The sequence below is a fragment of the Nocardioides sp. NPDC006303 genome, from assembly GCF_040613175.1.
In the GTDB taxonomy this organism is placed as follows: Bacteria; Actinomycetota; Actinomycetes; order Propionibacteriales; family Nocardioidaceae; genus Nocardioides.
On the sequence record NZ_JBEXRR010000046.1, the window covers coordinates 1 to 47,490 of the forward strand.

The window sequence follows — 47,490 nt, forward strand, 5'->3', positions numbered from 1 at the left end:
GTCGAGATGGCACCTGGGTGCCATCTCGACCGACCTGAGTGACGTCTCGGCCGGCGGGGGTGACGTCTCGGCGGGGGTCTAGACGGTCGTCGTGCTCGGCGGGGTCACGAGCGTCCGCAGGACCTTGCGGCGGTGGTGGATGGCCTCGGCGCTGAAGATGACCAGGGCGATCCAGACGATCGCGAAGCCGGCCCAGCGGCCGGGAGGCATCGCCTCGTGGGCGATGAAGACACCGACGGCGAACTGCAGGATCGGCGCGAGGTACTGGAGCAGCCCGATGGTGACCATCGGCACCCGGATGGCGGCCGCGCCGAAGCAGGCCAGCGGCACGACGGTGATGACGCCGAGGCTGATCAGGAGGAGTACGTGGACGACACCGTGGCCGAAGAGCGTGCCGTTGCCGGTTGCCTGGAGAGCGATGATCAGGGCAACTGCGAACGGCGCGGTCACGGCGGTCTCGACGGCCAGCGACTCGAACGGCCCGACGCCCGCGCTCTTCTTGAGCAGCCCGTAGGTGCCGAAGGAGAAGGCCAGGATCAGCGCGACCCACGGCAGCCGGCCGTAGTCGACGGTGAGCACGACGGTGGCCACGAACGCGATCCCGAGCGCCACCCACTGCAGCTTCCGCATCCGCTCACGCAGGATGATCACGCCCATCAGCATCGTGACCAGCGGGTTGGTGAAGTAACCCAGGCTCGTCTCCACGATCCGCCCGTTGTTGACCCCCCAGATGTACGTCACCCAGTTGATCGAGATCACCGCCGCAGCCGCAGTCAGCAGCAAGAGCTTGCGCCGGTCGCGCAGGATCGCGGCCACCTGCTGGCGGCGGCCCACGATCAGCACCAGCGCTCCGGCCACGACCAGCGACCACATGATCCGGTGTCCCAGGATCTCCCAGGCCCCGGCGGGCTCCATGAGCGGGAAGTAGAGCGGGAACGCTCCCCACATGATGTAGGCAGCGGCGCCGAACATCACTCCACGCCGTTGCTCATTCACGTCGCAACGGTACTGCCAGGGCGTGGATACCCTTTACCGAATATCGCGCCTCGGCTCAGACGGAGCGGACGGCGACGATGTCGGCGAAGGCCTCGAGGGCCTTGCGGACGGGACCCTCGGGGAGCGGCGCGAGGGCGGCCTTGGCCTCCTCGGCGCGGGACTGGACGTAGGTGCGGGCCTCGGTCAGCGCCGGGTGGGCGCGGAGGAGGCTGACGCACTCGGCCAGGGCCGCGTCGTCGGTGAGGTCGCTGTCGAGCAGCTCGAGGAGCCTTGCGTCGCCGGCGTCGGTCGAGCGGCGGGCCAGCAGCACCGGGAGCGTCGGGACGCCCTCACGGAGGTCGGTCCCCGGCGTCTTGCCGGACTCGTCGGAGGCGATGTCGAGGATGTCGTCGGAGAGCTGGAAGGCGACGCCGACGATGTCGCCGTAGGCGAGCAGGGCGTCCTGGATCTCCTTGTCGGCACCGGCGAAGAGCGCACCGTAGAGGGCCGAGGTGGCGATCAGGACGCCGGTCTTCCCGGCCAGCACCTCGAGGTGGTGGTCGACCGGGTCGACACCCTCGGGCGGCGCGACGCCCTCGAGGATCTGACCCTCGACGAGCTTGGCGAAGGTGGCCGCCTGAATGCGTACGGCCTCCGGACCCAGCTGTGCGGTCAGCTCCGAGGAGCGGGCGAAGAGGAAGTCGCCGGTCAGGATGGCGACGTGGTTGTCGAAGCGGGCGTTGGCGGTGTCCTCGCCGCGGCGCACGAGCGCCTCGTCCATGACGTCGTCGTGGTAGAGCGAGGCCTGGTGGGTGAGCTCGACGACGCAGGCGGCGGTGATGACCTCGTCGGCGAGCTTGTCCGGGCCGTACTCGGCGGCCAGCAGCACCAGCAACGGCCGGAACCGCTTGCCGCCGGCCTCCAGCAGATGGGAGGCCGCTTCCGTGACGAACGGGGAGCTGCTGCGGGCGTAGCCCGCCAGCTTCTCCTCCACGATCGCCAGCCGAGCGCGCAGCCGCTGCTCGAGCTCGGGATCGGTGATCGGGAGGGCGAGTTCAGGGGCTCGGTCGGTGGGTGCGCTAGTGCTCACCCGATGAATCCTCCCGCATCCACCAACAGGCTGAGCACAGGGCCCGGAATTACACCCAACAAGACGGTGGCGACAGCGCTCAGTGCGATCACGACGGTGGTGGCGTACGACGGGGTCACCACCGCGGCCGCGTCCTCGCGCGGGTCGGTGAAGAACATCAGCATCATCACGCGTACGTAGAAGAAGATCGCGATGATGCTCGAGCCGATCGCGACCGCGACGACGGGCCACTGACCGGCGCCCAACGCGGCGGCGAAGACGCCCCATTTGCCGATGAACCCAGCGGTCAGCGGCAGCCCGGCCATGGAGAGCAGGAAGACGGCGAAGGTCGCCGCGACCCACGGGTTGGACCGGCCCAGGCCCGCCCAGCGCTCCAGCGAGCCGACCTCGCCGTTGGGCCCGCGGACCAGGGAGACGATCGCGAAGGCGCCGAGGGTCGCGAACCCGTAGGCGGTCAGGTAGAAGAGCACCGCCTGGGTCGAGCCGAAGGCGTCGGTCTGTACGCCGAGGAGCCCGGTCAGCAGGAAGCCGGTGTGGGCGACGGCGGAGTAGCCGAGCATCCGCTTCACATCGGTCTGGACCACCGCGAAGGAGGCGCCCAGCAGCATCGTCAGCACCGCGATGACGCCGATCGCCGGGCGCCAGATGTCGCCCTCAGCACCGAAGGCGACGTAGAAGAGCCGAAGCATCGCGGCGAAGGCGGCGATCTTGGTGGCCGCGCTCATCCACGCGGTGACCGGGGTCGGAGCGCCCTGGTAGACGTCGGGAGTCCAGGAGTGGAAGGGCACCGCGCCGGTCTTGAAGAGCAGGCCGACGGCCATCAGGCCGATGCCGAGGAGCAAGAGCGGACTGGAGCCGTCCTCGGCCGCGACCTCACCGATCTCGGCCAGCGACATCGACCCGGCGAAGCCGTAGACCAGCGCGAGGCCGTAGAGGAAGATGCCGGAGGAGAACGCGCCGAGCAGGAAGTACTTCAGCGCCGCTTCCTGGGAGAGCAGGCGGCGACGGCGAGCCAGCCCGGTCAGCAGGTAGAGCGGCAGGGACAGCACCTCGAGCGCCACGAAGAGCATCAGCAGGTCGCCGGAGATGCAGAAGAGCATCATCCCGCCGACCGCGAACATCATCAGCGGGTAGACCTCGGTGTGCTCCAGCCCCCGCTGGGAGGCGGTGCGCTCGGCCGGCGTGCCCGGCAGGGCCGCGGCCTGACCGGCGAAGGCGCTCACCCCGTTGTCGAGACGTCGCTCGGCGAAGAGCGCGACGCCGCCGAGCGAGACCAGCAGCACCAGGCCTTGGGAGAAGACTCCCGGACCGTCGACGATCAGGGCACCCTCACCCGTCGAGGCGCCGAGGCTGGAGCCGGCGCCGACGGCGACGGTCCCGGCGAGCGCGGCGACCAGGCCGGCCAACGCCAACGACACCTGGGTGTTGAACCGCGCGGCACGCGGCGCGAAGGCCTCCACCACGACACCGGCGCACGCGACGCCCAGCACCAGCAGGACGGGCCAGAGGGTGGCGTACGAAATTCCGGGGGACTCGAACATCGCGTCACTCACCTGCCTGGATGACATCAACAAGAGGAGCCACGACCGGCTGGGCCGCCGAGATCAGCGGTCCGGGGACGAAGCCGAAGAAGAGAAGGGCGACCAGCAGCGGAGCGAGTACGCCGATCTCTCGCCGGTTGAGATCGGGGACCGGTTTGGACAGCTGAGCGGGTCCGGTGAAGATCCGCTGGTAGGCCCACAGCACATAGATGGCGGCGAGCACGATCGCGGTGACCGCGATGACGCCGACCAGCCAGTTGTAGTCGAAGGCGCTGATCAGGACCAGGATCTCGGAGACGAACTGGCTCAGGCCCGGCAGGCCTGCGGTCGCCAGACCGGCGATCAGGAACGTTCCGGCGAGCACCGGAGTCGCCTTTTCCATCCCCCGCATCGACGAGATCGAGGCGGTGCCCTTGCGGGCGATCAGGAACCCGGCGATCAGGAACATCGCCGCGGTCGCGACACCGTGGTTGACCATGTAGAGGATCGCCCCGACCAGGCCCTCACGGGTGGCCGCGAAGATGCCGAGGGTGATCAGCCCGAAGTGCGACAGGGAGGTCAGACCGATCAGGCGGAGCAGGTCGTCCTGCCCGATCGCCAGCACGGCGCCGTAGACGATCGAGATCAGCGCGAGCACCACGACGACGGGCGTCGCCCAGGCGGAAGCCTCCGGCACCAGGCCCAGGCAGAGCCGGATCATCCCGAAGGTGCCGATCTTGTCGAGGACGCACACCAGGAGCACCGACGTCGGTGTGGTCGCCTGCTCGGTGGTGTCGGCCAGCCAGGTGTGCACCGGGAACAGCGGCGCCTTGACCGCGAACGCGATGAACATCGCCACGAAGATCCAGCGCTCGGCGATGGTGCCGATGTCGAGCTGGGCGAGGTCGCTGATCAGGTACGACGGCGACCCGGCCTCCGAGGAGACCACGAAGAAGCCGATCAGCGCACCGAGCAGCACCAGTCCGCCACCGAGCTGGAACATCAGGAACTTGAGCGCGGCTCGGGCCCGGTTGGGGCCGCCGTGCTGGCCGATCATGAAGTACGCCGGGATCAGCGTCGCCTCGAAGGCGATGTAGAAGAGGAAGAGATCGCCGGCGGTGAAGGTGAGCAGCGCGAAGGCCTCCAGGGCCAGCGCCCAGGCGTACCACCGCTTGTCGTGGTCCTTGACCGCCGCGACCATCACGAGCGGGACCAGGACGACGGTCAGCATCACCATCAGCTTGCCGAAGCCGTCCATCTCGAGCGCCCAGTGGACGCCGAGCGGCTCGATCCAGACGAGATCGGTGTCGGGGGCCGTGAACATCGTGACGATGCCGGCGATCAGGGTGGCGATCGCGAAGCCGAAGGCCCAGGCCTTGGGCCGGGCCGGCATCACCGCGGTGATCAGCGCGCCCGCGAACGGGACGAGGACGAGGATTGTCAGCATCAGTTGACCACCAGGATCACGAGGGTCACCAGCACAGTGCCGCCGAGGACGGAGAGGGCGTAGGAACGTACGTAGCCGGTCTGTGCCTTGCGGAGCTCACCGGCGATCGCCGCGAGGGCGATCGGGCCACCGCTCATCAGGCCGTCGACGGCGTACTTGTCGGTCGCGAGGGCACCGCGGGTGATCGCCATTCCGGGCGGCACCACGACGTCCTCGACGTGCGGGACGTGCAGGTAGGGAGTCGGCTCGGTCGTGATCGGGCGGCGCCCGAAGACGAACCCGGCAGCCGCGACCCCGATCGCGACGACCAGCACCGCGAGGACGGAGGTGGCCCAGACCGGGAGCGGGCCGTGGTGCTCGGCGTGGCCGATCGCGACCACCGGCTCGAGCCAGTGCTCGATCCAGCCGCCGAGCGCGAAGACGCCACCGAGGACGGACAGCGCGGCGAGGACGACGAGCGGACCGGTCATGATCCGCGGCGACTCGTGCGGATGTACGCCCTCGGGCCACCGCTTGCGACCGAAGAAGGCGAGCATCATCAGGCGGGTCATGTAGAACGCGGTCACACCGGCGGCGAGGAGGGCGATGATGCCGACCAGCCAGCTCTCGGCGAACGCGACCTCGAGGATCTTGTCCTTGGACCAGAAGCCGGCGAACCCGGGGAAGCCGATGATGGCCAGGTAGCCCATCGAGAAGGTGAGGAACGTGACCGGGAGCGCCCGGCTCAGGGCGCCGTAGTGCTTGAGGTTCACGTCGTCGTTCATGCCGTGCATCAGGGACCCGGCGCCGAGGAACATGTTGGCCTTGAAGAATCCATGGGTGAGCAGGTGGAAGATCGCGAACGCGTAGCCCGGCCCGCCCAGTCCGGCGGCCAGCATCATGTAGCCGATCTGGCTCATCGTCGAACCGGCCAGCACCTTCTTGATGTCGTCCTTCACGCAGCTCACCGCGGCACCCCAGATGATCGTCACCAGGGCGACGACCACGACGGCGGTCGAGGCGGCCTCGGCGGCATCGAAGATCACGCTCGACCTGACGATCAGATAGACGCCGGCGGTCACCATCGTGGCCGCGTGGATCAGCGCCGAGACCGGAGTCGGGCCCTCCATCGCGTCGAGCAGCCAGCCCTGCAGCGGCACCTGGGCGGACTTTCCGCAGGCGCCGATGAGCAGCAGGATGCCGAGCCAGTTGAGGGTGGTCGTGGTGGTGTCGCCGATGTCGATCGCGGAGAACGACGTCGACCCGAAGGTGACGAAGCAGAGTGCGATCGCCAGCGAGAGACCCATGTCGCCGACCCGGTTCATCACGAACGCCTTCTTGGCGGCGGCCGCCGCGGACGGCTTGTGCTGCCAGAAGCCGATCAGCAGGTAGGACGCCAGGCCGACGCCCTCCCAGCCGAGGAAGAGGCCGACGTAGTTCTCCGCCAGCACCAGCATCAGCATCGCGGCGAGGAAGAGGTTGAGGTAGCCGAAGAACCGGGTGCGCCGCTCGTCGTCGGCCATGTAGCCGACCGAGTAGACGTGGATCAGCGTGCCGACACCGGTGATGAGCAGCAGGAACAGGCTGGAGAGCTGGTCGTAGAGCAGGTCGAAGCCCACCGACAGGTCGCCGGTGTCGAACCAGGTGTAGAGGTGCTGGACGACCTGCCTGCTCTCCTCGTCGCGACCGAGGGCCGCGATGAAGAGGACGAGCGACAGCACGAAGGACGCACCCGCGAGCCCGACCGCGAGCCAGTGCCCGATCCGATCGAAGAGGGCCGGAGCGAACGGCCGGCCGATCAGGATCAGAGCAGCGCCGGCCAGGGGCAGCGCGATGACCAGCCAGATCAGCGAGAAGACGCCGCTGGCCTCGACAGGATTCACCACTTGAGCATCCTTGGCTCGTCGACCGAAGCCGTGTTTCTGGTGCGGAAGATGGTCATGATGATCGCCAGCCCGACGACCACCTCAGCGGCCGCGACGACCATCACGAAGAACGCGGTCACCTGCCCGTCGAGGTTTCCGTGCATCCGGCTGAACGCCACCAGGGCCAGGTTGGCCGCGTTGAGCATCAGCTCGACGCACATGAAGACGACGATGGCGTTTCGCCTGGTCAGCACGCCGATCGTGCCGATCGTGAAGAGGATGGCGGACAGGATCACGTACGCCGTGGTGTTGTCTGTCATTCGTCCTCTCCTTCACCGTTGCGACCGCCGGCAAGGATCGCCGGGACCGACTTCGTGCTCTGAGACCCGTCCGGCAGGAGTGCCGGGGTGTCGTTGCTGTTGTGCCGCGCGAAGGTGCCCGGTGGGGGCAGCGGGCCGAGGTGCTTGCCGCTCTTCGCGTAGTCGACGACCCGCTTCTGGGCCAGGTCGGTCTGACTCTGCTTCGGGTCGATCCGCTCGCGGTGGGCCAGCACCATCGCGCCGATCGCGGCGGTGATCAGCAGCGCGCTGGTCGCCTCGAAGGCGATCACGTAGCGGGAGAAGAGGAGGTCCGCGAGGCGTTGTACGTTGCCGCCCTCGTTGGCGCTGGCCAGCCCGCGCATCGTGGCGATGCTCGCCTGGCCGACGCCCGCGATCAGCGTCGCGCCCAGCCCGACTCCGAGGATCACGGCGAGCACCTTCTGCCCCGCGATCGTCTCCTTGAGCCGGTCGGAGGTGTCGACGCCGACCAGCATGATCACGAACAGGAACAGCATCAGGATCGCGCCGGTGTAGACCACGATCTGCACCGCGAACAGGAACGGCGCCTCCAGCGTGGCGTACATCATCGCCAGCCCGATCATCACGACCGCCAGCGACAGCGCGGCGTGCACCGGCTTGCGCGCGAACAGGAGGCCCATCGCCGCGATCACCATGACCGAGGCGAGGATCACGAAACTCATCGGGCAACCTCCGTAGCGCAAGCGCCAGAATACGGACGCAGCCCGATGAAGGATCCATTGTTCGCTCGCTGACGCTCGCTCATCGAGTCGACTCCTTGGGCTCCGGTGCGTAGTAGGAGGTGTCGTCGTTGCCGAGGAACATCGGGTGCGGAGGCGCCTCCATCCCGTCCTCGAGCGGCGCGAGCAGGTCCTGCTTCTCGTAGATCAGGCTCTCGCGCGAGGTGTCGGCGAGCTCGTACTCGTTGGTCATCGTCAGTGCCCGCGTCGGGCAGGCCTCGATGCACAGCCCGCACAGGATGCAGCGCAGGTAGTTGATCTGGTAGACGCGGCCGTAGCGCTCACCGGGCGAGTAGCGCTCCTCCTCGGTGTTCTCCGCGCCCTCGACGTAGATCGCGTCGGCCGGGCACGCCCACGCGCACAGCTCGCACCCGACGCACTTCTCCAAGCCGTCGGCGTGCCGGTTGAGCTGGTGCCGGCCGTGGAAGCGCTCCTCGGTCGGCTCCTTCTGCTGTGGGTACTGCTCGGTGACCGGCTTCTTGAACTGCGTCCCGAACGTCACCGCGAACCCGCTCACCGGGTCCCAGAAACGCTCCTTGAACGAGCGGTCGTCGTTGCTCACTTGGCCTCCTCAGGAGAGGGAAGAATGCGTACGCCGTTGGTGGCTGTCGGCACAGCCGGCGGCCCGAACACCAGCGGCTGGGCGGCACCCCGTACGGCCCCACCCAGCGGCAGGGAGGGGGTCGGGAAGCCGCCGGTCGGCGTGGTGACCTGGGCCTCCTTCTCCGGAAGCCGGTTGAGGAAGCCGAGCACCACGACCACCGTGACGGCCAGACCGAAGCCGAAGAGGATCCAGTCGGGACTGAAGCCGCCCTGGATCGCGGCCATCTTGATGACCGCGACGACGACGATCCAGGCGAGGCTCGCCGGCAGCAGGACCTTCCAGCCGAGCGACATGAACTGGTCGTAGCGCAGCCGCGGCAGCGTGCCGCGCAGCCAGATGAAGACCCAGATGAAGAAGAACATCTTCAGGAAGAACCACAGCACCGGCCAGTAGCCCTCGTTGGCGCCGGCCCAGATGGTGCCGAGGCCGAGCGGGGCCCGCCAGCCGCCGAGGAACAGCGTCGTGGCGAGTGCGCTGACGGTGGCCATGTTGATGTATTCGGCCAGGAAGAAGAGTGCGAACTTCAGGCTGGAGTATTCGGTGTGGAAACCACCGACCAGCTCACCCTCGGCCTCGGGGAGGTCGAACGGCGCACGGTTGGTCTCGCCGACCATCGAGATGCAGTAGATCAGGAAGGACGGCAGCAGCAGCGCGCCGAACCACCAGTCCTCCTGGGCCGCGACGATCTGGCTCGTGGACAGGCTGCCGGCCATCAGGAAGACGGTGACGAGCGCCAGGCCCATCGAGACCTCGTAGGAGATCATCTGAGCGCTGCTTCGGAGGCCACCGAGCAGGGAGTACGTCGAGCCCGATGCCCAACCTCCCAGCACGATCCCGTAGATGCCGATGCTGGCGATCGCCATCACGAACAGCACCGCGACCGGCATGTCGGTCAGCTGCAGCGGCGTCTGCACGCCGAAGAAGTTGACCTCGGGCCCGAACGGGATCACCGAGAACGTCACGAACGCCGGCACCGTGGCCAGGATCGGGGCGGTGATGAAGACGATCTTGTCGGCCTTCTCCGGCGTCAGGTCCTCCTTGAGCGCCAGCTTCACGCCGTCGGCGAGGGATTGGAGCAGACCGAACGGTCCGTGCCGGTTGGGCCCGATGCGGTGCTGCATCCGAGCCACGACCTTGCGCTCCCACCAGATGTTGAACAGCGTCAGCACGACGCAGACGACGAAGACCAGCAGGACCTTGATCGCGATGATCCACCAGGGGTCCTGGCCGAACTGCTCCAGCCCGTTCACTTGGCCCCCTCCACACTCACGGCCGACCCTGGCGACGCAAGGTCCGCCCAGACACCGCGTCCGAAGCTGTTCGTCGGCACCCACACGGTGTTGTCAGCCAACTCGGCCGCCATCGCCGGAAGCGTCCAGCTCCCCCGGTCGCCGGTGATCGTCACGACGTCACCGACCTCTTCGTGGAGCGCTGCCGGGATGCGTACGAACGCCGGTCGTGCGGTCGCTGCCAGCGCCTTGTCTCCGCTCTGGAGCGTCCCGTTGTCGAGCATCAGGTGCCAGGTCGCCAGGCGGAAGCCGCTCCCGTCGGTCGAGCCGCCGGAGCCGCTAGGCGGAGGCGTGTCGAGACCAACACGGTCCCCTGCCGCGCTCGATGAAGCCGTGTTGGTTTCGACACCGCTCGCTGCGCTCGCGGGCTCAACCAGCGAGGTCGTGATGTGGCCGAGTACCTCGGCGTCGGAGTAGGCGGCGGGCTTGTCGAAGACCTTCTCGAACGGGCGGCGGCGGCCTTCCCAGGTGACGAAGGTGCCGGCCTTCTCCGAGGCCGCGGCGACAGGGAGTACGACGTCGGCCCGCTCCGTCACGGCGGTGACCCGCTGCTCGAGGCTGACGACGAAGCCGGCCTGGTCGAGGGCGGCCAGGAAGGCGGCGGGGTCGGCGGTGTCGTCGGGGTCGACGCCGGCGACCACGAGGGCGTCGAGGCCGGTGCGGACCATGGCTTCAGCGTCGAGGCCACCCTCACCGGGCAGCAGGTCTGCCTCGACCGCACCCCGGTCGCCGGCACGACGCGGCACCCAGGCGAGCCTGGCGCCGGTGCGATCGGCGAGCTCGGCAGCGGCGGAGTAGGCGCCGGGGCTGGTCGCCAGCCGCTCGCCGACCAGGATCACGGAAGCCTCTGTGACCCCGCTGACCTGCAACAACGCGTCCTTCTCGGCCCCGGGGGCAGTCAGGACGACCTCGGCTCCGAGCTTGCGTGAACCCTCCGATGCGTACGGACTCAGGGTGGTGATCCGCAGACCCGACTTATTGGCCTTTCGCAGGCGGAGGAAGAGTGTCCCGGCCTCGTCCTCGGGCTCGAGGCCGGCCAGCACGACGTGGTCGGCGGCGTCGAGGTCGGCGTAGGTGAGGCTGGTCCCCGCGACGTGTGAGCGCAGGAAGCCGGTCTCCTCCTCCGACAGCGGCCGTGCGCGGAAGTCGATGTGGGGAGTGCGCAGGGTGTCGCGGGCGAAGGCGGCGTAGGCCTTCGCGTCCTCCAGCGTCAGTCGTCCACCGGGCAGCACGCCCACCGAGCCGGCACCGGCCAGACCCTGGGCCGCGACGGCGACGGCCTCCAGCCAGGACGCCGGCCGGAGCTCGCCGTCCTCACGGACCATCGGCGAGGTGAGCCGGTCGCGGACGGCGTAGCGGAAGCCGAAGCGGTCCTTGTCGGAGATCCACTCCTCGTTGACCTCCGGGTCGTTGCCGGCGAGACGGCGCATGACCTTGCCGCGGCGGTGGTCGATCCGGATCGCGGCGCCGCAGGCGTCGTGCTCGGCGACGCTCGGGGTCGAGACCAGGTCGAACGGCCGAGCCCGGAACCGGTAGTCGTCCGAGGTCAGCGCGCCCACCGGGCAGATCTGAATGACGTTGCCGGAGAAGTAGGACGAGAACGGTTTGTCCTCGGCGATGCCGATCTGCTGCTGCGCGCCACGCTGGATCAGCGCGATCCCCGGGTCGCCCGGGATCTCGGCGGCGAAGCGGGTGCAGCGCTGGCAGACGATGCACCGCTCACGGTCGAGCAGCACGTTGGGCGAGAGGTTGATCGGCTTCGGGAAGGTCCGCTTGGTCCCCTCGAAGCGGGTCTCACCCTGGCCGTGGGACATCGCCTGGTTCTGCAGCGGGCACTCGCCGCCCTTGTCGCACACCGGGCAGTCCAACGGGTGGTTGACCAGGAGAAACTCCATGATCCCGTGCTGGGCCTTCACAGCCGTGGAGTTCTGCGTCTCCACCACCATGCCCTCGGCGACCGGGATCGTGCAGGAGGCCTGCGGCTTCGGGAAGCCGCGGCCGTTGCCGGCGTCGGGGATGTCGACCAGGCACTGCCGGCAGGCGCCGACGGGCGCGAGCAGCGGGTGGTCGCAGAAGCGCGGGATCTCGATCCCGGCCTCCTCGGCCGCCCGGATCACCAGCGTGCCCTCGGGCACGGTCACGTCCGCGCCGTCGATCTTGAGCGTCACATCGGTCACTGCACTGCCTCCGCCCATGCGGTCGACTTCTTGGCGTCGAAGGGACAGCCACCCTGCTCCAGATGGGCCAGGTATTCGTCCCGGAAATACTTGATCGAGCTCGTGATCGGGCTCGTCGCGCCATCGCCGAGCGCACAGAACGAGCGGCCGAGGATGTTGTCGCACTGGTCGAGCAGCAGGTCGAGGTCCTCGGGCTTACCGTCACCCTTCTCCAGCCGCTCCAGCACCTGCACCAGCCACCAGGTGCCCTCACGGCACGGGGTGCACTTGCCACAGGACTCGTGCTTGTAGAACTCCGTCCACCGCAGCACCGCGCGCACCACGCAGACGGAGTCGTCGAAGATCTGCAGCGCGCGGGTGCCGAGCATCGAGCCGGCCGCCTGCACCCCTTCGAAGTCCAGCGTCACGTCCAGGTGCTCCTGGGTGAACAACGGGGTCGAGGAGCCACCGGGGGTCCAGAACTTCAGCTCATGCCCCTCGCGTACGCCGCCGGCCAGCTCGATCAGCTTGCGCAGCGTGATGCCGAGCGGCGCCTCGTACTGCCCCGGCTTCTTGACGTGACCGGAGAGGGAGAAGATGCCGACGCCGGCCGACTTCTCGGTGCCCATTCCGGCGAACCAGTCGGCACCGTTCTTGACGATGGCGGGGACCGACGCGATCGACTCGGCGTTGTTGATCACGGTCGGGCTCGCGTAGAGACCGGCGACGGCCGGGAACGGCGGCCGCAGCCGCGGCTGACCGCGGCGCCCCTCGAGCGAGTCGAGCAGCGCGGTCTCCTCACCACAGATGTAGGCCCCGGCACCCGCGTGCACGACCAGCTCGAGGTCGTAGCCGGAGCCATGGATGTCCTTGCCCAGGTGGCCGGCGGCGTAGGCCTCACGGACCGCCGCCTGCAGCCGCCGGATCACGTGCAGCACCTCACCGCGTACGTAGATGAAGGCACGCTCCGCGCGGATGGCGTAGGAGGAGATGATCACGCCCTCGACGAGGGTGTGCGGACTCGCCATCATGAGCGGGATGTCCTTGCAGGTGCCCGGCTCGGACTCGTCGGCGTTGACCACCAGGTAGCGCGGCTTGGGGTTCTCGGGGTCGGCCGGCGGCAGGAATCCCCACTTCACCCCGGTCGGGAACCCTGCCCCACCGCGACCGCGGAGCCCGGAGTCCTTGACCATCGTCTGTACGTCCTCGGGAGCCATCCCGAGAGCGACATCGAGCGCGTCGTAGCCGCCCTGCTCGGCGTAGGCGCGCAGGGTCCAGGCCTGCTCGTCGGCCCAGTTGGCGGTCAGCACCGGGGTCAGGGTGTCAGTCATCGGACGCCTCCTCGGCGATCGTCTCCGACTCGGCGCGACGGGTGTCGGCCACCTCGACGGCCTCGGGCAGCTCCTCCGGCAGATCGGCGGAACCATGGGCATCCCCAGGCGCGGCCCAGCCGCGCTCGCGGGCGATCTCCAGCCCGACAAGCGACGCCGACCCGGCCGCGGGGCCCTCGTCGACGAGCCCGTCCTCGAAGCCGGCGAGGACCCGCTCGGCCTCGCGCCAGCTCGTGATCCGCGCGCCGCGGGAGGCCACGACCTCGCGACCCTCACGCAGGTCGTCGACCAGCTGCGAGGCCGACTCCGGCGTCTGGTTGTCGAAGAACTCCCAGTTGACCATCACCACCGGCGCGTAGTCGCAGGCCGCGTTGCACTCGATGTGCTCGAGCGTGATCGCGCCGTCAGCCGTGGTCTCGTCGTTGCCGACCTCGAGCTTCTCGCGCAAGCAGGCGAAGATCTCGTCGCCGCCCATGACCGCGCACAGCGTGTTCGTGCAGACGCCGACGTGATGGGTGCCGACGGGATGGCGCTTGTACATCGTGTAGAAGGTCGCCACCCCGCTCACCTCGGCCGGGGTGAGGCCCAGGACCTCGGCGCAGGCGTGGATCCCTTCGGGCGTGACCCGACCCTCGACCGACTGCACCAGGTGGAGCATCGGCAGCAGGCCCGAGCGGGCCTGGGGGTAGCGAGCGGCGATCTCGCGCAGCTCGTCGTACGTCTCAGCAGCAAGCGTCATCGGTCGACGCCTCCCATCACCGGGTCGATGGACGCGATCGCCACGATCACGTCGGCAACCATGCCGCCCTCGGACATCACGCTCGTGGCTTGAAGGTTGGTGAACGACGGGTCCCGGAAGTGGACCCGGTAAGGCTTGGTGCCGCCGTCGCTGACCACATGGGCGCCGAGCTCTCCGCGCGGCGACTCGATCGCGACGTACGCCTGACCTGCCGGCACCCGGAAGCCCTCGGTGACCAGCTTGAAGTGGTGGATCAACGCCTCCATCGACTCGCCCATGATGTGGCGGATGTGGTCGAGGGAGTTGCCCTGGCCGTCGGGACCGACGGAGAGCTGCGAGGGCCAGGCGATCTTCTTGTCGGCCACCATGACGGGGGCGCCGTCGAGATCTGCGAGCCGCTTGAGAGCCTGCTCCATGATCCGCAGCGACTCCCACATCTCGGCCAGCCGGATCCGGAACCGACCGTAGGAGTCACAGGTGTCCCAGGTGATGACCTCGAAGTCGTAGTCCTCGTAGCCGCAGTAGGGCTGGGTCTTGCGCAGGTCCCACGGATAGCCCGTGCTCCGCAGGATCGGGCCGGTCAGACCGAGCGCGAGACAGCCCTCCAGGTCGAGGTAGCCGACCTGCTCCAGGCGGCCCTTGAAGATCGGGTTGGCGTTGCACAGCGCCGCGTACTCGGTCAGGCGCTTCTTCATCAGCTCGATGAACTCGCTCACCCGCGCGACGGTGCCGTCCGGCACGTCCTGGGCGACGCCGCCTGGCCGGATGTAGGCGTGGTTCATCCGCAGGCCGGTGATGAACTCGAACAGGTCCAGACACAGCTCACGCTCGCGGAAACCGATCGTCATCACGGTCAGCGCGCCGAGCTCCATGCCACCGGTCGCGATCGCCACCAGGTGGGAGGAGATCCGGTTGAGCTCCATCAGCAGGACCCGGATGACGTCGGCCTTCTCCGGCACCTCGGCGCCGATGCCGAGCAGCTTCTCCACCCCGAGGACGTACGCCGCCTCGTTGAAGATCGGGGACAGGTAGTCCATCCGGGTGACGAACGTGGTCCCCTGCGTCCAGGACCGGTATTCCATGTTCTTCTCGATGCCCGTGTGGAGGTAGCCGATCCCGGCACGCGCCTCGGTGACCGTCTCGCCCTCGAGCTCGAGGATCAGCCGGAGCACCCCGTGCGTCGAGGGATGCTGCGGGCCCATGTTGACGACGATCCGCTCGTCCTTGACGTCCTTGAGGGCGTCGGTCAACTCGTCCCAGTCCTGGCCGGTGACGGTGAACGTACGTCCCTCGTCTTCTGTGGTCGTCATGAGTAGCTCCTGCGGGTGTCCGGCGGCGGGATCGTCGCGCCCTTGTATTCCACCGGGATCCCGCCCAGCGGGTAGTCCTTGCGCTGCGGGTGGCCCGGCCAGTCGTCGGGCATCAGGATCCGGGTCAGTCCGGGGTGGCCGTCGAAGACGATCCCGAACATGTCGTAGGTCTCGCGCTCGTGCCAGTCGAGCGTGGGGTAGATGGCCACCGCGCTCGGCACGTGCGGGTCCTCGTCAGGAGCCGAGGTCTCCACCCGCACCCGGCGGTTGTACGTCATCGAGAGCAGGTGGTAGACCGCGTGCAGCTCGCTGCCCCTATTTTCTTGGCCTTGGTCAGCGGGGTAGTGCACGCCGGAGACGCCGGAGCAGAGCTCGAAGCGCAGCTCGTCGCGGAGCACCTGCAGGGCCTCGAGCAGCCGCTCGCGGCGTACGTGGAAGGTCAGCTCGCCGCGGTGGATGACCGCCTCCGCCTCGGTGAAGGCGAGGGCGTCGGCGATCTCCTTGAACCAGCCGCCGTAGGGCTGCACCCCGACGTCGCTGGTGCGGCTCGGCATCGCGTGCTGGCGGGTGAGACCGCCGTAGCCGCTGGTGTCGCCGGTGTCCGCCACCCCGAACATGCCACTGGGGTCGTGACGATCGTTCACCGCAGGAGTCCCGTCTGGTCGATCAGCGGCAGCTGGCGCAGCGCCGCTGTCTCGTTGGCGACCTCCTCGCGCTCGGCGTTGACGCCCAGCGAGCCGCCCTGGATCTTGTCGTGGAGCTTGAGGATCGCGTCGATCAGCATCTCGGGCCGCGGCGGGCAGCCGGGGAGATACATGTCGACGGGCACGATGTGGTCGACGCCCTGGACGATCGCGTAATTGTTGAACATCCCGCCGCTGCTGGCGCAGACGCCCATCGCGAGCACCCACTTCGGCTCGGGCATCTGGTCGTAGATCTGGCGCAGCACCGGCGCCATCTTCTGGCTCACCCGGCCCGCCACGATCATCAGGTCGGCCTGCCGCGGCGAGGCCCTGAAGACCTCCATGCCGTATCTGGCCAGGTCGTACTTCGGTCCGCCGCTCGTCATCATCTCGATGGCGCAGCAGGCCAGTCCGAACGTCGCCGGCCACAGGCTCGCCTTGCGGAAATAGCCCGCCAGGCCCTCGACGGTCGTGAGCAGAACCCCGCTCGGGAGCTTTTCTTCGAGACCCATGTCAGTCCCAGTCCAATCCGCCGCGGCGCCACACATAGGCGTACGCCACGAACACCGTCAGCAGGAACAGGCCCATCTCCGCGAGGCCGAACCATCCCATCGCGTCGAACCTGACGGCCCACGGGTAGAGGAAGATGATCTCGATGTCGAAGATGATGAAGAGCATCGCGGTGATGTAGTACTTCACCGGGAAGCGACCGCCCAACGCCTGTGGCGTGGCCTCGATCCCACACTCGTAGGGATCCGCCTTGGCTTGGTTGGCGCGGCTCGGTCCGACGACCGAGCTCATGATCACCGAACCGACCGCGAAGAGCGTCGCCAGTCCCGCCAACGCGAGCACCGGCACGTAGAGCTCCATCTCGCCTCCTACCCTGAGCGGCCCACCCCTTCTTGAGACTTTGTGAATAGAATCACAATGTGGGCCAACTCACATCCTGCCACTCCTGCGGCGGATTGCAAGTGGGTTGCCGAAATGGCGCGCGGCACTTTCTCGCTATGGTTGAAAAGTGCGCGCGCATCCGGTGGCAAACGCTTGCAGAACCACGCGATGACGGCGTTGTGGCGGGTCAGACTTCAGCGCTGACAGCCGGTGCCGGCGTGTCGAGGAAGGCTCGGGGGACGACGAGGACCCGCTTGTCCAACCTGCCCAGTCCGCTGCGCGGTCGGCTCGGCAGGATCTCGTACGCCACGATGTGCTCGGCCACCCGGACCTGTCGGAGCCAGCCCCGATGCCAGGCGACGCTTCCCCACGGCCCCTGGATCAGGACAGATTCGCCCACCGAGCCGGCGATGGTCGCGCCGACCGGATACATGGCGGAGATCGGGCCCTGCCCTCCGTGCAGCCCACTCACTGTGTAGAGCAGCAGGATCAGCGTCCAGACGATCATTGGCCGGTAGGAGCCGTCGATCAGGTTCGTCGTGCATTGGAAGGCCGCTATCGCCGGAAGGCCCCACATTGACCACCCCATCTGCTGCCGCATCCAGCCGCGGCTGAGACGCCGGTGAAGCGCTCGATCGATCACGACCGGCTCGCCTAAGTGCGCTGGCTCCGCAGACCGAACTGACCTCATCGTCAACTCCCGAGCGATGCCCGGACCGATCAACTGAACCGGGAAGTCCAGCGACTTCGAAAGCTCCTCGGGCCCGGCCAGAAGAGGCGTCTGCACGTGCAGCCTGAACCGGCCGATCCGCTGCGGGAACCGCACGGTCGCCGATCCCTGATCGACCTGAGTGAGCCGTGACCACGGGTAGAAGGCGAGGCGGTTGGGCGTACGCACCCCCAGACCGGTCTTCATCGCCCACGACGTGAACGTGGATCCGACCGGGAAATCCCCCTCGACCCGGCTGCGCACGGTCTGGACTCCAGTTACCCCTAGGAGCACTTGGAGCGCGACCGTCGCCGCCGCGGTCAGCTTCAGCTCGACATCGAACGGAAGATGATCGATCGGTGTGCCCCAGGCCCACAGGTAGGTCCCTGTCAAGATCGGCGGCATCGCCACCAACGTGATCCAGAATCCCGGGCTCGCCAACTGAGCCGTCACCGCGGCTCGCTTCAGCCGACGCTGATCATCGAGCGTGACGGTCCAGTCCGTCACCGATCCCGGCACCACCTCCACGTCCACGAGCGGCTCCCCTCAGCATCCCCGCAGCCCAAAGTCGCCGCAGCCTAACGGATACCCAGGAGGGAATATGGATAAACCGGAACGGGTCCCGAAATGGCGCGCGGCACTTTCCCGCCATGGCCGGAAAATGCGCCAGCATCCGGCGCCAAACGCCTGCACAATCACGCCATGGAGGGGTCAGACGTCGGCGCCGGCGGCCGGTGTCGGCGTGTCGAGGAAGGCTCGAGGGATCACGATGATCCGCTTCTGGAGGTTGGTCGGTGTCGCCGGTCTTCCGCCAGGACCGACCTGCACCATCTCGTACGCCACGGTGTGCTTGGTCAGCCGGCGCAGCTTCAGCCATCCCGGGGGCCAAGCAACGCTTCCCCACGGCCCCTGGATCTCGAGCCACTCGCCCATCGAGCCGACGACGGTGGCGCCGACGGGGTACATCCCGGACATCCGGCCCTCCCCGGAGAGCAGCCAGACAAGGGGGTTGAGCAACACCATCACCAGCCAGAGGGTCGCCATCCGGTAGGAGCCGCCGGCCAGTTGGAACAGGATGTTGAGAGCGAACACAGCCGGAAGCAACCACGCCGTGATGCCGAGCTGCGCCCGCAGCCACGCCCGGACGAGCCGCCACCGCAGCGCGCGGTCGACGACGATCGGCTCCCCGAGCATCGGAGTCTCCACCGATCCCCGGCAGGCCCGCGCCGCCAGCTCGCGTCTGATCGCCGGCCCGATGAGCTGGGCCGGAAAGTCGACCGACCGCGCCACCTCATCAGGCCCGGCCGGAAGATACGCCGGTACGGCCAGCGTCCTCGGACCGTCCTGCCGACACCGCACGAGCACCGGCCCCGCCTCGATCTGCGTCAGCCGCGACCAGGGATAGAAGGCGAGTCGCCTGAGCGTACGCATGCCCAATCCGCTCTCGGTCGCCCATGCGAAGAGAGTGGCTCCAACAGGAAACTCGCGCTCCACTCGGCGAGGGACTGTCCACAGCGGCGTCGTCAGCGAGAACGCTAGAAAGACGACTCCGACAGCGACCGTCATCCCGAGTTCGACCGCCCCGCTAACGAGTCCCGGACCAAGACCCGGATCATGCATGCCGAACCAGAGGGCGCCGGTCAGCAACACGGGCAGACCCAACGCCAGGGCCCAGTGGGACCAGCTCCGCAGTCGCATCCCTACCATCGCCCGCTTGAGCCGCCGCTGATCTTCGAGCGTGACGGTCCAGTCCGTCACCGAGCCCGGCACCACATCCACATCCACGAAGGGCTCCTCGGCATCCCGCAGTTCAGGGTCGTCGCAGCGTACTGGATACCCCAGAGGGAATGTTCGGGTTCATTCGATGGTGGAACTCGCGAAGCTACCGATCACCGAACGTACGCGGCACGGAGATGATCGTCGGACCGATCTTGAACGCGACCGCGCGACGAGTGACCAGTCGGCGCGCGATATCCGCCTCGGTGATGCTGAACATGTTCGACGGCGTACGGAGCGTCAACCCGGGCCCGTAGGCACCGCTGATCACGCTGCCCGCTGGGCAGGTCGTGCACGTGGCAAGGTGTCGCGGGAGCACCAGCACGGGAACGACGAGGGTGAGCGGCAAGGCGATCCGCACAAGTGGCGCCCAGTCGCCGGTGGCCCAGACCAGCAGCAGCCCGAACGCCACCAGCAGGCCCATGAATGCACGCGCCCACCACCTGAAGGCCAACCTCACCGAGGCGAAGGTCAGATGCCACTGAAGCGCGCGCGTCACCGTCACCTCTCGCAGCCCCTCCCGGGCCGCACGCACCGACTGCGCCGATGATGCGTCACCTGGCGCCTCGCTTGCTGACAGCAGCTCGTAGACCCCCGCAGAGATCAGCTGCCTGGGAACCAGGAGCATCCCGGTAGGACGCGTAGTGCGTAGCGTCACGATGCCGCGCCGCGTCGACGCACCACTCACGCGGACCAGCGGAATCGCGAAGGTAGATCTCGACGAGACGACCCGAAACTCGCCGTTGATCACGCTCGCCGTTACCGGTTCGCTGGGCCGATAGCGACGTAGTGCCCGCAGCGAAGGGACGAAGATCAGCATCGGTACCAACACGGCGACCGCCACGAGACAGCTGATGATGACGGGCTTCCAGCTGTCTCCGAACACAAGGCCGAGCACGAGGATGCTGACGACCGTCGTTGCCATGAACACGGCCCACATGCGCCAGTTCGTCGCCGTCGTGATCGCCAGTGCCACGGCAAGACGACGCCGGTCGTCGGCCGCTGGCATCCAGGTCACAGAGAGTTCATCGGCGGTGGGGGTCATGAGGGCGCACCCTATCCAGCAATGACGCATTCGCCAGGGGTGACCCCGGCCCGGATACGAGAAGCTTCACTCAGTCGGGGTCGGGGCGGATCCAGCCCTTGGCGAGCCCGGCACGGACGATGGCGTCGGTGGCCTCGCCGAGAGTCGTGCTCGCGGCGACGACGCCGGCCTCCCGGGCACGTACGCGGGACTCGGTGGCACCGGGCATGCTCCAGGTGCCGCCGCGGTTGAGCCAGTTGAGGAGCATCGGCTCAAGGCGGTCCATCGCCTTGCAGAAGCGCGCCTCCGGGGTCTGAGCGGCCTCGAACTCGTCCCACAGGGCACGGATCTCACCGGCCTGATCCGGCGGCAGCATCGTGAAGAGCCGCTCGGCGGCAGCGATCTCACGCTCGACCTGGTCGACGACCGCGGTGGCGTCGAAGACCGGACTGTCCCCGGCGTAGATCTCGACCATGTCGTGGATGATCACGAGCTTGATCGCGTGCCCGACGTCGATCGGCTCGTCGGCGTACTCGGCGAGCAGCAGCACCATCAGCGCCAGGTGCCAGGAGTGCTCGGCGTCGTTCTCACGCCGGTCGGTCGCGGCCAGCGGCGAGGCGCGCAGGATCGTCTTGAGCTTGTCGGCCTCGGCGATGAACTCCAGCTGAGCCCGCAGCCGGCCGCCTATCTCGTCCGGGAGCGGGTTCAGGTCGGTGATCAGGTCGGCAGTCGAGTCGTCCATGGGACGACCTTCGCATGCCGCTCTGCGTCAGCGGGCGGGGAGGGCGGGAACGGCTCGCTTGGAACGGCTCACGTAGGCCGAGCCCTCCGGGCCGACGACGGCGTAGGAATCGCCCATGCGCGAGTTGTACTCCAGGTGAGCACGACCCCAGAACATGCCGATCCGGATGCCGCCGTACATCCCCGGGGCGGTGAACCAGGCCTCGTCGGGGCCGCCCTCCTCGGAGATGAGCCGTACGTCGAACGTACGCAGCTGGTGCTCACCGCGGAACTCGGCGGTCAGCTCGGCGAGCGTCGTGTTCACGTGGAGGTTGACGTTCTCGAGGTTGTCGCCGAGCGGGGTGCCCGGGCGGAAGTAGGGATCGAGCATGTCCAGGAGGTGGTCGTGACCGCGCCGCTTGGCGAGCTGGTAGGGCGTCTCACCGTGGGCGGTGGGCAGGGACCTGACCCCACCCAGCGAGAGCAGCTCCTGGACGGTCTCCCGCGGGGCGCCGAGGTAGGCGGCGTGGTGGAGCGGCGTGAACATCGACTCACCGCCGATCTTCCAGGTGTTGACGCCGACGGTGTAGTCGTTTCGCACCTGCGAGAGCGCGCGGCGCCAGTCGCCCTGTGCGGCCGCGTCGGTAAGTGAGTCCCTGGCCTTGACCGCTGCGGGCCCGTAGGCCTCGCGAGGCATCAAGATGCCGTCCCATGGCAACGTCGTGGTCATAGTTGAACTTTCGCAGAGATCAAGCGGTTGCGTGATGAAGTGCGACGATTCCACCCGAGAGGTTCGTCCAGGTCGGAGCCTGCCAACCCGCCGCGGAGAGCATGGCGGCGAGGCCTGCCTGGTCGGGCCATGCGCGGATGGACTCGGCGAGGTAGACGTAGGCGTCCGGGGAGGACGATACCGCCCGAGCGACCGGCGGCAACGCCTTCATCAGGTATTCCACGTAGACCGTCCGGAAGGGCTTCCAGGTCGGGTGCGAGAACTCGCAGACGACGATCCGGCCGCCGGGGCGGGTGACGCGGCGCAGCTCGCGCAGGCCGGCCGCAGGGTCGACGATGTTGCGCAGGCCGAACGAGATCGTCACCGCGTCGAACGTCGCGTCGCGGTAGGGCAGCTTGGTGCCGTCGCCGGCCGTGAACGGCAGGTGGGGCTTCGCTTCCTTGCCGACCTGGAGCATCCCGATCGAGAAGTCGGTCGGGACCACCTCGGCGCCCGCGTCCAGGAACGGCTGGGACGAGGTGCCGGTGCCGGCGGCGAGGTCGAGCACGAGCTCGCCCGGCTTCGGGTCGACGGCCTTGATGACCTCGCGTCGCCAGCGTCGGTCCTGGCCGAGCGAGAGCACGTCGTTGGTCACGTCGTAGCGCTTCGCCACGGCGTCGAACATCCGACGGACCTCGCCGGGCTGCTTGTCCAGATCTGCTCGGGTCACGTGCTGATTCTGTCTCGGGTCTGTGTCCGGGACCGAACTCAGGCGAGCTTCTCGAAGATCTCGTCGGCGTACTTCGCCGCGTCCTTCTTCGAGGCAGCGGTCGCCTGGACGGTCAGGTCGTTGGACGCGTGTGAGCAGGTCGCCTGGGTCTGACCGGTCGACTGGTCGGCGCTGGAGTAGCAGACGTTGTCGCCCACCTTGGAGACCTCGCCGCCGCCGTAGTAGGCGCTGCCGTCACCGGCGAAGGCACGGATCATCACGGACTTCTTCATGTCCTTGGTGATGTAGGTGCGCGAGGCCATCGAGAACCCGAGCGCGTCGGACACGTTGCGGTCCTCGGTCTTCGAGCTGGCGGCGTTCTGCTTGATGAACAGGTCCAGCTGCTCCTCGGACGCGCCCTGCTTCTTGATCACGTCGAGGTCGTAGGAGGACTTCTCGTCCGCAGGCTTGTAGCCGCCCGACAGCGTCTCCGGGAGCGTGATCTTCACGCCCGAGTGGGATTCGGAGTCGCCAACCCACCGTGGCAGGCCAACGCCCAGCACGACGAAGAGGGCCAAGGCGATGATGCCGAGGGTGATGCCGTTCTCTGCGATGAACGACTGCTCTTTGTTGGTACTCACGCAAGCGCACGCTACAACCCACATGGTGATGTGTGGCAACTGGGGCGGATGCCATACCTCACTTCGACTCGTCCTCGCCGACACCACGCCGATACCCTGGGGGTGTGAGTGAGTCTGAGCAGCAGTCCCTGGTAGCCACCACCGTGGCACTCGATGCCGGGTCGGAGACGCTCGACGACCTGCTCGCGCTGCTGCCCGCCCGCCGGCGCGTTCTGTCCTGGGTCCGCCACGGCGAGGGCCTGGTCGGCTGGGGCACCGCCGCCGAGATCCGTACGTCCGGACCGGAGCGGTTCGCGCACGCGGCCAAGTGGTTCGAGGAGCTGGCGGCGGTCTCCACGGTCGCCGATCCCGTGCGCGAGCCCGGCACCGGCCTGGTCGGCTTCGGCTCCTTCGCCTTCTCGGACCTGCCGGGATTCTCCGTGCTCAAGGTGCCCGCGGTCGTCGTCGGGAAGCGCGGCGACGTCGCCTGGGTGACCACGGTCGGTCCGGCCGCCACGCCCCCTCCTCCGCTGACTCCGATGCCGGAGCCCGAGGCGCCGCGCGACGTCGTCTTCGCCGATGCCTACGTCGACGGCGAGCACTGGATGCGGATCGTCGCCGACGCCGTCGCCCGGCTCCAGGACGGAGACCTCGACAAGGTCGTCCTGGCCCGCGACCTGCTGGCCGCGGCCAGCGCCCCGATCGACATCCGCGCGGTGCTGCGGCGGCTGGCCGCTGCGTACCCGACCTGCTGGACCTTCCACGTCGACGACCTCTTCGGCGCGACCCCTGAGCTGCTCGTCCGCCGCGAGCGCGGCCTGGTCACCTCCCGTGTGCTCGCGGGCACGATCTGGCCCACCGGCGAGGAGAACCTCGACCACGCCCTCGCCGCGTCGCTCGCCGAGTCCTCGAAGAACCTCGAGGAGCACGAGTACGCCGCCAGGTCGGTCGCCGACGCACTGGAGCCGCACTGCTCCTCGATGAACGTGCCCGACGCGCCCTTCGTGCTCAAGCTCCCCAACGTGATGCACCTGGCCACCGACATCACCGGCGTGGCCAGCGACGGTGTCAGCTCGCTCGATCTGGCCGCCGCGCTGCACCCCTCGGCCGCGGTCGGCGGCACCCCGCGCGAGGACGCCGTCGCGCTCATCGCAGAGATCGAGTCGATGGAGCGCGCCCGCTACGCCGGCCCGGTCGGCTGGATGGACGCCACCGGCGACGGCGAGTGGGGCATCGCGCTGCGTACGGCCGAGATGATCGACGACCGCACCGCCCGCCTCTTCGCCGGCTGCGGCATCGTGGCGAGCTCCGACCCGGAGACCGAGCTGGCCGAGACCCAGGCCAAGTTCGTCCCCATTCGGGACGCCCTGTCTTAACCTCCGTTCATGGAGAACTCGGACGGCCTCATCCGCACAGCCCTGCGCGAAGGAGAGGAGAACGCCGACCGGCTGGCGCGGACGCAGCTGCTCACGATCCCGTTCCTGATCGTCGCGATGATCTCGGTGCCGGCGTACCGGATCGTCCACGACGACGGTGAGGACGGCGACAGCTACGGCTTCTGGTCGGCGATCGCGTGGTTGGGTGACCGGCCTGACGACGCCCCGGGCGCCTACAAGCTGCTGGTCGTCGCCGCGGTGCTGACGATCCTCTTCGCCGTGGCGGCCGCGGCGATGGGCCTCTACTTCGCCTACTCCCGGAGCAACCATCCCGCCGTCGAGATCGGGATCGCGATCGTGTCAGGAGCGCTGCCGAGCGCCATCGCGGTGATCGGCGTCGTCGCGTTGCCCGAGGACTCCGCGGTGCAGATGGGCTGGGGCGTACTCCTTCCGGTCTTCCTCGGCCTGTGGCTCGCCAACATGGTCCGCTCCGACGTCTAGAGGCCGCGCGATAGATTCGGCGGCATGAGGATCACGAAGTTCGGCCATGCCTGTGTCCGGATCGAGCACGACGGGGCGGTGGTGGTCGTCGACCCGGGCGTGTTCGCCGCGCCCGAGGCGCTGGACGGCGCGACGGCGGTGCTGATCACCCACGAGCACCCCGACCACTACAGCCCCGCCCTCCTCGAGGGCAGCGAGGCGCCGATCTACACCATCGGCGCGGTCGCGGCGCAGATCCAGAAGGGCGCACCCGCGGTGCACGAGCGGACCACGGTGGTGAAGCCGGGTGAGTCGTTCGACGCCGGACTCCCGGTCACCGCGATCAACGAGAAGCACGCGGTCATCCACGCCGACCTGCCCCACTTCGACAACTCGGGCTACCTGATCCAGGCCGGGGACACGAAGATCTTCCACCCGGGCGACGCGCTCGACGGCCCCGGCCAGGCCGTGGACGTACTCTTCCTGCCGGTCTCCGCGCCGTGGGCTCGCTCGGCCGAGCTGATCGATTTCGCCCGCTCCGTCGGCGCATCCAAGACCGTCGCGATCCACGACCGGGTCTACTCCGAGTTCGGCTCGGGGGTCTTCGACACCCAGGCGGCCAACCTGATCCCGGCCGAGCGCGGCTACGTACGTCTCGCGGACGGGGCTGACCTCTGATGGCCATTGTCGCGGTTCTGTACGCCTACAACGACCTCCCCGACGTACGCGCCGAGCACCTCGGCGCCCACCGGGAGTTCCTGGCGAGCCAGCCCGGCCTGCGGCTCTCCGGCCCCACCTCCGACGGCTCCGGCCTGCTCGTCTTCGAGGGCGAGGTCGACGCGGTCGAGAAGGCCCTGGACGACGACCCGTTCCTCGCGGTCGGGCTGATCAAGGAGCGTCGCGTCTTCGAGTGGACCCCGGGCCTCGGCTCCTGGAAGACCCAGCTGGGTCTGTGAGGACCGGGGTCCACCCCGAAATGGATCAGCCGCGCGCGAGCGCCTGCAGGCGGTCGTACGCGCCGTTGAAGGTGTTCTGGTCCAGCGGTGACGAGGTGTACTGCCAGAAGGTGTAGTAGCCCCAGCCTGCGGGCAGGGTGCCCGGCGAGCTGGCGTAGCGCGCGATCCACAGCGGGTGGGCGCTCGCGAACTGCGAGGTGTTGCCGGTGCAGGTCGTCCACCAGTCGGTGGTCGTGTAGATGACCGCGTCACGGCCGGTGCGGGCGCGGTAGCGGTCCAGGAACGCCGCGATCCACGAGCGCATCGAAGCCTGGGAGAGGCCGTAGCAGGTGCCGCCGCTGTAGGGGTTGTACTCGATGTCGAGCACCCCGGGAAGGGTCTTCCCGTCGGCCGACCAGCCGCCGCCGTTGTTGACGAAGTAGTCGGCCTGCGCCGCGCCGCCCGAGTCGGACGGGTTGGCGAAGTGGTAGGCGCCGCGGATGAAACCCTGGTTGTAGGAGCCGTTGTACTGCTGCGGGAAGTAGGTGCTGTTCCGGTAGTAGGTGCCCTCTGTCGCCTTGATGTGGGCGAACCGCTTCCCCTGGCCCCACCAGTAGGCCCAGTCGACGTTGCCCTGGTGGCCGGAGACGTCGATGCCGCTCACGGTCGCCTGCGCGGTGATCGGGGTGTCGTTGGCGGTGCCGCCCGTGGCCTTCGAGCCGGGCGTCGACCAGCCGACGTACGCGCCGTGCTCCGACGTGACGCCGTGGGACCTCGCCTTCTGGGTGAGACGGCGGTCGTCCTTCTCGGCGGCGCCGGCGGACTGGGTCGGGGAGAGGGAGATGGCAAGGAGGAGACCGGCTGCTACAGCGGTCGCTCTCATGGATCTGCGGCGCGAAGGACTCATGGGGGCTGGCCTTTCCCGAGGAGGAGACTTGCACTGGGAAACATGGTGCCGCAACCGATGTCCCCCGGGGAATGTTTTCTGGTAAGCAAGTTACTCAACCATACGGTTGACAATGTTGCAGGCGGAGCCTAGCCTCGTAGTCAACCGATTGGTTGAGGAGTACGAGATGAGCGAGGACAGACTCTCCCGAGTCTTTGCGGCCCTGGCGGACCCGACCCGGCGCGACCTGGTCGCCCGGCTCTCGTCGGCCGATGCGACGGTCGGCGAGCTGGCGGCGCCTTACGACGTCAGCCTTCAGGCGGTCTCCAAGCACCTCAAGGTGCTCGAGGACGCCGGCTTGGTGAGCCGGGAGTCGCGCCGCGCGCCCGTACGTCTCGAAGCGGAGGTGTTCGACCTCATGACCAAGTGGATCGAGAGATATCAGCAGCAGGCCGAGGAGCGCTACCAGCGCTTGGACGCACTCCTCGCCGAGATGCAGGAAAGCACGCCATCGCAACAATCATCACGAGCAGAGGACGCATCATGACCACCACGAAGCCCGAGACCACGATCGAGGCCTCCAAGGAGACCCCGACGATCACCATCGTCCGCGAGTTCGACGCTCCCCCGGAGCTCGTCTTCCGCGCCCACGCCGAGAAGGAGCTGTACGCCAAGTGGCTCGGCCCGCGCGACATCGACATGAACATCACCGAGTGGGACTTCCGCACCGGCGGCTCCTGGGCCTACTCCGCCGAGCGCGACGGTGACGAGTTCACCCAGTTCTTCGGCAGCTTCCACGAGGTGCGCGAGAACGAGCGCATCGTGCAGACCTTCACCTGGCGCGGCGCACCCGACGGGGCCTCGCTGGAGTTCCTCACCCTCGAGCCGCTCCCCGGCGGACGCACCCGGCTGACCGGTCTCAGCGTCGTCGAGTCCTTCGAGACCCAGGCCGCGATCATGGCCAGCGGCATGGAGAAGGGCGTCCTCGAGGGCTACGAGCAGCTCGACGAGCTCCTCGCGGAGCTCTCGTGAACACCGGTCTGAGCATGAGAGAGCAGCACGCGTACGACGCCGCCCGGTTCGCCGAGATCGTCGGCTCCGCCGCCGCCGAGGACTGGGCTCGCCCCAGTCCGGTGGCGGCCTGGACCGCGCTCGACGTCGTCACCCACCTGGTCGAGTGGCCCCGCGACTTCCTCCGCGGGTCGGCCGGTCTGGATCTGGCGCCCCTCGACATCGCCGCGGACCCGGTCGCCGCCTGGAAGACCCACACCGCCGACATCCAAGGGCTCATCGACGACCCCGCCGGCCGGATGATCTCCAACCCGCACATGGGCGACAAGCCGCTCGACGTGACGCTCTCGGAGATCTACACGCCCGACATCTGGATGCACTCCTGGGATCTGTCCCGCGCCCTGGGGCGCGACTTCGACCTCGGCGCCGAGCGGGCCGCGGCGATGCTCACCGCCGCGGCGACCATGGAGGACGCGATGCGTGCCTCCGGCCAGTTCGGCCCCAGGGTCGAGGTCCCGGCGGGCGCCACCCCTCAGGAGCAGCTCCTCGGCTTCATCGGCCGAGACCCCTACTGGCGGGCCTGAGTCAGGACAGCGCCAGCGTCCCGACGCCCGAGGTGTAGTGGGTGGCGTACGTCAGCTGCACCTGCTCCGCGCCAGGCGCCAGCAGGACGGTGGCGGCCTGCTGGATGTAGTTGCCCTCGACGTGGACGCTGACGTGGCAGGCCCGCTCGGCGGGGATCTCGAAGGACACGGTGCCCCAGTAGACGACGTACTGCCGGCCGTCGATGCTCGCGATCGGCGGCAACTTGCCGGGGTTGTTCGCCAGCATCTTGTTTCCGCTGGTCAGGTGAAGCACGAGGATGCGCTTCGCGCCGGTGTAGTACTCGACGTAGGGCACCACGCCCGGCCACTGTGGCTGTTCGGTCACGGGCACACTGTGCCATGGCCGGCCGGGCGGCGGCTCAGGAGCGGGCGAGCGCGCGGATGGCCAGGTCGAGCTCCCGGCGGCCGTCTCGGGAGACCACTGCCTCGACCACCTCGATGCCACCGTTCGGAGAGGCGAGGGCGGCCTCGAGCTCGGGCACAGAGGTGACGGCGAGGTGCGGGATGCGGTGGGCGGCGCAGAGCGCTTCGAGGGAGGTCCCGTGCGGGGTGCCGAAGAGGCGCTCGAAGCTGTCGGCGTAGTCGTCGGCGCCCTGCTCGAGGGAAGCGAAGATCGAGCCGCCGTCGTCGTTGGCGACGACGATGGTGAGGTCCGGGCGGACCTCCTCGGGACCGAGCAGGAGGCCGCCGGCGTCGTGCAGGAAGGTCACGTCGCCCATGAGCGCGAGCGCGCGCGTCGAGGACTCGCGGCCGGCGGCGGCACCGATCGCGGTGGAGACGATGCCGTCGATGCCGGCCAGGCCACGGTTGGCCAGCACCTTCCGTCGCCCGCCGACGCGGTTGGGCCGCATCATCAGGTCCAGGTCGCGTACGGGATTGGAGGGGCCGAGCATCAGCAGCCCACCGTCGGGCAGGGCGCGGGCGACACAGCCGGCGACGTCGTACGCCGTCATCTCCTGCTGCTCGTGGAGCAGCCGATCCAGCTGGCGGCTGACCTCGCGATCCGCTGAACGCCACTCCTCCAGCCACCCCGGATCGGGCTCGCCCTCGACGTGGAGCCGGGTGCGGATCGTGCGGTCGACCCGGAACGGGCGCGCGGACCAGACACCCTCGACCGGGGCCGCGATGACCTCGATGTCGGCGCGGGCGAGCAGGTTGGTGACCGGCCGGGAGAGGGTCGGGTGGCCGTAGACGACGACCCGTTCGATCCGGTCGGCGAGCGGTGACTCGAGCAGCAGCCGGTAGGAGCGCAGCGCGTTGTCCCCGGTGCGCGCACCCGAGGAGGGCTCGGCGAGCAGTGGCCAGCCCCCGTCCTGGGCAAGGATCCGAGAGGGCGGGCCGGCGTCGTCACCGGCGACGACGACCGTGCGCGGCGTGCCGGGGCCGGTCGGGATCGACTCGTGGATCATCAGCTCCGGACGTACCGGCGCCGGACGGGCCTCGATGCTCTCCGGCTGCCACCGGTCGGGCGGGGTCAGCGGGTCGTCGAGCTGGAGGTTCCAGTGGACGGGGCCGCGTGCGGAGTCGAGCGCAGCGATGTCGTTCTCGCCGGGCGCCTCGGCCAGGTCGAGGGTCTCCACCAGCCGACCGAAGATGCCGACCTGGTCGGTGACCTGGTTGGCGCCGGTCTCGCGGAGCCGCGCCGGCCGGTCGGCCGTGACGACGGCCAGCGGCACTCCGGCGTGAGCGGCCTCGAGCACCGACGGGTGCAGGTTGGCGACCGCGGTGCCGGAGGTGCACATCACCGCCGCGCGCGAGCCGACCTTGGTCAGGCCGAGTGCGAAGAAGCCGGCGGAACGCTCGTCGATCCGGGTGTGCAGACGTACCAGCCCTGCTCGCGACGCGTCGAGGACGGCGAACGAAAGCGGTGCGTTGCGCGATCCGGGCGCGATGACGATGTCGGTGACCCGCGCCTCGAGGAGCGCGGTGACGACCGCCCGGGCGAGCTCAGTTGCGGTGGCCATGCGTGCTCTCTTCATCGGAGGGTCTCCCGGTAGGCGAGGACATCGGCCAAGCGTCGGCGCCAGAATTCCGTACGTCCCGGGGAGGCGCTGAGCGCCGGCTCGGCAAGCAGGCGCGCCGGCGCCGGTGAAGTCGGGAGCACCGGGAGGACGCCGCTGTCCGGGAGGAGCGGCGACTCGGCGATGTCCTCGGTGAACATCGAGACCGTGCCGAGCCCACAGGCGTAGGGCAGCTCGGGAAGCGCCGCCGCGAGCGCGATCCCGGCGGCCATCCCGACCGAGGTCTCCAGGGCCGAGGAGACGACGCACGGCAGCCCGATGTCCTCGGCGATCCGCAGGCAGGCGCGTACGCCGCCCAGCGGCTGCACCTTCAGCACCGCCACGTCGGCAGCCTCGAGGTCGCGTACGCGATAGGGGTCCGCGGCCCGCCGGATCGACTCGTCCGCGGCGATCGGGACCTCCACCTTGCGGCGTACGTCGGCGAGCTCCTCGACCGTGGGGCAGGGCTGCTCGACGTACTCGAGCCCGCCTGCGGCCCTGTCGAGCACCCCGATCGCGGCGAGCGCCTCGTCGACGGTCCAGAGACCGTTTACGTCGATCCGCACCTTGCCGTCAGGGCCGAGGGCATCCCGGACCGCCTCGACGCGCGCGATGTCGTCGGCCAGGCTCTGGCCCGGGTCGGCGACCTTGACCTTGGCGGTCGCACAGCCGGAGCGGGCGACGATCTCGTGGGCGCGCTCCGGACCTACCGCCGGCACGGTGGCGTTGACGGGCACCGTGTCGCGCAGAGGCGTCGGCCAGTCCCCCGCGGCCGCCTCCTCGGCGCAGCGCAGCCAGGGCTCGATCTCGGGGGTGTCGTAGTCGAGGAACGGCGACCACTCGCCCCACCCTCCGGTGCCCTCGAAGACGAGGCCCTCGCGCTCGGTGATCCCCCGGAAGCGGGTGGTCATCGGAAGGGCGAAGACGTGTGGCTGGTCGGTCATCGTGCGTCCTCGTCGGTCGTGGCCAGCGCGAGCAGGGCCTGCCGGTCGGGCTTGCCGTTGCCGAGAAGCGGGATCTCGTCGAGCGCGACGAGCTGTCGTGGCGCCCAGGAGCGGGGATGCTCAGCCGCGACCCAGTCGCGGACGGCGCCTGCGTCGATGTCGCCGACGACGAAGGCGACCAGCCGCTGGCCCCACTCCTCGTCGGGGGTGCCGAGGGCCTCCGCGGCCTCGACGGCCGGGTGTTCGCGGAGCCTCCTGGCGACGAGCGCCGCCGGGACCTTCACGCCGCCGGTGATCACCATGTCGTCGACCCGACCGAGGATCCGGAGCCGGCCGTCCTCGTCCAGGGTGCCGGCGTCGGAGGTGAGGAACCAGCCGTCGACCAGGGAGTTCGCGGTCTGCTCGGGGTCGTCCTGATAGCCGTCGAAGAGCGTCGGGCCGCTGATCCGGACCCGGCCGTCGGTACCGATCGCGATCCCGACCCCGTCCAGCGGCATCGCGTCGTAGACGCACCCGCCACAGGTCTCGGCCGAGCCATAGGTGGCGACGACGTCGACCCCGGCGTTCTCGGCGCGGGCACGCAGCGACGGATCGATCGGGCCGCCGCCGAGCAGCAGCGTGTGGAACCCGGCCAGCGCGGCGAGGTCGTCACCGCCCGACTCGATGATCCGATGCAGCTGGGTCGGCACCATCGACACGAACCGAGGCCCGTCCGCCATCGCCGCCGCGGCGTCGGCGAAGGAGCCGTGGGCGGCGGCGATCACCGGCTCATGGCCTGCCAGCAGCGAGCGGGCGATCACGTTCGCCCCGGCGACGTACGACTCCGGCAGCGTCAGCAGCCACTGCCCGCTCGCACCGACGCGTCGCGCCGACGCCGCTGCCGACGCCTTCACGGCCTCCCGCGAGAGCATCACCCGCTTGGGCTTGCCCGTCGACCCCGAGGTCTCCACGACCCAGTGCTCCGGCCCGCCTCCGGCGAGCCACTCGGCCATCGCGGCGACGGCGCTCTCAGCCCGTTCCACCGCGTCGTTCATGGAGCCAACGCTATCGCCTGGGATAGGTGGCTTCTCGGTGGGCTGGTGAGCATCGCTCGGTGTAACACGCTGTTCGTAGGACTACCCGGTCGTTCCAATAGGGCGAGTAGTCCTACGAACGACGTGTTACACGTGGCGCAGGCGCTACTGACCGCGGATGTTGAAGTCGCCCACCAGGCCGTGGTGGTCGGAGTCCAGCTTGAAGGTGGCATGGCGGGTGGGGGTGGCGGTGGAGCTCGAACCGAGGAGCCAGTCGATGGTGCCGCCGCCGTCGTGGGTGGCCCAGCCCTGCGGGGGCGCGCCGAGGGTCTCGAAGGAGGAGGTCATCCCGGCCTTGGTCATCAACGGCTTCGGGCCCCACGGATCCCCGTCGCCGCCGTTGCGCGGGTAGGGCGAGTTGAGGTCGCCGGCGACGAGGACCGGGCCGTACTTCTGCAGTCCCTGCGCCAGCCCGGCGAGCTTCGCGAAGCCGCGCTGGGCCTCGTTCTTACGCGCCTGCGGGCTGTTGGCGGGCGAGGTCATCGTGTGGGTCGAGATCACCGAGATGCGCCCGGAGCCGTCGCTGCTGGCGAGGACCACCCAGGTGGCGTACCTGTTGTCGTTCTTGACGCCGGTGACCGGCTTGGTGAGCTGGACGGTGCCCTTGTCGACCGCCACCCAGCGGTCGGTACGCCACATGACGACCGGGCTGAGGGCCTGGCTGCGGGTGCCGTACTCGTCCGACGAGGCGCGGTAGGTGCCGTAGCCGCGTACCGAGAGGTCGGAGACCGACCGTGACTGGGCCTCGTTCAGGGAGACGAAGTCGGGTCCGTGCTTCATCACCTTGGCCAGGTCGGAGCGGTATCTCGAGCTGGACATGGAGACCTTGATGTTGGCCTGCGCCAGGCGCACCTGCGGGCCGGAGACGGCGGCCGGGGAGGCACCGACCTGGCCCGCACCAGGCAGCCCGCCGACCTGCTTGGTCGTCTCGAGCGTCTTGCCGATGTTCTTGTCCAGCCAGGCCGCCGGGTCCACCTGATCCTGCAGGTAGCCGCCGCCGTGCGGGTGCACCTCGAAGTGGAGGTGGCAGCCGGTCGAGTTGCCCTCGCTGCCGACCTGCCCGATGACCTGCCCGGCCTTCACCGTCTGCCCCGCGGCCACGGAGAGCGACTGCATGTGGCCGTACCACGTGGTCAGGTTGCCGGGCGCCGTCTGCACCTTCACCAGCCAGCGTCCTGCCCAGCCCCAGCTGCCGCCCGACTCGAGCACGATGGTGCCGCCGTGGGCCGCCTGCACGGGCGTGCCGCACGGCGAGGAGTAGTCGTTGCCAGTGTGCATGTTGGCCCAGTTGGAGCCGGAGTTGCCGTAGTTGTCGTTGTCGACCGCGAGACCGGCCTGGATGGGACGTACGACGCTGGTGCTGATCCCGGCCATGCCGATCGTGCAGGCCACGTCGGTCGCGGTGGCCGCCAGGTCCGCGGCCGAGACCCCGTCGGCGAGCGCGGCGACGAGGGCTCGCGCCTCGTCCTCGTGCTGGGCGTACGCCAGCGGGAAGGCCGAGCGCTGCACCGCCTGCGCTGCCGCGGTGACCTGCATCTTGCGCCATCCTGGGATGTCCAGGAGGCCGGTGTTGCCGGTGTGGGTGGCCACGCCGTAGAACGCCTGGGCCGACTTGACCGGGTTCGTGATGTCGGCCACCGAACCCCAGCCGGAGACCGGGCGCTGCTGGAAGAGACCCTGCGAGTCGCGGTCGCCGTAGTTGAGGTTGCGCAGGGTGCTCTCCTGCATCGCGGTCGCGAGCGCGATCACCCATCCGTAGGCGGGCACGCCGGACTGCTTGCCGACCGCCACGATGGTCCGGGCGTTCTGGATCTGCTCGGTGGTGAACCCGGCGATGCTGCCTTCGGGGACCTCACCGTCCGGCCCGAGGTTGCCGGCCTGGATCGCGTTGGTCCCGCCGACACAGCCCGACTCGGCCTGGTCCTGGTTGCTCTGCTCGGTGCTCGCCAGGCCACCGATGAGGATCACCAAGGCACCCGTGACCACCAGGACGAGCGTGGCGGCCCCGGCCACGATCCCCCAGATCAGACGCGCCTTGAAGATCCACATGTCAGCCTCCGGGGAGGATGTTCGCGACGTACCAGACGTTGTCGACCAGCGTCAGGTAGACGATGACCTTGGGACCGTCGGTGGTGACCTCGACGCGTGCCTCACCGTCGGTCTGCTCGAGTACCTTCGCCGGGCCGACCACCTTGGTCGCCGGCACGGTCGCCGGGTCGGTGGAGCCCAGGGCCTGGGCCAGCGACTCGTCCGGGCGGGCGGCGTTGATCCCGGCCCACCATTCGTCGGTGGTCAGGTCGGGGCGGGCCCAAGCGGTGACGAACTTGGTCGCCAAGGGTGTCGGGTCCGGGACGGGTGCCGGCGAGCCGCTCGCCGACGCGCTCTGCTGCGCCGACGCGGAGCCCCGCTCGGGCTGCGCGGCCGGCTCGGCGTCGGGAGCGTCGCTCCACTGGGCGATGAGCCAGATGACGAAGACGATGCCGACAACCACCGAGAAGAACCGGAACGGCGACCTCATGGGCCACCTCAGCACCGGCGCGATGACCTCCCACAGCACACCACGCGTCGTTGTCGACCGCACTACCGGGCTCCTCCTTCAGACCAGCTCGGACCGTTGTCGACGGGTACCGAGCGGTTCCCGTTCGGTGAGTAGATGACGAAGACCGCGTTGCCGTCGGCGTCGTAGTCCACGTTGGCCTCCGCCACCGGCGACTGTCGCGGCGGCTCCGGCTCGCGGTCGGCGTAGGCACCCGCGGTGTAGTCGACCGGGCTCGGCGCCTCGGGTCGGTCGTTGTTGTAGACCTGCCCGGCGGCGAACCCTGGGCGGGCCTCGTCGCGGGTGGGCGGCTCGTCGCGCTCGACGGAGCGCGAGTCGAACCATTGGCCGGCCACCCGCTCGCCTTCCTCGCCGCTCATCGAGGAGCCCAGGGCGTACGTCGGTGTGCTGCTCGCGCTCGCCCCGGCACCCAGCGCTCCGGCGGCCGTCACCGGAGCCTGGTTGGGCACCTGCTCGGCGACCAGCGTCGGTCGGCTGCCGGTCAGCTCGTGGCCGGGCATGTAGACGCCGCCGGGGCTCGAGACCGATCCGGTGCCTGCCGGGCCACCGCCCGGGACGGCCGACCGGTCGGCGTTCGCGTCGCTGACCCCGGCCTCGGCGCCCGCCCGGGTGCCGACGTACGAGGAGAGCATCGAGGTGAGCCGGCCCATGCCCGGTAGCGGGATCCCGTAGGCGGCGGGTCGAGTGAGGCGCCAGGCCAGCACGGTCAGCACCGCGATCAGCCCCAGCTTCAGCACGAACCACATCGTCGAGGTCAAGATCGCCGAGTCGAGCCGCAGCAGCAACAACGCGACCAGGAAGTAGATCGGGCCCATCACCAGCGGCCCCACCACCCGCTTCAGCATTGCCACGGCCGCGTCCCGGGTGTGGTCCAGCATGAACAACACCCCCGCAGCCGGCGCGAACGGCACGATCAACCGGATCAACGCGAACGACAACAGGATCGCCAGCCCGGCCACCAGCAAGAACCCACACACCACCACGACCACGGCCAGGTTCACCAACGCCGTGGTCGCACGCTGGGACCAGTGCTCACCCTTGAAGTACTCATAGGCGACCGGATCGGACTTCTTGACCGCCTCTGCATGCTCCTTGAACGCGTCCTGCTTGGCCTCCAGGACCTTCTTGCCCTCGCCGTTGGGGTCCTTGCGGTAGGTGTCGTACTCCTGCCAGGAGAAGTGCGTGGACCGGAACACCCGCGGCCCGTACGTCTTCGCGGTGGCCGAGTCCGGGTCGCCGAAGGCGCCGGCCAGCCAGGTGCGGTACTGCGTCGACCGCACCACCTCGTCCATCTGGCCATCCACGGCCTTGACCGCGTCGGTCTCACCGAACTTGTCGTCGTTGACCCCCGGGACCGTCCGGCCGTCGTTGAACCCGGTCGCGATCATCCCGGTCGCCGACCGGACGCCGTCATCGACCAGCTTGGTCGACTCCACCGGGTACTGGATCAGCCACGAGGTCACCACCAACACACCCAGCGCCCAACCCGCCGCCGTGACCGCCCGCGCGAACCGGCCATCACGCGCCCGGATCATCACCGTCGCCGCGACCAGCAACAACACCACGCTCACCCACGGCGCCCACACCCCATCGGTGACCGCCTCCGAGGCCGCCACGATCGGGTCGTCCAGCGCCTTGAGGAAGGAGTTCTCCCCGATCACCGCGTTCAGCAACGCATGCGACCAGTTCGGCAGGATCCCGGAGATCTCCAACATGATGTTGCCGATCGAGGTCCCCGCGCCCGCGACGAACTGGCCCGTGCACCCGTTGTCATAGGTCCACCACTGCGGCGTGGTGCCGTAGGCCGACTCCAGCGAGACCTCGTCCTTGTTGCGGAACGGATCCAGCTCGTCGTTGATCTCCTCCGGGTCGTTCAGCTGCGTGCCCGCCTTCGACGCCGCCCCCAACGCCGTCATCCGCACGATGAAGGACCCATCCCCGTAGGGAGAAGCCGGCATCGGCGCATCCAGGTTGTTGCACGCATCGCTCACACCCGAGAGCCCACCCGTCGGATCGAACGGGATCGGGATGTCGATCCCCTTCGGCCCCGCAGCCGCCGGTCCGGCTACCGACAGAAGAGCAACCACGAGTACGACGAGGGCAGCCGCCCTACGGCGCAGGGGTGTCCTGTGGTGAGCGGGGCGCGGCTGCATCAGCCGATCCCATCCCCGGAAAGCTCGGTCTTGGGAAGGTCGGTCGGGTCGCCGCCGATGGCTCGGCTGACGCGGCGGGTGGGGTCGGCGGTGGTGTTGAGCGCCTCCTGCAGACCCGGGTGGTGGTTGAGGGTGACCTTGATGATCTCCATGCCGCCGTGACCGGTGTCGCCACCGAGGCCGTCGCGGTAGATGAACTCGCGGTAGCCGAGCTGCTCGTCGCCGCGCCTGGTGCGCGGCGAGAGCCGCGCCAGGATCGACTCGTAGCCGAGTCCCTCGGGCTTGCCGAGCAGCTTGAGCGCGTCGCGCTGGGCGCTCTCGTCCTGCGTACGTCCCACGAAGGCCGCCCCGACGAAGTTGTTGATGTCGGAGCCCAGGATCGCGGAGGCGTTCTGGGTCGAGACCAGCGCGGCACAGTTGTTCTTGCGGGAGTCGCTGGAGAGCTTGTGGACGAGGGCGCGACCCGTGCCGCCGGAGGCCTGGGTGATCTCGTGGGCCTCGTCGAGCGCGAACAGCTTTCGATCGTTGGGGTCGCTGCGGTAGATCAGGTGCAGCGCGGACCAGGCGGCCAGGGTCATGATCGGGCGCGCCATCTGCTCCTCGGCGCTCCACTCCTCGCGCGGCACGTGCTCGGGCGGGGTGGTGAGCCCCTTTAGGTTGTAGAAGGTGAACGGCGTGCCCTTCAGCTCCTCGTCGGACTGGAGGAAGTCGTTGCCGAAGAAGAGCCGGCCGAGCTCACGCTCACGGGCGGCCGCGAGCTCGCGGCCGATCTCGTGATCGCCGCCGTCGCCCTCGAAGAGCATCTTCACGATCGTCGAGGTATCGGCGCCGCGGTCGGCCTGCGCCTCCATCACGCGGGCGCGGATGCGCTTGAGCACCTCCTCGTTGTTGGCCAGTCCGACCGGGAGGCAGGCACGGAGCACCGAGACGGTCAGGTCGCGGCGCTGCTGCACGGCGGCCGACCGCTCCCGGTGGAGCCGCTCGGCGAACTCGTGGTCCGACATCGCCTCGGCCCGGATCAGCTCCGGGTTGGGGTCGGGGACGACGGCGTACGGCGACAGGCTTCCCGGGCGGCCGCCCAGGACATCCACGCTGCGGGCGCGGGCCGGCACCTGCTGGCCGTTGAAGGTGCCGCCGCCGATCTCGGGCAGCGTCATCAGCCGCTGCAGTCGTCCGGCCGGGTCCATGGCGACGCCGTGGATGCCGGACAGGATCGACATGTAGATGACGACGCCCATCAGGGTCGACTTTCCGGAACCGGGCGTGCCGACGAGCGGGATCAGGCCGGCCTGCTCCATGACCTCGGTGAGGTACCACGGGTCCATCAGCACGGCCCGGGACGCCATCGCGGAGGTCTCGCCGAGGTAGAAGCCGCGCTTGTCGCCGACCTCGGCGGTGACCGCCGGCAGTCCGGCGGCGACCTTGAGGACCGGAAACTTCCGGGCGTGGGCTGTGCTGGCCAACGGCTCGCCGGGGACGAACTCGCGGGCCAGGTGATACTGCCCCAGCTGGCGGGTGATCTTGATCTGCGGCCGGTAGAGGTCGACGACCTTCTGCGCCTTGTCGAGCGCCTCCGCCTCGCTGCGGCCGGTCACCGCGATCCGGTACCAGCCTCTGGTCCGGGTGGACAGGCCGGTGAACTCCGAGCGCATCTCGTCCTCGACGTCGGCGGCCCGGCCGGCCTGACGGGAGAGCTGCTTGGGAGGCCGCTTGCCGTGGTCCTCGGACCAGTGGCTGACCTGGCCGTCGATGCGGCGGGTCAGGGACGCCATCTCGCGGGAGACGTCCTCCGGCGAGCGCGGCTCGACCCGGAACGACCACTCCACCGGGAAGCCGAGCGCATCGGTCTTCGCCATCCACGGCGCGTGGGTCTCCGGGACCTCGATGTCGCCGATCCTGGAGACCGTCAGCACGCATACGTGGCTGGTCTCCTGGCGGCCGCCGATGCTGCTGGTGACCTGCACGGTCGGTGCCAGCGGCTCGGCCGACCAGGCGACCGACTCGAACCACTCGGCCATGTCGTCGGTGTCGAGGAAGTTCTGCTGGGCCTCGCCCGGCTCTGGCACGGGGATCTTGGCGCCCAGGGAGAGCGAACGGGCGATCATCCACTCCATGTCGTGACCGACCGCCGGGCGCGCGGAGAAGCCCGGGCGCGACATCACCCGGTTGACGGTGTCGAGGCGCTCGCTGATCGCAGCCATCTCGCGCTCGGCCGCGCTCGCGGAGAACTTCGCCAGCGTCCGCACCGTGGCATCACGCCGGCCGAGGTCGACGCCGTAGTAGACGAGCTTGTCGGCCTGGCTGTGGGCGGCCATGTGGGCCTGGTTGCGCGCCATCATCTCCTCGAACCCGGGCTGCGGGTCGGGAGCGTTGGCGAACGCGGCGTGCGCCCAGTGACGTACCGGATAGGGGCGGGTGGTGACCCGGCCGTGGACCGTGTTGCCGACCAGGTCGGCCAGCTGGCTCGCCTGGTCGGTGATCAGCGCCTCGAGGTCGGAGTGGGCGCGGAACGACCAGGTCTGCGGCTCGGCGAGGTACCAGGCGATGATGCGGTCGCTGGTGAAGGTCAGGTGACCGCGCACCTCCTCCAGCGCCCAATTGTCGCCTCTGGGCTCACGGACGCCCTTCGAGTCGTCGCCGCCCCGACCGAAGACGCTCTTGCGTCCCGGCTTGGGCTTCTCGAAGCCAGGCCCGTAGGCCCGCTCCGTTCGCGGCCGCCTCATGCGGTTCCTCCGTCGTTGGGTGCATCGTCGCCGTCGAGGCGCTTGCGGTAATCGTCCACACTCTGCGGGCGCCCGTCAGGCACCGCCCGCTCGTCCTGATTGTCTCTGGGACGCGTACGTCCTGAGGGCGCATCGTCGAAGTCGTCCCATTGGTCGGCGTCGTCCCATTCATCGACGTCGTCGAACTTCGGCTCCGGTGCGATCACCACTGCCGGCCTGACCGCATGCGAGAGCGGCAGCCGGGCGGCCTTGGGTGCGGGCTCCGGCGCAGGCTTCGGTTCGGTCTTCGGTTCGGTCTTCGGGGCAGGCTGCTGGGCCGCTGGGGCCGTCGCAGGCGGTGGCGGAGGAGGTGGTGGGGGTGGCGTAGTGGGCGGTGCCGACTGCGCTGTGGGCTGGGCTGGGGGCGGAGGCGGCGGTGCGGCGGAGGCGGCAGTCTCGGCAGCGGGAGCCGGAGCCGGAGCCGGTGGCGCAGGCGGAGTGGGCCGCTCCGGCTCCTGCCGGGCCTGCCACGGCGCACCGCCCTTCCACGGAACGTCGCGGGGCTCACGCGGCGAGGAGGACGGCCGGCTCGACCAGCCACCCTTCGCCGGACGTACGCCGGTGGCGTGCTGCTGTCGCGCCGGCTGGGCCTCGGGCTGGACCGAGAGGTGGGCCGGGAGCGGCTCCTCGACGACCTTCGCCTCGATCACGGGCCGTACGGGGGCAGCCTTGCCTCGCACCGGCTGGGTCGTGGCGCTCGGCGTCGAGGTGACGACCGTCGCCTGCAGCACCCTCGGCGAGGGGGTGGCACCCGGCTGCTGAGCGAACCGACGGCCGGGTCGTCGCATGGCCTTCGCCCAGCCGCCGCGGGGGCTCGTGGCGTGCCGGAAGGCGACAGCCGCGCCGCCTGCGTACTGGGCGCTGGTCTCCACGCGTGGCGTGGTCAGCTCGTGCCAGAAGGTCATCAGCCAGGCGCCGGCCGAGCTCTCCGAGCTGATGTAGTCGGAGGCCTTCATCGAGAGGTAGGAGGCGCCGATCAGCCACAGCCCCATGCTGAGCAGCGTGACCGGCATGCCGAGCTTGCGCAGCAGCACAAGCGTCAATGGTGCGATCACCAGAAAGAGGAAGATGGTGCGATAACGCATCTCCCCGATGTAGCGACGAGGGGGGCCGAGATAGGTCTGGTCGACCTCGTACAGCTCGTCGTCGTCAGGCAGCCTCATCCCCGAGATCCCTCCCTGGGTTAGCTAACGGGACCGGGTTCACCCCTTGAAGAGACCAGCCATCCACTGACCGAGGTCCGTGGCGTTGTTGCCCACGGCCAGGCCGAGGACGCCGAGACCGATGATCAGGCCACCGACGATCGTGACGGCCTTCGAGATGTTGCCGCTGCGGGCAGCCCACAGGACCGTGACGCCCAAGATCAGGACGACCAGCGTGATGATGTTGTCGGTGATCCATTCGGCCAGGCCGCCGGTGCCATACTCGGCGGCTTGCGTCGTACTTTGAATCAACTGGTGCGGTGCCATTGTTCTGCTCCCTTTCCCGAGGTGAGGTGTGGTTGCCGGATCCGTCCGGAAGTATTCGGTTGTCCCGCCCGGCGCAGCCCCATGCGGCACCGGTGGGTGGAGGCGCCTTGCCCCTCCCGCGGGCTGACGCAAACTCCCGGGCATCGGCATTCTGGACAAACGCCACCGCCATGTGAGACGAGCGTAGTCGCCAGACCGCCGTAGCGCACCTCGTTCCACCTGACGACACGTGCACACCGCGCGCGTACCAGCGCTCGGCGGACCGCGTCACCCGGGCGCCATGCCGCACACCGGACCGCTGGGCGCGACACTGTCCCGCTCAGCGGTCTCCTTCGCCGTAGTCTTGCGAGGGGAGGCTAACTTCGGGGAATCTATATCCCGGAGCAACCTCGCGAGTTTCGCGCGCTTGCGTCCGGATTCGCGAATTCACTCCACATTCAATCGGATTTCTCGGGAGGACGAGCTCACATGGACAAGAAGAAGATCTTCATCGTCATCGGCGCCCTGTTCGTCGGGTTCTGGCTGTTCACCGATCCGCAAGGGCTGACCAGCACGATCTCCGCAATCGCCGGCGGCATCTGGGGCGTCACCACCGACGTCTTCGGCGGCGTGATCGGCACGATCGAGGGCTCCACCCGCTGACCTCGGCCGCTACCTACGCCGACGCACGGGCGTCGGCGCGAAGGGCTCCTTTTTTTCTCGCTGCCCGGTTTGGGGACCGATCAGCACAGATAACTGTTTGACGTCGGACACCGCGATGACAAGACTGCGCTTGTCTCGATGTCAAGATAGTTTGGAGTCGTCTTGTCCCCTCACTTCATCCGGTTGAGGGACAAGGTCCTCTCAGACGACCCGCTCATCCGGGCGATGTCGTACCAGTCGGTGTTGTCGGCCTTCGCCGAAGGCACCTTTCTCACCGGCTCGGCGGTCTTCTTCACTCAGATCGTCGGCCTCTCCGCCGCACAGGTCGGCCTCGGTCTCACGATCGCGGGCGCTGCAACCTTCTTGTTCGCCGTCCCCCTGGGCCGACTTGCGGACCGTCTCGGCACCCGGTTCAGCTGGATAGCCGGTGCCGTTCTCCAGGCGCTGCTCTTCGGTGCCTGGGTGCTGGTCGGCAACTTCGCCGCGTACGTCGCCGTCGAGGTGCTCCTCGCGCTTGCCTCCTCCTGGCAGAAGTCGGGTCGCGACGCCTACCGGATCTCGGTCTTCCCCGCGGCGACCCGAGTGCGCTCGTTCGCCTACATGCGTGCCGCCCGCAACGTCGGCTACACGCTCGGCGCCCTGGCCAGCGGTCTCGCCCTGGCCGCCGACTCAAACACCCTGATCAAGGCCGTCCCGGTGCTGACCGCCGTGGTGCTGCTGGTCAACGCCTACTGGATCTCGCGCCTCCCCCGCCTCGCCACCGCTGCCTCGCCCGGCGACCTGAAGCCAGACGTACGCGACCGCCTCGGCGCCCTGCGCAACCGCGCGTTCCTCGCCACCACGTTCTTCGACGGCGTGCTCGGCACCCATCAGGTCCTGCTCAACGTCGTCATCCCGCTGTGGCTGGTCCAGGAGACCGACGCTCCGCGGGTGCTGCTGGCGTGGCTGTTCGGCACCAACACCGTCATGGCCGTCGGGCTGCAGGTCATCGCTGCCCGTGGCGTCACCGACGTGACGACGTCCCTCAAGGCCCAGCGCCGCGGCGCGCTCTGCTTCCTGGCCTCCTGCGCCATCATCGCGGTCACCCATGACACCGTCGGCCTGATCACGATCGCCCTCGTCTGGGTCGGCCATGTGACCGTCACCGGCGCCGAGCTCTTCCAGTCCGCCGGCGAGTGGGGCCTGGTCGCCGATCTGTCCGACCCGGAGCACCGTGGCGACTACCAGGGCGCCGCCCAGGTCGGCTACACCCTCGGCACCGTCTGGGCCCCTGCGGCGTACACCTTCCTCGCCATGGAGCTCGGCCACCTCGGCTGGGCCATCATCGCCGGGATCATCGTCATCGCCGCGATCGGCGTCCACCCCTCCGCCCGCGCCGCCGAGCGCTACCTGGCCCGGCGTACCCAGCCCGTCCCCGAGCCGGCGTAGCGCCTTCTCGGGAGGGCCTCAGACGAACAGCAGAGGTACGCCGACGAGCAGGCCCCACACCAGCGTGGCCAGCCCGGTCTGCTGGAGGACGGGGATCAGGCGCGGGCCGAGGTTGGCGCGGTCGAGGACGGTGCGTACGCCCTGCGCGGCGACGGCGATGAACCCGAGGCCGAGCAGCGCCCACCAGGACGTCGTCAGAGCCACGAGCACGACGGAGACGGCGGCGACGGCCACGAGGGCGACGTAGAGCCAGCGAGTGCGCGCGTCGCCGAGGCGTACGGCGAGGGTGATCTTCCCCGACTCGGTGTCGCCGGGGATGTCGCGGAGGTTGTTGGCGACGAGGAGAGCGGACGTGATTGCGCCGATCCCGACACCGGCCCACAACGCCCCCCACTCCCAGGACTGCGTCTGGACGAACGTCGTGCCGATGACCGCGACGAGTCCGAAGAAGACGAAGACCATGACCTCGCCGAGGCCGGCGTAGCCGTAGGGGCGGGAGCCGCCGGTGTAGTACCAGGCCGCGATCATGCAGACCAGGCCCACGAGGATCAGCCACCAGGCCGAGGTCAGCGCCAGCACCAGGCCGGCGACCGCGGCGATCCCGAAGGCGATGAACGCGGCGCGCTTGACCGCGGACGGCGTCGCGAGGCCGGAGCCGGTCAGCCGCAGCGGCCCCACGCGGTCGTCGTCGGTCCCCCGGATCCCGTCGGAGTAGTCGTTGGCGTAGTTGACCGCGACCTGCAGCGCCAGCGCCACCACGAGGGCGAGCAGCGCCTTCCACCAGACCAACCCACCGGCGTACGCAGCCACCCCGGTGCCGGCGATGACCGGCGCGAGGGCCGCGGGGAGGGTGCGAGGACGGGCTCCCTGGAGCCACTGAGCGGAGTTTGCCACCCCGCTATTCAACACCGACGGCTCGTCGCAGGTGCCGCGGGGATGTAACACGTCGTTCGTAGGACTACTCGCCCCATTAGAACGACCGGATAGTGCTACGAACAGCGTGTTACACGACCCCACGCCAGCCCCGAAAACCCATCGACCCCTGCCCGGGGGGAGGCAGGGGTCGAGGGGTGGGGGTGTGGGGGATGGATCAGGTCTTCGGAGGATCGTTGGAGTCGACGCTCAGCTCGGCCTCCATGGCCTCGATCTCCTCGGCCAGCTTGTCGGGCGGCGGAGCACTGGGCTCGGCTGCCTCGGCACCGGCACCACCGGACCCGGCGGTACGGCGCTTGTTCCACACGTCGAAGGCGACGGCGAGCAGGAGCACGAGGCCCTTGATGGCCTGCTGCCAGTCGATGGAGACACCAAGCAGCGACATGCCGTTGTTGAGGACACCCATGACGAGACCACCGATGATCGCGCCGACGACGGTGCCGACACCACCGGTGACGGCCGCGCCACCGATGAAGGCGGCGGCGATCGCGTCGAGCTCGAAGTTGACGCCGGCCTTGGGGTTGGCCGCGGTCAGGCGGGCGGTCGTGACCAGGCCCGCGAGACCCGAGAGCAGCCCCATGTTCACCATGACCAGGAAGTCGACACGCTTGGTGTTGACGCCGGACATCGTCGCGGCGTCGACGTTGCCGCCGATCGCGTAGACGTGCCGGCCGAAGACGGTCTTGTTCATGATGAACGTGTAGACCACGATCAGCCCGGCCAGGATCAGGCCGACGATCGGCAGCCCGCGCGCGTCGGCGAGCAGGTAGGCGAAGTACATGATCACGATCGTCAGCAGCGCCAGCTTCACCACGAAGAGCGGGAAGGGCAGGACATCGAAGTTGTACGCCATCTGAGCGTTGCGGCGACGCACCTCGAGGAAGATCAGCACACCGACGGCGGCCACCGCGATGAGAAGCGTCAGGTTGTGGAACCCGGTGTCCGGCCCGATCTCGGGCAGGAAGCCGTTGCCGATGGCCTTGAACTCCTCGGGCAGACCACCGACGGTCGCACCCTTGAGCACGACCAGGGTCAGACCGCGGAAGAGCAGCATCGAGGCCAGCGTGACGATGAACGCCGGGATCCCGACGTACGCCACCCAGAAGCCGTGCCAGGCGCCGATGGCGGTGCCGATCAGCAGGCCGAGGAAGACGGCGACCCACCACGGGAAGTCGTACTGGGTCATCATGATCGCCGCGGCGGCGCCGACGAAGGCGGCAACGGAGCCGACCGAGAGGTCGATGTGACGCGCCACGATCACGATCACCATGCCGATGGCCAGGATCAGGATCTGGGCGTTCTGGACCACCAGGTTGGAGACGTTGAGCGGCTTGAGCAGCACGCCCTCGGTCGAGATCTGGAAGAGGATGACGATCGCCGCCAGAGCGATGATCATCCCGTACTGGCGGACGTTCCCGCGCAGCGTGTTGAGCAGGGCATTCATCGGGGGTTACTTCCTCGCGTCCGCGGTCATGTAGCGCATCAGGGACTCCTGGGTGGCCTCTGAGCGGTCGAACTCATGGGTGATCACGCCCTCGGCGAGCGTGTAGATGCGATCACACAGGCCGAGCAGCTCGGGCAGCTCGGAGGAGATCACCAGTACGCCGCGACCGCTGCGGGCGAGCTCCTGGATGATCCCGTAGATCTCGTACTTGGCGCCGACGTCGATGCCTCGGGTCGGCTCGTCGAGGATCAACAGCTTGGGGTCGGTGTACATCCACTTGGACAGCACCACCTTCTGCTGGTTGCCGCCGGAGAGCTTCCCGACCCCGGCGGTGATCGAAGGCGCCTTGATGTTGAGGTTCTTGCGGTAGCCCTCGGCGACCACGACCTCCTTGTGCTCGTCGACGACGAGCCCGGAGCGCAGCTTCTTCAACGCCGCCGCGGTGACCGAGGTCTTGATGTCGTCGATCAGGTTGAGCCCCAGGCCCTTGCGGTCCTCACTGACGTACGCGATGCCGGCATCGATCGCCTGGGTGACCGTGTTGAGCTGCAGCTCCTCGCCGTCCAGCACCAGCGAGCCGGAGGTCCGGGAGCCGTAGGAGCGCCCGAAGATCGACCGCGCCAGCTCCGTACGTCCCGCGCCCATCATCCCCGCGATGCCGACGATCTCGCCGGCCCGCACGGACAGGTTGGCCTGGCGGATGACCTCACGGTGACTGTCCTGCGGGTGCATGACGGTCCAGTCGCGCACCTCGAAGAGGACGTCCCCGATGGAGGGGGTGTGGTCGGGGAATCGGTTCTCGAGGTCGCGGCCGACCATCCCGCGGATGATCCGGTCCTCGTCCACGCCACCGTCGGCGACGGACAGGGTCTCGATGCTCTGACCGTCACGGATGATCGTGATCTCGTCGGCGATCTGCTCGATCTCGTTCAGCTTGTGGCTGATCATGATCGAGGTGATCCCTTTCTCCTTCAGCCCCGTCAGGAGCGCGAGGAGGTGCTGGGAGTCGTCGTCGTTGAGGGCGGCGGTCGGCTCGTCGAGGATGAGCAGCTTGACCTCCTTCGAGAGCGCCTTGGCGATCTCGACCAGCTGCTGCTTGCCGATGCCGAGGTTCTTCACCGGCGTCAGCGGGTTCTCGCGCAGGCCGACCCGCGCGAGCAGGTCGATCGCCTCGCGGTTGGCGCGGCCCCAGTCGATGATGCCGCGCTTGGCGGTCTCGTTGCCGAGGAAGATGTTCTCCGCGATCGAGAGCTCGGGGATGAGGGCGAGCTCCTGGTGGATGATCACGATGCCGGCGGCTTCGCTCTGCCGGATGTTGGCGAACTTCGCGGTCTCGCCCTCGAAGACGATGTCGCCGCTGTAGGTGCCGTGGGGGTAGACCCCGCTGAGCACCTTCATCAGGGTGCTCTTGCCGGCGCCGTTCTCACCGCAGATCGCGTGGATGTCACCACGGTTGACGACGAGGTTGACGTCGGCCGCGTAGTCGCTGTCCCTTGCCGCGACGATGCCCCCGGGCTTCGTCACCCGTCGCATCTCCCGCAGCGCCTGCACCGGGTCCTTCACGTGCT

At 68.9% G+C, this 47,490-nt stretch carries 46 protein-coding genes; 9 read left to right on the top strand and 37 right to left on the bottom strand.

From position 1 onward, the window contains the following. Positions 1–78 precede the first annotated feature (78 nt). The 23 genes from rarD to ABZY89_RS25240 form a co-directional block, all read right to left on the bottom strand. Positions 79–996, bottom strand: a complete 918-nt coding sequence (gene rarD / locus ABZY89_RS25130) for an EamA family transporter RarD (protein WP_355231613.1) — start codon at positions 994–996, stop codon at positions 79–81. Positions 997–1,051: 55 nt separating this feature from the next. Further along, positions 1,052–2,065 (bottom strand): polyprenyl synthetase family protein, encoded by a 1,014-nt coding sequence (locus ABZY89_RS25135; protein WP_355231614.1) that lies wholly within the window; start codon positions 2,063–2,065, stop codon positions 1,052–1,054. Then, positions 2,062–3,606 (bottom strand): NADH-quinone oxidoreductase subunit NuoN, encoded by a 1,545-nt coding sequence (gene nuoN / locus ABZY89_RS25140; protein WP_355231680.1) that lies wholly within the window; start codon positions 3,604–3,606, stop codon positions 2,062–2,064. Before nuoN ends, ABZY89_RS25135 begins: the two co-directional genes overlap by 4 nt. 4 nt (positions 3,607–3,610) lie before the next feature. Further along, a complete protein-coding gene (locus ABZY89_RS25145; RefSeq protein WP_355231616.1) occupies positions 3,611–5,032 on the bottom strand; it encodes an NADH-quinone oxidoreductase subunit M in 1,422 nt (473 codons plus the stop codon). Next, on the bottom strand, positions 5,032–6,897 hold the full coding sequence (gene nuoL / locus ABZY89_RS25150; RefSeq protein ID WP_355231618.1) for an NADH-quinone oxidoreductase subunit L: 1,866 nt from the start codon (positions 6,895–6,897) through the stop codon (positions 5,032–5,034). Before nuoL ends, ABZY89_RS25145 begins: the two co-directional genes overlap by 1 nt. Continuing rightward, complete coding sequence (gene nuoK, locus ABZY89_RS25155; RefSeq protein ID WP_008356449.1) at positions 6,891–7,196, bottom strand: NADH-quinone oxidoreductase subunit NuoK; 306 nt, start codon at positions 7,194–7,196, stop codon at positions 6,891–6,893. Before nuoK ends, nuoL begins: the two co-directional genes overlap by 7 nt. Further along, complete coding sequence (locus ABZY89_RS25160; RefSeq protein WP_355231619.1) at positions 7,193–7,897, bottom strand: NADH-quinone oxidoreductase subunit J; 705 nt, start codon at positions 7,895–7,897, stop codon at positions 7,193–7,195. Before ABZY89_RS25160 ends, nuoK begins: the two co-directional genes overlap by 4 nt. Positions 7,898–7,976: 79 nt before the next feature. Beyond that, positions 7,977–8,516, bottom strand: a complete 540-nt coding sequence (gene nuoI / locus ABZY89_RS25165) for an NADH-quinone oxidoreductase subunit NuoI (RefSeq protein ID WP_355231621.1) — start codon at positions 8,514–8,516, stop codon at positions 7,977–7,979. Next, entirely contained in the window at positions 8,513–9,808 is a 1,296-nt protein-coding gene (nuoH, locus tag ABZY89_RS25170; protein ID WP_355231623.1) for an NADH-quinone oxidoreductase subunit NuoH, read from the bottom strand. Before nuoH ends, nuoI begins: the two co-directional genes overlap by 4 nt. Beyond that, positions 9,805–12,042, bottom strand: coding sequence for an NADH-quinone oxidoreductase subunit G (locus ABZY89_RS25175; protein WP_355231624.1), 2,238 nt, complete (start codon positions 12,040–12,042; stop codon positions 9,805–9,807). Before ABZY89_RS25175 ends, nuoH begins: the two co-directional genes overlap by 4 nt. Beyond that, positions 12,021–13,334, bottom strand: a complete 1,314-nt coding sequence (gene nuoF / locus ABZY89_RS25180; protein WP_355231626.1) for an NADH-quinone oxidoreductase subunit NuoF — start codon at positions 13,332–13,334, stop codon at positions 12,021–12,023. Before nuoF ends, ABZY89_RS25175 begins: the two co-directional genes overlap by 22 nt. Then, the gene (gene nuoE / locus ABZY89_RS25185) at positions 13,327–14,073 is read right to left on the bottom strand and encodes an NADH-quinone oxidoreductase subunit NuoE (protein WP_355231628.1); all 747 of its coding nucleotides are present in this window, start codon (positions 14,071–14,073) and stop codon (positions 13,327–13,329) included. Before nuoE ends, nuoF begins: the two co-directional genes overlap by 8 nt. Beyond that, positions 14,070–15,383, bottom strand: coding sequence for an NADH-quinone oxidoreductase subunit D (locus ABZY89_RS25190; RefSeq protein WP_355231630.1), 1,314 nt, complete (start codon positions 15,381–15,383; stop codon positions 14,070–14,072). Before ABZY89_RS25190 ends, nuoE begins: the two co-directional genes overlap by 4 nt. After that, complete coding sequence (locus ABZY89_RS25195) at positions 15,380–16,000, bottom strand: NADH-quinone oxidoreductase subunit C (RefSeq protein ID WP_355231682.1); 621 nt, start codon at positions 15,998–16,000, stop codon at positions 15,380–15,382. Before ABZY89_RS25195 ends, ABZY89_RS25190 begins: the two co-directional genes overlap by 4 nt. Positions 16,001–16,023: 23 nt before the next feature. Further along, entirely contained in the window at positions 16,024–16,578 is a 555-nt protein-coding gene (locus ABZY89_RS25200; protein ID WP_160025681.1) for an NADH-quinone oxidoreductase subunit B, read from the bottom strand. Position 16,579: 1 nt separating this feature from the next. Further along, positions 16,580–16,936, bottom strand: coding sequence for an NADH-quinone oxidoreductase subunit A (locus tag ABZY89_RS25205; protein WP_008356428.1), 357 nt, complete (start codon positions 16,934–16,936; stop codon positions 16,580–16,582). A gap of 208 nt (positions 16,937–17,144) precedes the next feature. Continuing rightward, entirely contained in the window at positions 17,145–18,200 is a 1,056-nt protein-coding gene (locus tag ABZY89_RS25210) for a hypothetical protein (protein WP_355231631.1), read from the bottom strand. 177 nt (positions 18,201–18,377) lie between these two features. After that, positions 18,378–19,097, bottom strand: coding sequence for a hypothetical protein (locus tag ABZY89_RS25215; protein WP_355231633.1), 720 nt, complete (start codon positions 19,095–19,097; stop codon positions 18,378–18,380). Between the two features lie 451 nt (positions 19,098–19,548). Next, positions 19,549–20,487, bottom strand: coding sequence for a hypothetical protein (locus ABZY89_RS25220; RefSeq protein ID WP_355231634.1), 939 nt, complete (start codon positions 20,485–20,487; stop codon positions 19,549–19,551). A gap of 70 nt (positions 20,488–20,557) precedes the next feature. Next, positions 20,558–21,208 (bottom strand): HD domain-containing protein, encoded by a 651-nt coding sequence (locus tag ABZY89_RS25225; RefSeq protein WP_355231636.1) that lies wholly within the window; start codon positions 21,206–21,208, stop codon positions 20,558–20,560. 27 nt (positions 21,209–21,235) lie between these two features. After that, entirely contained in the window at positions 21,236–21,916 is a 681-nt protein-coding gene (locus tag ABZY89_RS25230; protein WP_355231638.1) for an ankyrin repeat domain-containing protein, read from the bottom strand. A 19-nt stretch (positions 21,917–21,935) separates the two neighbouring features. Continuing rightward, positions 21,936–22,625, bottom strand: a complete 690-nt coding sequence (locus ABZY89_RS25235) for a demethylmenaquinone methyltransferase (protein WP_355231640.1) — start codon at positions 22,623–22,625, stop codon at positions 21,936–21,938. 38 nt (positions 22,626–22,663) lie between these two features. Continuing rightward, complete coding sequence (locus ABZY89_RS25240) at positions 22,664–23,245, bottom strand: hypothetical protein (protein WP_355231642.1); 582 nt, start codon at positions 23,243–23,245, stop codon at positions 22,664–22,666. Positions 23,246–23,349: 104 nt separating this feature from the next. On the opposite strand from ABZY89_RS25240, the gene ABZY89_RS25245 reads away from it, so the two are divergent. Genes ABZY89_RS25245 through ABZY89_RS25260 form a run of 4 tightly spaced genes read left to right on the top strand, consistent with a single transcriptional unit; the run spans position 23,350 to position 26,036 of the window. Continuing rightward, on the top strand, positions 23,350–24,600 hold the full coding sequence (locus tag ABZY89_RS25245) for an isochorismate synthase (RefSeq protein ID WP_355231644.1): 1,251 nt from the start codon (positions 23,350–23,352) through the stop codon (positions 24,598–24,600). Between the two features lie 9 nt (positions 24,601–24,609). Beyond that, positions 24,610–25,101 (top strand): hypothetical protein, encoded by a 492-nt coding sequence (locus ABZY89_RS25250; RefSeq protein ID WP_355231646.1) that lies wholly within the window; start codon positions 24,610–24,612, stop codon positions 25,099–25,101. A gap of 24 nt (positions 25,102–25,125) precedes the next feature. Continuing rightward, positions 25,126–25,758, top strand: a complete 633-nt coding sequence (locus tag ABZY89_RS25255) for an MBL fold metallo-hydrolase (protein WP_355231648.1) — start codon at positions 25,126–25,128, stop codon at positions 25,756–25,758. Next, entirely contained in the window at positions 25,758–26,036 is a 279-nt protein-coding gene (locus ABZY89_RS25260) for a YciI family protein (protein WP_355231650.1), read from the top strand. The genes ABZY89_RS25255 and ABZY89_RS25260 overlap by 1 nt, the downstream gene beginning before the upstream one ends. Before the next feature lie 25 nt (positions 26,037–26,061). On the opposite strand, the gene ABZY89_RS25265 is transcribed toward ABZY89_RS25260, so the two are convergent. Further along, positions 26,062–26,898 carry a GH25 family lysozyme gene (locus tag ABZY89_RS25265; RefSeq protein WP_355231652.1) on the bottom strand — a complete coding sequence of 279 codons (837 nt, stop codon included), beginning with the start codon at positions 26,896–26,898 and terminating at the stop codon, positions 26,062–26,064. A gap of 190 nt (positions 26,899–27,088) precedes the next feature. Here ABZY89_RS25265 and ABZY89_RS25270 point away from each other — a divergent pair, with 190 nt between their 5' ends. Genes ABZY89_RS25270 through ABZY89_RS25280 form a run of 3 tightly spaced genes read left to right on the top strand, consistent with a single transcriptional unit; the run spans position 27,089 to position 28,496 of the window. Beyond that, on the top strand, positions 27,089–27,448 hold the full coding sequence (locus ABZY89_RS25270) for a metalloregulator ArsR/SmtB family transcription factor (RefSeq protein WP_355231653.1): 360 nt from the start codon (positions 27,089–27,091) through the stop codon (positions 27,446–27,448). Continuing rightward, positions 27,445–27,933 (top strand): SRPBCC family protein, encoded by a 489-nt coding sequence (locus ABZY89_RS25275; protein WP_355231655.1) that lies wholly within the window; start codon positions 27,445–27,447, stop codon positions 27,931–27,933. The genes ABZY89_RS25270 and ABZY89_RS25275 overlap by 4 nt, the downstream gene beginning before the upstream one ends. Before the next feature lie 14 nt (positions 27,934–27,947). Then, positions 27,948–28,496: a maleylpyruvate isomerase family mycothiol-dependent enzyme gene (locus ABZY89_RS25280; RefSeq protein WP_355231656.1), complete on the top strand. Its 549-nt coding sequence runs from the start codon at positions 27,948–27,950 to the stop codon at positions 28,494–28,496. A 1-nt stretch (position 28,497) separates the two neighbouring features. Here the strand turns inward: ABZY89_RS25280 and ABZY89_RS25285 are convergent, their stop codons facing one another. From ABZY89_RS25285 to ABZY89_RS25330, 10 genes are all read right to left on the bottom strand, one after another. Continuing rightward, on the bottom strand, positions 28,498–28,842 hold the full coding sequence (locus tag ABZY89_RS25285) for a hypothetical protein (protein ID WP_355231658.1): 345 nt from the start codon (positions 28,840–28,842) through the stop codon (positions 28,498–28,500). Between the two features lie 34 nt (positions 28,843–28,876). Continuing rightward, entirely contained in the window at positions 28,877–30,481 is a 1,605-nt protein-coding gene (gene menD, locus ABZY89_RS25290; protein WP_355231660.1) for a 2-succinyl-5-enolpyruvyl-6-hydroxy-3-cyclohexene-1-carboxylic-acid synthase, read from the bottom strand. An 11-nt stretch (positions 30,482–30,492) separates the two neighbouring features. Continuing rightward, positions 30,493–31,461 carry an o-succinylbenzoate synthase gene (locus ABZY89_RS25295; protein WP_355231662.1) on the bottom strand — a complete coding sequence of 323 codons (969 nt, stop codon included), beginning with the start codon at positions 31,459–31,461 and terminating at the stop codon, positions 30,493–30,495. Beyond that, on the bottom strand, positions 31,458–32,495 hold the full coding sequence (locus tag ABZY89_RS25300; protein ID WP_355231664.1) for an AMP-binding protein: 1,038 nt from the start codon (positions 32,493–32,495) through the stop codon (positions 31,458–31,460). The genes ABZY89_RS25295 and ABZY89_RS25300 overlap by 4 nt, the downstream gene beginning before the upstream one ends. Positions 32,496–32,639: 144 nt before the next feature. Next, positions 32,640–34,583, bottom strand: a complete 1,944-nt coding sequence (locus ABZY89_RS25305; RefSeq protein ID WP_355231666.1) for a peptidoglycan DD-metalloendopeptidase family protein — start codon at positions 34,581–34,583, stop codon at positions 32,640–32,642. A gap of 1 nt (position 34,584) precedes the next feature. Further along, entirely contained in the window at positions 34,585–35,115 is a 531-nt protein-coding gene (locus ABZY89_RS25310; RefSeq protein ID WP_355231667.1) for a hypothetical protein, read from the bottom strand. Then, entirely contained in the window at positions 35,115–37,178 is a 2,064-nt protein-coding gene (locus ABZY89_RS25315) for a hypothetical protein (RefSeq protein ID WP_355231669.1), read from the bottom strand. The genes ABZY89_RS25310 and ABZY89_RS25315 overlap by 1 nt, the downstream gene beginning before the upstream one ends. A 65-nt stretch (positions 37,179–37,243) precedes the next feature. Beyond that, on the bottom strand, positions 37,244–39,967 hold the full coding sequence (locus tag ABZY89_RS25320; protein WP_355231671.1) for an ATP-binding protein: 2,724 nt from the start codon (positions 39,965–39,967) through the stop codon (positions 37,244–37,246). Beyond that, positions 39,964–41,169, bottom strand: coding sequence for a hypothetical protein (locus ABZY89_RS25325; protein ID WP_355231673.1), 1,206 nt, complete (start codon positions 41,167–41,169; stop codon positions 39,964–39,966). Before ABZY89_RS25325 ends, ABZY89_RS25320 begins: the two co-directional genes overlap by 4 nt. 39 nt (positions 41,170–41,208) lie before the next feature. After that, positions 41,209–41,475, bottom strand: coding sequence for a hypothetical protein (locus ABZY89_RS25330; RefSeq protein WP_091043078.1), 267 nt, complete (start codon positions 41,473–41,475; stop codon positions 41,209–41,211). A gap of 468 nt (positions 41,476–41,943) precedes the next feature. Between ABZY89_RS25330 and ABZY89_RS25335 the strand changes: the two genes are divergently transcribed. After that, positions 41,944–42,117, top strand: coding sequence for a hypothetical protein (locus ABZY89_RS25335; RefSeq protein WP_160025706.1), 174 nt, complete (start codon positions 41,944–41,946; stop codon positions 42,115–42,117). 162 nt (positions 42,118–42,279) lie between these two features. Next, entirely contained in the window at positions 42,280–43,545 is a 1,266-nt protein-coding gene (locus ABZY89_RS25340) for an MFS transporter (RefSeq protein WP_355231675.1), read from the top strand. Positions 43,546–43,563: 18 nt separating this feature from the next. Here the strand turns inward: ABZY89_RS25340 and ABZY89_RS25345 are convergent, their stop codons facing one another. The 3 genes from ABZY89_RS25345 to mmsA form a co-directional block, all read right to left on the bottom strand. Continuing rightward, positions 43,564–44,439 carry a 1,4-dihydroxy-2-naphthoate polyprenyltransferase gene (locus ABZY89_RS25345; RefSeq protein WP_355231677.1) on the bottom strand — a complete coding sequence of 292 codons (876 nt, stop codon included), beginning with the start codon at positions 44,437–44,439 and terminating at the stop codon, positions 43,564–43,566. A gap of 196 nt (positions 44,440–44,635) precedes the next feature. Next, entirely contained in the window at positions 44,636–45,922 is a 1,287-nt protein-coding gene (gene mmsB, locus ABZY89_RS25350; RefSeq protein WP_355231679.1) for a multiple monosaccharide ABC transporter permease, read from the bottom strand. Positions 45,923–45,928: 6 nt separating this feature from the next. After that, positions 45,929–47,485 (bottom strand): multiple monosaccharide ABC transporter ATP-binding protein, encoded by a 1,557-nt coding sequence (gene mmsA, locus ABZY89_RS25355; RefSeq protein WP_355231684.1) that lies wholly within the window; start codon positions 47,483–47,485, stop codon positions 45,929–45,931. Between the last annotated feature and the right edge of the window lie 5 nt (positions 47,486–47,490).

What these genes read in the sequence shown, in the direction of transcription:
- nuoK (WP_008356449.1), bottom strand. Translation starts at nt 7,196, where the DNA reads ATGACAGACAACACCACGGCGTACGTGATCCTGTCCGCCATCCTCTTC.
- ABZY89_RS25175 (WP_355231624.1), bottom strand. Translation starts at nt 12,042, where the DNA reads ATGGGCGGAGGCAGTGCAGTGACCGATGTGACGCTCAAGATCGACGGC.
- ABZY89_RS25160 (WP_355231619.1), bottom strand. Translation starts at nt 7,897, where the DNA reads ATGAGTTTCGTGATCCTCGCCTCGGTCATGGTGATCGCGGCGATGGGC.
- nuoF (WP_355231626.1), bottom strand. Translation starts at nt 13,334, where the DNA reads ATGACTGACACCCTGACCCCGGTGCTGACCGCCAACTGGGCCGACGAG.
- ABZY89_RS25250 (WP_355231646.1), top strand. Translation starts at nt 24,610, where the DNA reads ATGGAGAACTCGGACGGCCTCATCCGCACAGCCCTGCGCGAAGGAGAG.
- ABZY89_RS25215 (WP_355231633.1), bottom strand. Translation starts at nt 19,097, where the DNA reads ATGCGTACGCTCAGGCGACTCGCCTTCTATCCCTGGTCGCGGCTGACG.
- ABZY89_RS25230 (WP_355231638.1), bottom strand. Translation starts at nt 21,916, where the DNA reads ATGACCACGACGTTGCCATGGGACGGCATCTTGATGCCTCGCGAGGCC.
- ABZY89_RS25200 (WP_160025681.1), bottom strand. Translation starts at nt 16,578, where the DNA reads ATGGGTCTCGAAGAAAAGCTCCCGAGCGGGGTTCTGCTCACGACCGTC.
- ABZY89_RS25275 (WP_355231655.1), top strand. Translation starts at nt 27,445, where the DNA reads ATGACCACCACGAAGCCCGAGACCACGATCGAGGCCTCCAAGGAGACC.
- ABZY89_RS25320 (WP_355231671.1), bottom strand. Translation starts at nt 39,967, where the DNA reads ATGAGGCGGCCGCGAACGGAGCGGGCCTACGGGCCTGGCTTCGAGAAG.
- nuoE (WP_355231628.1), bottom strand. Translation starts at nt 14,073, where the DNA reads ATGACGCTTGCTGCTGAGACGTACGACGAGCTGCGCGAGATCGCCGCT.
- ABZY89_RS25330 (WP_091043078.1), bottom strand. Translation starts at nt 41,475, where the DNA reads ATGGCACCGCACCAGTTGATTCAAAGTACGACGCAAGCCGCCGAGTAT.
- ABZY89_RS25295 (WP_355231662.1), bottom strand. Translation starts at nt 31,461, where the DNA reads ATGACCGACCAGCCACACGTCTTCGCCCTTCCGATGACCACCCGCTTC.
- ABZY89_RS25270 (WP_355231653.1), top strand. Translation starts at nt 27,089, where the DNA reads ATGAGCGAGGACAGACTCTCCCGAGTCTTTGCGGCCCTGGCGGACCCG.
- ABZY89_RS25255 (WP_355231648.1), top strand. Translation starts at nt 25,126, where the DNA reads ATGAGGATCACGAAGTTCGGCCATGCCTGTGTCCGGATCGAGCACGAC.
- ABZY89_RS25300 (WP_355231664.1), bottom strand. Translation starts at nt 32,495, where the DNA reads ATGAACGACGCGGTGGAACGGGCTGAGAGCGCCGTCGCCGCGATGGCC.
- nuoN (WP_355231680.1), bottom strand. Translation starts at nt 3,606, where the DNA reads ATGTTCGAGTCCCCCGGAATTTCGTACGCCACCCTCTGGCCCGTCCTG.
- ABZY89_RS25260 (WP_355231650.1), top strand. Translation starts at nt 25,758, where the DNA reads ATGGCCATTGTCGCGGTTCTGTACGCCTACAACGACCTCCCCGACGTA.
- ABZY89_RS25265 (WP_355231652.1), bottom strand. Translation starts at nt 26,898, where the DNA reads ATGAGAGCGACCGCTGTAGCAGCCGGTCTCCTCCTTGCCATCTCCCTC.
- ABZY89_RS25280 (WP_355231656.1), top strand. Translation starts at nt 27,948, where the DNA reads ATGAGAGAGCAGCACGCGTACGACGCCGCCCGGTTCGCCGAGATCGTC.
- ABZY89_RS25305 (WP_355231666.1), bottom strand. Translation starts at nt 34,583, where the DNA reads ATGTGGATCTTCAAGGCGCGTCTGATCTGGGGGATCGTGGCCGGGGCC.
- ABZY89_RS25145 (WP_355231616.1), bottom strand. Translation starts at nt 5,032, where the DNA reads ATGCTGACAATCCTCGTCCTCGTCCCGTTCGCGGGCGCGCTGATCACC.
- ABZY89_RS25325 (WP_355231673.1), bottom strand. Translation starts at nt 41,169, where the DNA reads ATGAGGCTGCCTGACGACGACGAGCTGTACGAGGTCGACCAGACCTAT.
- ABZY89_RS25335 (WP_160025706.1), top strand. Translation starts at nt 41,944, where the DNA reads ATGGACAAGAAGAAGATCTTCATCGTCATCGGCGCCCTGTTCGTCGGG.
- ABZY89_RS25190 (WP_355231630.1), bottom strand. Translation starts at nt 15,383, where the DNA reads ATGACGACCACAGAAGACGAGGGACGTACGTTCACCGTCACCGGCCAG.
- ABZY89_RS25205 (WP_008356428.1), bottom strand. Translation starts at nt 16,936, where the DNA reads ATGGAGCTCTACGTGCCGGTGCTCGCGTTGGCGGGACTGGCGACGCTC.
- ABZY89_RS25195 (WP_355231682.1), bottom strand. Translation starts at nt 16,000, where the DNA reads ATGTTCGGGGTGGCGGACACCGGCGACACCAGCGGCTACGGCGGTCTC.
- ABZY89_RS25220 (WP_355231634.1), bottom strand. Translation starts at nt 20,487, where the DNA reads ATGACCCCCACCGCCGATGAACTCTCTGTGACCTGGATGCCAGCGGCC.
- menD (WP_355231660.1), bottom strand. Translation starts at nt 30,481, where the DNA reads ATGGCCACCGCAACTGAGCTCGCCCGGGCGGTCGTCACCGCGCTCCTC.
- mmsB (WP_355231679.1), bottom strand. Translation starts at nt 45,922, where the DNA reads ATGAATGCCCTGCTCAACACGCTGCGCGGGAACGTCCGCCAGTACGGG.
- ABZY89_RS25225 (WP_355231636.1), bottom strand. Translation starts at nt 21,208, where the DNA reads ATGGACGACTCGACTGCCGACCTGATCACCGACCTGAACCCGCTCCCG.